The sequence below is a fragment of the Haloarchaeobius baliensis genome (assembly GCF_052060055.1).
Taxonomy (GTDB): Archaea; Halobacteriota; Halobacteria; order Halobacteriales; family Natrialbaceae; genus Haloarchaeobius; species Haloarchaeobius baliensis.
The window spans coordinates 1-55372 of sequence record NZ_JBPPFR010000002.1 but is presented as its reverse complement, the minus strand read 5'-3'; the positions used below and the strand labels follow the sequence as shown (position 1 = coordinate 55372).

At 67.5% G+C, this 55372-nt stretch carries 53 protein-coding genes, 1 rRNA gene and 1 pseudogene; 30 read left to right on the top strand and 25 right to left on the bottom strand.

What is annotated here, in order from left to right:
* Positions 1-28 precede the first annotated feature (28 nt).
* From ACSG06_RS11170 to ACSG06_RS11155, 4 genes and pseudogenes are all read left to right on the top strand, one after another.
* A complete protein-coding gene (locus ACSG06_RS11170; protein ID WP_440990364.1) occupies positions 29-256 on the top strand; it encodes a DUF7860 family protein in 228 nt (75 codons plus the stop codon).
* Positions 253-525: pseudogene (locus tag ACSG06_RS11165) on the top strand (uracil-DNA glycosylase); the annotation flags it as partial. The gene ACSG06_RS11170 and the pseudogene ACSG06_RS11165, both read left to right, overlap by 4 nt.
* A 199-nt stretch (positions 526-724) precedes the next feature.
* Positions 725-868 carry a hypothetical protein gene (locus tag ACSG06_RS11160; RefSeq protein ID WP_440990363.1) on the top strand — a complete coding sequence of 48 codons (144 nt, stop codon included), beginning with the start codon at positions 725-727 and terminating at the stop codon, positions 866-868.
* Positions 869-922: 54 nt separating this feature from the next.
* Positions 923-1477: an NADPH-dependent FMN reductase gene (locus ACSG06_RS11155; RefSeq protein WP_440990362.1), complete on the top strand. Its 555-nt coding sequence runs from the start codon at positions 923-925 to the stop codon at positions 1475-1477.
* Here the strand turns inward: ACSG06_RS11155 and ACSG06_RS11150 are convergent, their stop codons facing one another.
* Complete coding sequence (locus ACSG06_RS11150; protein ID WP_440990361.1) at positions 1478-1726, bottom strand: GIY-YIG nuclease family protein; 249 nt, start codon at positions 1724-1726, stop codon at positions 1478-1480.
* A 60-nt stretch (positions 1727-1786) separates the two neighbouring features.
* Positions 1787-1936: a DUF7563 family protein gene (locus ACSG06_RS11145; protein ID WP_440990360.1), complete on the bottom strand. Its 150-nt coding sequence runs from the start codon at positions 1934-1936 to the stop codon at positions 1787-1789.
* Between the two features lie 412 nt (positions 1937-2348).
* On the opposite strand from ACSG06_RS11145, the gene ACSG06_RS11140 reads away from it, so the two are divergent.
* Positions 2349-2516: a DUF1931 family protein gene (locus tag ACSG06_RS11140; RefSeq protein WP_089731142.1), complete on the top strand. Its 168-nt coding sequence runs from the start codon at positions 2349-2351 to the stop codon at positions 2514-2516.
* A 128-nt stretch (positions 2517-2644) separates the two neighbouring features.
* On the opposite strand, the gene rpiA is transcribed toward ACSG06_RS11140, so the two are convergent.
* Positions 2645-3346 (bottom strand): ribose-5-phosphate isomerase RpiA, encoded by a 702-nt coding sequence (gene rpiA / locus ACSG06_RS11135; protein WP_440990359.1) that lies wholly within the window; start codon positions 3344-3346, stop codon positions 2645-2647.
* A gap of 193 nt (positions 3347-3539) precedes the next feature.
* Here rpiA and ACSG06_RS11130 point away from each other — a divergent pair, with 193 nt between their 5' ends.
* The 5 genes from ACSG06_RS11130 to ACSG06_RS11110 all read left to right on the top strand — a co-directional run bounded on the left by ACSG06_RS11130 (position 3540) and on the right by ACSG06_RS11110 (position 8698).
* Entirely contained in the window at positions 3540-4283 is a 744-nt protein-coding gene (locus ACSG06_RS11130) for an ABC transporter ATP-binding protein (protein WP_440990358.1), read from the top strand.
* The gene (locus tag ACSG06_RS11125; protein ID WP_440990357.1) at positions 4280-5518 is read left to right on the top strand and encodes an ABC transporter permease; all 1239 of its coding nucleotides are present in this window, start codon (positions 4280-4282) and stop codon (positions 5516-5518) included. Before ACSG06_RS11130 ends, ACSG06_RS11125 begins: the two co-directional genes overlap by 4 nt.
* A 52-nt stretch (positions 5519-5570) precedes the next feature.
* Positions 5571-6848, top strand: a complete 1278-nt coding sequence (locus ACSG06_RS11120; protein ID WP_440990356.1) for an MFS transporter — start codon at positions 5571-5573, stop codon at positions 6846-6848.
* 95 nt (positions 6849-6943) lie between these two features.
* Positions 6944-8323, top strand: a complete 1380-nt coding sequence (locus ACSG06_RS11115) for a phosphoglucomutase/phosphomannomutase family protein (protein ID WP_440990355.1) — start codon at positions 6944-6946, stop codon at positions 8321-8323.
* A gap of 60 nt (positions 8324-8383) precedes the next feature.
* On the top strand, positions 8384-8698 hold the full coding sequence (locus tag ACSG06_RS11110) for a DUF8066 domain-containing protein (RefSeq protein WP_440990354.1): 315 nt from the start codon (positions 8384-8386) through the stop codon (positions 8696-8698).
* A gap of 6 nt (positions 8699-8704) precedes the next feature.
* On the opposite strand, the gene ACSG06_RS11105 is transcribed toward ACSG06_RS11110, so the two are convergent.
* The 4 genes from ACSG06_RS11105 to ACSG06_RS11090 all read right to left on the bottom strand — a co-directional run bounded on the left by ACSG06_RS11105 (position 8705) and on the right by ACSG06_RS11090 (position 10934).
* Positions 8705-9112, bottom strand: a complete 408-nt coding sequence (locus ACSG06_RS11105; RefSeq protein ID WP_440990353.1) for a GNAT family N-acetyltransferase — start codon at positions 9110-9112, stop codon at positions 8705-8707.
* Positions 9105-9623: a peroxiredoxin family protein gene (locus tag ACSG06_RS11100; RefSeq protein WP_440990352.1), complete on the bottom strand. Its 519-nt coding sequence runs from the start codon at positions 9621-9623 to the stop codon at positions 9105-9107. Before ACSG06_RS11100 ends, ACSG06_RS11105 begins: the two co-directional genes overlap by 8 nt.
* A complete protein-coding gene (gene samp2 / locus ACSG06_RS11095; protein ID WP_257299323.1) occupies positions 9620-9817 on the bottom strand; it encodes a ubiquitin-like small modifier protein SAMP2 in 198 nt (65 codons plus the stop codon). The genes ACSG06_RS11100 and samp2 overlap by 4 nt, the downstream gene beginning before the upstream one ends.
* 79 nt (positions 9818-9896) lie before the next feature.
* The gene (locus ACSG06_RS11090) at positions 9897-10934 is read right to left on the bottom strand and encodes a bactofilin family protein (RefSeq protein ID WP_440990351.1); all 1038 of its coding nucleotides are present in this window, start codon (positions 10932-10934) and stop codon (positions 9897-9899) included.
* Between the two features lie 188 nt (positions 10935-11122).
* Here ACSG06_RS11090 and ACSG06_RS11085 point away from each other — a divergent pair, with 188 nt between their 5' ends.
* Positions 11123-12103, top strand: a complete 981-nt coding sequence (locus ACSG06_RS11085; protein WP_440990350.1) for a replication factor C small subunit — start codon at positions 11123-11125, stop codon at positions 12101-12103.
* Between the two features lie 128 nt (positions 12104-12231).
* The gene (locus ACSG06_RS11080; RefSeq protein ID WP_440990349.1) at positions 12232-12822 is read left to right on the top strand and encodes a HalX domain-containing protein; all 591 of its coding nucleotides are present in this window, start codon (positions 12232-12234) and stop codon (positions 12820-12822) included.
* A gap of 18 nt (positions 12823-12840) precedes the next feature.
* Here ACSG06_RS11080 and ACSG06_RS11075 read toward each other — a convergent pair whose 3' ends face one another.
* Both ACSG06_RS11075 and ACSG06_RS11070 read right to left on the bottom strand, forming a co-directional pair.
* Complete coding sequence (locus tag ACSG06_RS11075) at positions 12841-14778, bottom strand: GAF domain-containing protein (protein ID WP_440990348.1); 1938 nt, start codon at positions 14776-14778, stop codon at positions 12841-12843.
* A 62-nt stretch (positions 14779-14840) separates the two neighbouring features.
* The gene (locus tag ACSG06_RS11070; RefSeq protein WP_440990347.1) at positions 14841-15353 is read right to left on the bottom strand and encodes a TspO/MBR family protein; all 513 of its coding nucleotides are present in this window, start codon (positions 15351-15353) and stop codon (positions 14841-14843) included.
* A gap of 173 nt (positions 15354-15526) precedes the next feature.
* Between ACSG06_RS11070 and alaS the strand changes: the two genes are divergently transcribed.
* From alaS to ACSG06_RS11050, 4 genes are all read left to right on the top strand, one after another.
* Positions 15527-18298 (top strand): alanine--tRNA ligase, encoded by a 2772-nt coding sequence (gene alaS / locus ACSG06_RS11065; protein WP_440990346.1) that lies wholly within the window; start codon positions 15527-15529, stop codon positions 18296-18298.
* Between the two features lie 84 nt (positions 18299-18382).
* Complete coding sequence (locus ACSG06_RS11060; RefSeq protein WP_440990345.1) at positions 18383-19243, top strand: hypothetical protein; 861 nt, start codon at positions 18383-18385, stop codon at positions 19241-19243.
* 92 nt (positions 19244-19335) lie between these two features.
* On the top strand, positions 19336-20436 hold the full coding sequence (locus tag ACSG06_RS11055; protein ID WP_440990344.1) for a DUF4013 domain-containing protein: 1101 nt from the start codon (positions 19336-19338) through the stop codon (positions 20434-20436).
* Between the two features lie 382 nt (positions 20437-20818).
* Entirely contained in the window at positions 20819-21406 is a 588-nt protein-coding gene (locus ACSG06_RS11050) for a DUF7474 family protein (RefSeq protein ID WP_440990343.1), read from the top strand.
* Positions 21407-21445: 39 nt separating this feature from the next.
* Here ACSG06_RS11050 and ACSG06_RS11045 read toward each other — a convergent pair whose 3' ends face one another.
* Positions 21446-22771 carry a vWA domain-containing protein gene (locus tag ACSG06_RS11045; RefSeq protein ID WP_440990342.1) on the bottom strand — a complete coding sequence of 442 codons (1326 nt, stop codon included), beginning with the start codon at positions 22769-22771 and terminating at the stop codon, positions 21446-21448.
* 271 nt (positions 22772-23042) lie between these two features.
* On the opposite strand from ACSG06_RS11045, the gene ACSG06_RS11040 reads away from it, so the two are divergent.
* Complete coding sequence (locus ACSG06_RS11040; RefSeq protein WP_440990341.1) at positions 23043-23399, top strand: hypothetical protein; 357 nt, start codon at positions 23043-23045, stop codon at positions 23397-23399.
* A gap of 16 nt (positions 23400-23415) precedes the next feature.
* On the opposite strand, the gene ACSG06_RS11035 is transcribed toward ACSG06_RS11040, so the two are convergent.
* Together ACSG06_RS11035 and ACSG06_RS11030 are read right to left on the bottom strand one after the other, a co-directional pair.
* Positions 23416-24159, bottom strand: coding sequence for a DNA polymerase sliding clamp (locus tag ACSG06_RS11035; protein ID WP_440990340.1), 744 nt, complete (start codon positions 24157-24159; stop codon positions 23416-23418).
* A gap of 83 nt (positions 24160-24242) precedes the next feature.
* Positions 24243-24809, bottom strand: coding sequence for a DUF8102 family protein (locus tag ACSG06_RS11030; RefSeq protein ID WP_440990339.1), 567 nt, complete (start codon positions 24807-24809; stop codon positions 24243-24245).
* A 112-nt stretch (positions 24810-24921) separates the two neighbouring features.
* Between ACSG06_RS11030 and ACSG06_RS11025 the strand changes: the two genes are divergently transcribed.
* The 3 genes from ACSG06_RS11025 to ACSG06_RS11015 all read left to right on the top strand — a co-directional run bounded on the left by ACSG06_RS11025 (position 24922) and on the right by ACSG06_RS11015 (position 27946).
* Positions 24922-25728 carry a DNA polymerase sliding clamp gene (locus ACSG06_RS11025; protein WP_440990338.1) on the top strand — a complete coding sequence of 269 codons (807 nt, stop codon included), beginning with the start codon at positions 24922-24924 and terminating at the stop codon, positions 25726-25728.
* Positions 25729-25913: 185 nt separating this feature from the next.
* On the top strand, positions 25914-27116 hold the full coding sequence (locus tag ACSG06_RS11020; protein ID WP_440990337.1) for a glycosyltransferase family 2 protein: 1203 nt from the start codon (positions 25914-25916) through the stop codon (positions 27114-27116).
* Positions 27117-27172: 56 nt separating this feature from the next.
* The gene (locus ACSG06_RS11015; protein ID WP_440990336.1) at positions 27173-27946 is read left to right on the top strand and encodes a 23S rRNA (uridine(2552)-2'-O)-methyltransferase; all 774 of its coding nucleotides are present in this window, start codon (positions 27173-27175) and stop codon (positions 27944-27946) included.
* Between the two features lie 54 nt (positions 27947-28000).
* Here ACSG06_RS11015 and ACSG06_RS11010 read toward each other — a convergent pair whose 3' ends face one another.
* The 3 genes from ACSG06_RS11010 to ACSG06_RS11000 form a co-directional block, all read right to left on the bottom strand.
* Positions 28001-28180, bottom strand: a complete 180-nt coding sequence (locus tag ACSG06_RS11010; RefSeq protein WP_440990335.1) for a CopG family transcriptional regulator — start codon at positions 28178-28180, stop codon at positions 28001-28003.
* Between the two features lie 67 nt (positions 28181-28247).
* Entirely contained in the window at positions 28248-29117 is an 870-nt protein-coding gene (locus ACSG06_RS11005; RefSeq protein WP_440990334.1) for a mechanosensitive ion channel family protein, read from the bottom strand.
* Between the two features lie 109 nt (positions 29118-29226).
* Positions 29227-31689: a twin-arginine translocase subunit TatC gene (locus tag ACSG06_RS11000; protein ID WP_440990333.1), complete on the bottom strand. Its 2463-nt coding sequence runs from the start codon at positions 31687-31689 to the stop codon at positions 29227-29229.
* Between the two features lie 104 nt (positions 31690-31793).
* On the opposite strand from ACSG06_RS11000, the gene tatC reads away from it, so the two are divergent.
* The 3 genes from tatC (at position 31794) to ACSG06_RS10985 (ending at position 36808) form a co-directional block, all read left to right on the top strand.
* Positions 31794-33434, top strand: a complete 1641-nt coding sequence (gene tatC / locus ACSG06_RS10995; protein WP_440990332.1) for a twin-arginine translocase subunit TatC — start codon at positions 31794-31796, stop codon at positions 33432-33434.
* A gap of 53 nt (positions 33435-33487) precedes the next feature.
* Complete coding sequence (locus tag ACSG06_RS10990) at positions 33488-34123, top strand: histidine phosphatase family protein (RefSeq protein WP_440990331.1); 636 nt, start codon at positions 33488-33490, stop codon at positions 34121-34123.
* Between the two features lie 93 nt (positions 34124-34216).
* Positions 34217-36808, top strand: a complete 2592-nt coding sequence (locus ACSG06_RS10985) for a DUF2298 domain-containing protein (protein ID WP_440990330.1) — start codon at positions 34217-34219, stop codon at positions 36806-36808.
* Between the two features lies 1 nt (position 36809).
* Here the strand turns inward: ACSG06_RS10985 and ACSG06_RS10980 are convergent, their stop codons facing one another.
* The 5 genes from ACSG06_RS10980 to ACSG06_RS10960 form a co-directional block, all read right to left on the bottom strand.
* Positions 36810-37895 carry a phosphotransferase family protein gene (locus tag ACSG06_RS10980; protein WP_440990329.1) on the bottom strand — a complete coding sequence of 362 codons (1086 nt, stop codon included), beginning with the start codon at positions 37893-37895 and terminating at the stop codon, positions 36810-36812.
* A gap of 81 nt (positions 37896-37976) precedes the next feature.
* Positions 37977-38528: an HD domain-containing protein gene (locus ACSG06_RS10975; protein ID WP_440990328.1), complete on the bottom strand. Its 552-nt coding sequence runs from the start codon at positions 38526-38528 to the stop codon at positions 37977-37979.
* A 77-nt stretch (positions 38529-38605) separates the two neighbouring features.
* Positions 38606-39235, bottom strand: a complete 630-nt coding sequence (locus ACSG06_RS10970) for a hypothetical protein (RefSeq protein ID WP_440990327.1) — start codon at positions 39233-39235, stop codon at positions 38606-38608.
* Between the two features lie 344 nt (positions 39236-39579).
* Positions 39580-40815, bottom strand: coding sequence for a hypothetical protein (locus ACSG06_RS10965; protein WP_440990326.1), 1236 nt, complete (start codon positions 40813-40815; stop codon positions 39580-39582).
* A gap of 26 nt (positions 40816-40841) precedes the next feature.
* Entirely contained in the window at positions 40842-41153 is a 312-nt protein-coding gene (locus ACSG06_RS10960) for a hypothetical protein (protein ID WP_440990325.1), read from the bottom strand.
* 1126 nt (positions 41154-42279) lie between these two features.
* Between ACSG06_RS10960 and ACSG06_RS10955 the strand changes: the two genes are divergently transcribed.
* From ACSG06_RS10955 to ACSG06_RS10945, 3 genes are all read left to right on the top strand, one after another.
* Complete coding sequence (locus ACSG06_RS10955; protein WP_440990324.1) at positions 42280-44253, top strand: MutS-related protein; 1974 nt, start codon at positions 42280-42282, stop codon at positions 44251-44253.
* Between the two features lie 115 nt (positions 44254-44368).
* On the top strand, positions 44369-44530 hold the full coding sequence (locus ACSG06_RS10950) for a DUF1059 domain-containing protein (protein WP_440990323.1): 162 nt from the start codon (positions 44369-44371) through the stop codon (positions 44528-44530).
* Between the two features lie 121 nt (positions 44531-44651).
* Complete coding sequence (locus ACSG06_RS10945; protein ID WP_440990322.1) at positions 44652-45782, top strand: ORC1-type DNA replication protein; 1131 nt, start codon at positions 44652-44654, stop codon at positions 45780-45782.
* A gap of 28 nt (positions 45783-45810) precedes the next feature.
* On the opposite strand, the gene ACSG06_RS10940 is transcribed toward ACSG06_RS10945, so the two are convergent.
* From ACSG06_RS10940 to ACSG06_RS10930, 3 genes are all read right to left on the bottom strand, one after another.
* On the bottom strand, positions 45811-46122 hold the full coding sequence (locus tag ACSG06_RS10940) for a hypothetical protein (RefSeq protein ID WP_440990321.1): 312 nt from the start codon (positions 46120-46122) through the stop codon (positions 45811-45813).
* 86 nt (positions 46123-46208) lie between these two features.
* Entirely contained in the window at positions 46209-46913 is a 705-nt protein-coding gene (locus ACSG06_RS10935) for a hypothetical protein (protein ID WP_440990320.1), read from the bottom strand.
* Between the two features lies 1 nt (position 46914).
* A complete protein-coding gene (locus tag ACSG06_RS10930) occupies positions 46915-47640 on the bottom strand; it encodes a hypothetical protein (protein ID WP_440990319.1) in 726 nt (241 codons plus the stop codon).
* 359 nt (positions 47641-47999) lie between these two features.
* Here ACSG06_RS10930 and pheS point away from each other — a divergent pair, with 359 nt between their 5' ends.
* Both pheS and pheT read left to right on the top strand, forming a co-directional pair.
* Positions 48000-49514 carry a phenylalanine--tRNA ligase subunit alpha gene (gene pheS, locus ACSG06_RS10925; RefSeq protein ID WP_440990318.1) on the top strand — a complete coding sequence of 505 codons (1515 nt, stop codon included), beginning with the start codon at positions 48000-48002 and terminating at the stop codon, positions 49512-49514.
* Positions 49514-51277, top strand: coding sequence for a phenylalanine--tRNA ligase subunit beta (pheT, locus tag ACSG06_RS10920; RefSeq protein WP_440990317.1), 1764 nt, complete (start codon positions 49514-49516; stop codon positions 51275-51277). Before pheS ends, pheT begins: the two co-directional genes overlap by 1 nt.
* A gap of 450 nt (positions 51278-51727) precedes the next feature.
* Here pheT and ACSG06_RS10915 read toward each other — a convergent pair whose 3' ends face one another.
* Together ACSG06_RS10915 and ACSG06_RS10910 are read right to left on the bottom strand one after the other, a co-directional pair.
* Complete coding sequence (locus ACSG06_RS10915) at positions 51728-52783, bottom strand: quinone-dependent dihydroorotate dehydrogenase (RefSeq protein WP_440990316.1); 1056 nt, start codon at positions 52781-52783, stop codon at positions 51728-51730.
* Positions 52784-52847: 64 nt separating this feature from the next.
* Entirely contained in the window at positions 52848-53045 is a 198-nt protein-coding gene (locus tag ACSG06_RS10910; RefSeq protein ID WP_089730978.1) for a hypothetical protein, read from the bottom strand.
* A gap of 238 nt (positions 53046-53283) precedes the next feature.
* Here ACSG06_RS10910 and ACSG06_RS10905 point away from each other — a divergent pair, with 238 nt between their 5' ends.
* Both ACSG06_RS10905 and ACSG06_RS10900 read left to right on the top strand, forming a co-directional pair.
* A complete protein-coding gene (locus ACSG06_RS10905) occupies positions 53284-53589 on the top strand; it encodes a non-histone chromosomal MC1 family protein (protein ID WP_440990315.1) in 306 nt (101 codons plus the stop codon).
* An 843-nt stretch (positions 53590-54432) separates the two neighbouring features.
* Positions 54433-55372, top strand: a 16S ribosomal RNA gene (locus ACSG06_RS10900); the annotation flags it as partial.

The window sequence follows — 55372 nt, the reverse complement described above, 5'->3', positions numbered from 1 at the left end:
TTTGAGGAATCATCGACGACTCGGCTCCATGCACAAGCGCAACTCGATGGACTACGCTCGTCTGACGAAGATCGGCTTCCTGCTCGGTCTCGGTCTGTTCGTCGCCGGCGCCGGCGGCGAGTTCGTCGGCCACGCCGTCTGGGGCACCCTGCCCGCCTGGGAGGAGACCCTGCTCACCGACTCCGTCGGCCTCGGCATCGTCGTCGCGTTCTGCTCGGTGTTCGGCTTCGGTATCGTCATGCCGCTGCTGGAGTGACCGCGTTCCCCGACCCGGACGACCGACTCGTCGTCGAGCCCGGCTGCGAGCGCTGCCCCGAACTCGTCGACTACCGAGAGCGCATCGCGTGGGGCAACGGCCCGACAGACGCCGACGTCGTCGTCGTGGGCGAGGCTCCCGCGAGCGGCGAGCCCGACGCCGAGAGCTGGCGCGGCGGCAACTGGACCGGGCTGGCGTACACGTCCCGGCACTCGGGCCGCCGTATCCGAGCGCTCCTCGCCGACGCCGGCCACTCCGGCGCCGTCTGGCGGGTGGAAGTTTCGATATCGCCCGGTTCGTGGGGACGAGACCGTCCGTGAGCGACCCCGACCACTTTCACTTCCACCGCGCTACGCTCACCTCTTTTGTGCTGCCGTCCGTGATTACTAACGGCGTCAACGGGCACAGGTCCCCGCGACGACGACGCACGCCGCACTGCGTCGCAAAACGACGACAGCGGCGGAGGTGATGACACTCAGTACACAGCTCCGCGTGGCACTCGCGACCGGTGGCGTCACCCTGCTCACGCAGGGGATGGCGTCCGGCTGGCTCCTGCTGGCCGTCGCGGTGTTCGCGCCCAGAACCGATCGCGGAGAGGCAGCGTCCGAGTGAGAACCGTCGTCGACAACTGACGCGCTTTTGTACGTCCACTCCCGAGTGCGGGCAATGACGAGTTCGCCGACGGTGCTCGGGGTCTCGGGCAGTCTCCGCGACACGAGCTACACGCACAGCGCGCTGGCGCACGTCCTGCGGGCGGCCGAGGACGAGGGAGCCGACACCGAGATGCTGGACCTCCGGGCCGCCGACGTACCGATGTTCGACCCCGACGAGGACGACCAGGGCGTCGAGCGCTACACAGAGCTGGTGCGGGCGGCCGACGCGGTCGTGCTCGGGACGCCGGTGTACCACGGCTCGTACTCGGGCGTGCTCAAGAACTTCCACGACTACTGCGGCTTCGACGACTACGAGGACACGCCGGTCGCGCTGGTCGCGACGGCGGGCGGGGGCTCCTACGGCAGCACGTTGGAACACCTGCGGAGTACGGTCCGTGGGGTCCACGGCCACGTCATCCCCGGACAGGTCGGCATCCGCGGTGCATCCTCGAAGTTCGCGCCGGACCCGGACGAGCCGGACGGACGGGCGGTCACCGACGCGGACATCGCGGACCGACTGGCGTCGCTCGGCGAGGACGTCGTCGCCGCGGCCCGGCGGTTCCAGTAGTCAGCCGTCGGCGACGAGCCGTTCCTTCTGGCGTCGCGAGAGCTGTTTGATCTCGTACTCGCGGGACATCGCGGTGCCCCGGTCGTCGTAGGACTCGACGTGGACCAGCTCGACCGGCGTGCGGCCCCGGGTGTACTTCGCGCCCTCGCCGGCGTCGTGTTCGGCGATGCGGCGTTCCACGTCGGTGGTGTAGCCGGTGTAGAGCGTCTCGTCGGCACACCGGAGGACGTACACGTGGTGGTCACTCACGGCTGGTCGGTTCGATGTCGTGGTACTGAAAGGCTTCGCGTGCCGGGCGACCGCGTCCTTTCAGGGCTTCTGTGCGCGTCGCTTCGCCTCTTCGGCGATTCCCGCGTTCGCCGAACAGTTGACGCACGCGAGTATCTCTCCGTGTTCGTCGGCGAACACGCGGGCGAACTGTTCCGAGACGTGGGAACCGCAGTTGTCACACGATGGCATGGTGGGGTTCCGTCGGACGGGCGTCCGGTACTCCCCGATTGGATTCGGACCACCAAATACCTGTTCCAGATTCTCACCCAAATTCGTACAAAGACAAACGAAATTGCTGAATAGCAAGCTCTGATTTGTACTCGCCATCGGTGATTGTGGTGAACAGAATAAAACTTGCGCCAGATGGAAACCCCGGGTGTGGTTCGTGCGACACCGAGGCGGGCTGGACGGCGTCCGGAACTGACCACCAAATCGCAAGCAAGCGGCGACCTCGTATCGGTGTCCGGTGGTTTCGATGCCGGTCCGGTTCGGGAACCGATGTGTCCGTTCCGGTGGATGTCACGGCTACATGCCCGTCTCAGGGCCTATGGCCGGACTATTTGGCAAGTATTATAAAGGGTGCGCGGGAATCACCGCTCGTATGGCAGACCTCATCGTCAAGGCAGCCGTCAAGGAAGCGCTTCAGGACAAGAACGTCGCATCGGACTTCTACGACGCACTCGACGAGGAAGTCGAGGAGCTCCTCGAGGACGCCGCCCGACGCGCGGAGGCTAACGACCGGAAGACGGTCCAGCCGCGCGACCTGTAAGCGCGTCTCCCTCACTTCTAATCGTTTCTGCACCCGGTAGCGACGGCCGTGTCGCCCGGGTGTGAAGCCACCGTCCCGAGCGACAGCGACGGCGCTCGATCCGCAGTCCTGCGTCGGGGACACCCCCGTCAGCGACCCAGCACGTCGACGCCGTCCTCGTGGCCGACGTGGACCTCGTCTGCGAGGCCGACGAACAGGCCCTGCTCGAGGACGCCCGGGAGCGACGACAGCTCGGTCGCGAGCGTCGCCGGGTCGTCGATGGGGCCGAAGTCGCAGTCGAACACGAGGTTCCCGTTCTCGGTGACGACTGGGCCGTCCTTGCGTCTCGCCGACCGGAGCGACGGCTCGCCGCCGAGCGCACGGACCGCGTCGGCGACGGTCGGCCGAGCGTCGGGCAGCAGCTCCACCGGCACCGGGTAGTCGAGCGGGTCCACCAGCTTCGAGGGGTCGGCGACGACGACGAACCGGTCCGCCGCCGCGTCGACGACCTTCTCGCGGGCGTGGGCCGCCCCGCCGCCCTTGACGAGGGTGAAGCCACCACCCGGCCGTTCTGCTACCTGGTCGGCGCCGTCGATGGCGACGTCGACGCCGTCGACCGCGTCGAGGCTCGTCAGCGGGATGTCCGCGTCGAGCGCGAGCTGCCGGGACTGGAACGAGGTCGGGATACCCCGCACGTCCAGGCCGGCGTCGACTGCGTGCCCCAGCGCGCGGATGGCGTGGGCCGTCGTCGAGCCCGTGCCGAGCCCCACGACCTCGCCGTCCTCGACGAGGTCCGCGGCGTGCTCGCCCGCCCGTCGCTTCGCCTCGGAACTGCCGTCGGTGTTCTTCATGCGTACACGTGGGTCGGGCTGATCCTAATGCGTTCCCGTGCACGGTCTCCACCGGAAACGTGGGGGTACGTTGATAGCTCTCCCGAGCCACACGGTGTCGACCTGTCCCCTCCTGAGCGGCCCGCTTCCCGGTGCTACGCGGTCGCACTCGTTGGGACGCATCTTTTTATCCACGACGACCCTTCAGATGTGTATGAGTTCTACAGGGGAGAGTGCGGCCGTCTCGCTGTCTGCGGTCAGGAAGACGTACATGGTCGGCGAGCCGGTCCACGCGCTGGACGGCGTCGACCTGGAGATCCCCCGTGGCTCCTACGTCGCCGTCATGGGGCCGAGCGGCTCCGGCAAGTCGACGTTGATGAACGTCATCGGCTGTCTCGACACACCGACGGAGGGGACGGTGTACCTCGACGGGCAGGAGGTCACCGCGATGTCGGACCGCGAGCGCACCCGCATCCGCGGCGAGGAGGTCGGCTTCGTCTTCCAGACGTTCAACCTCATGCCGCGGCTCACCGCCGTCGAGAACGTCGCGCTGCCGCTCGTGTTCCGCGGCGTTCCGGTGGCCGAACGTCGCGAACGGGCGGCCGAGCTCTTGGAGCGCGTCGGGCTCGCTGACCGCCTCGACCACGTCCCGAACGAGCTCTCCGGCGGCCAGCGTCAGCGCGTCGCCATCGCCCGGGCGCTCGTGAACGACCCGGCGCTCATCCTCGCCGACGAGCCCACGGGCAACCTCGACACCGAGACGGGCGAGAACATCATGGCGCTGTTCGAGGAGCTCCACGCGGAGGGCAACACGGTCGTCATGGTCACCCACGAGCGCCCCATCGCCGAGCACGCCGAGCGGGTCGTCCACCTGCTCGACGGTCACATCGAGCGCATCGAGGAGCTGGACGCGGTCGGGCGGGATTCTGACACCGCCGACGCCGAGGTGGAGTCGTGAAACCGCTCACGAACCTCCGGATGTCCTGGCGGGCCATCCGCAGCCACAAGCTCCGGTCGACGCTGACGACGCTCGGTGTGGTCATCGGCGTCGCCGCCGTCATCACGTTCGTCACGCTCGGCGCGAGCCTGCAGGCCGGCATCATCGGCGACATCAGCCCGGACGACCGCCAGAACATCTACGGCTGGGCCGCCCCCGAGGAGTCCTCGAACCAGGGCCCGCTCGCCGGCGCACAGCCGGTGTTCACGCAGGCCGACGTCGAGAACCTCTCCGAGCAGCCCGGTGTGCGGACAGCCTACGGCTACACGCCGATTCCCTCCCAGAGCGTCGACTTCCGGGGTGAACGCATCCCCAGACAGGACGCGGTGGTCGCGACCGGGCCACCGTACGTCGACGCGGACGAGATCGCCGAGGGCCGCCAGTTCCGCATGGGCGAGCGCGAGGCCGTCCTCAACCCCGCGATGGCCAACGCCTTCGAGGAGAACGTCACCGTCGGCGACACCATCACCGTGACCACCTTCGGCGGCCGGCAGGTGAACGCGACCGTCGTCGGCATCACCGAGGACTCCGAGTCCCGGTCGCCGTTCGAGGGCTTCGGCCCCGGCCCGCGGGTGTACCTCCCGCTCGACCCGTACTACACCGAGTTCGTCTCCGGCGCACAGGAGACGCCCCGGTTCGCCGCCATCGTCGTGGAGGCGAACAGCCTCGACGCGGTCGACCGCGCCAAGGAGTCGACCCGCACGTACCTCGAGACTGAGTCCGACGCCGAGGCACAGGCCGGCGACGAGCTCACCTACCAGCTCCAGACCAGCACCGAGCTGCTGGGCCAGCTCCAGTCCATCCTCGACCAGCTGCAGGCGTTCGTCGTCGGCATCGCCGCGCTCTCGCTCGTCGTCGGCAGCATCGGCATCGCCAACATCATGCTCGTCTCCGTCACCGAGCGGACCCGCGAGATCGGCATCATGAAGGCCGTCGGCGCGCAGAAACGCGACATCCTGACGCTGTTCGTCACGGAGGCGGTCATCGTCGGCATCATCGGCTCGGTCCTGGGGACCCTGCTCGGCCTCGCGGCGGGCTGGGCCGGCGCCCAGTACATCGACATCCCGCTGACGTACCCGGTCGAGTGGTTCGGCATCGCCATCGCGGTGGGCATCCTCGTCGGCGTGTTCGCCGGTCTCTACCCGGCCTGGCGCGGCGCCAGAACCGACCCCATCGAGGCGCTCCGGTACGAGTGACCCCGCACGTGCGGCGGTTCTGCCACCAGCCCCCGACGCCGGGTGACCCGCGATGACGGCCACCCACGCCCAGCCGACGCCGGGGTCGGTCCCGCGACGCCGCGCGATGTTCGCGGTCGTCCTCGTCGTGTTCCTCGACCTGGTCGGCTTCGGCATCGTCATCCCCATCCTGCCGTTCTACGTCCGGAGCTTCGCAGTCAGCGACTTCTACATCGGCCTGCTCGCCGCCTCGTACTCGGTCATGCAGTTCCTGTTCGCGCCCCTCCTCGGCCGGCTCTCGGACGCGCGAGGCCGCCGCCCCGTCCTCGTGCTCTCGCTGGTCGGGAGCGTCCTCGCCTGGACCGTCTTCGGGCTCGCCGGCGCGCTCTGGGTGCTGTTCGTCGCCCGGATGCTCGCCGGCGCGATGGGCGGCAACATCGCCACCGCGCAGGCCTACATCGCGGACATCACACCACCGGCGGACCGCGCCGGCGCCCTCGGCATCCTCGGCGCGTCGTTCGCGCTCGGGTTCATCTTCGGCCCCGCCATCGGCGGCGTGCTCGCCAGCGACGCCGCCGTCACCGCTGCCCGCGACGTCTTCCCCGCGTTCGTCCCCGCCACGCGCTTCTCCCTGCCGAGCTTCGCCGCCGCCGGCATGTCCGTCCTCGCCATCGTCGTCGCGCTCGCGTTCCTTCCCGAACCCGAGCGCCGTCGCCCCGCCGGCGAGCGCGAGACGCTCCTCGGCGGGTTCCGCGCCGCCCTCGCGGACACGAACCTCCGCGGGCTCGTCGTCGCGTTCTTCCTCGTCTCGCTCGCCTTCTCCGGCGTGCAGGTCGCGTTCATCCCGTGGCTCGCGGACAGCTTCGGCTACGGCGAGCCCGAGGCCGCGCTCTTCCTGACCTACATCGGCGTCCTCGGCGTCGTCGTCCAGGGCGGGCTGGTGGGGCGGGTGTCCCGGCGCATCGGCGACTCTCGGATGGCCGTCGTCGGCGCGACCGCGCTGACGGTCGCCCTGGCTGCGATCCCGCTCGCCCCGGCGCTCGGCCGACTGCTGCCCGCGGTCGCGTCGCTGCCCCCATCGGCGTTCGCGCTCGTGCTGCTGCTGCCGCTCCTGTCGTTCGGGAACGGGCTGTTGAACGCTGCTCTGGGCGCGCTCGTGTCGACGTCGGCGAGCGCCGACCGGCAGGGCAGTGCCTTCGGCGTGACGCAGGGGGCCGGGAGCCTCGGGCGGACCGTCGGCCCGCCTGCGATGGCCGGCCTGTACGCCTTTGCGGCGCACTGGACGCCCTTCGTCGTCGGTGGGCTGCTGGTGGTTCCCGTGGTCGCGATCCTGGTCTCGCGATGGCGGTGAGGACAGGAGGGAACACGACCGACGTCGCCCCGTCGAACCCCCGGACCTCAGTACGGTCGGCGGGGTTTTATCGCGGCGGCCGTGGATGAGGGCGTATGGACGCGATTTCGTTCGGCACCGACGGCTGGCGTGCGACACTCGACGAGTTCACCGCTCCCCGGGTCCGGATGGTCGGGCAGGGGGTCGCCACCTACCTGCGCGACGAGGGCCACGAGGGCGGGACCGTCGCCGTCGGCTACGACGCCCGGGAGTCCTCGCCCGGGTTCGCCCAGGAGCTGGCGCGCGTGCTCTGTGCGAACGGCTTCGACGTGGTGATGCCGGAGGGCCGTGACCGCCCGACGCCGCTGACGGCGTGGCAGGCCCGCGAGCGGGACCTCGCCGGCGCGATGATGATCACGGCGAGCCACAACCCGCCGGAGTACAACGGCGTGAAGTTCATCATGGGCGACGGCTCGCCGGCGCTGCCCGAGGCGACGGACGCCATCGCGGCGCGGCTGGCGGAGCCGGAGCCGCTGCCGGCGGACCAGCACGGCACCATCTACGAGGTCGACGAGGTGACGCCGCACGCCGAGCACGCCCGCGAACTGGTGGGCGCGGACCTCGACGGCCTGCACGTGGTGTACGACGCGATGCACGGTTCCGGACGCGACACGACCGACGCGCTGCTCGAGTCCGAGGGCGCGACCGTCGACCGCATCCGTTGCGAGCGCGACCCCGAGTTCGGCGGGTCGTCGCCGGAGCCAAGCGAGGAGAACCTGCAGGGCCTCGTCGAGGCGGTCCGCGAGCGGGACGCCGACCTCGGTATCGCCAACGACGGCGACGCCGACCGCATCGCCGTCGTCACGCCCGAGCGCGGGTTCCTCGACGAGAACCTGTTCTTCGCGGCGACGTACGACTACCTGCTCGAATCCGACTCCGGGCCGGTCGTCCGCACCGTCTCGACGACGTTCCTCCTCGACCGCATCGCGGAGGCCCACGGCGAGGCGGTCGTCGAGACGCCGGTCGGCTTCAAGTGGGTCGCGCAGGCGATGGGCGAGCACGACGCGCTGATGGTCGGCGAGGAGTCCGGCGGCTTCGCGGTCCGGGGGCACATCCGCGAGAAGGACGGCGTGCTGATGGCGCTGCTCGCCGCCGCCGTCGAGTCCGAACGGTCGTACGACGAGCGCGTCGACGCACTCCTCGACGAGTTCGGCGAGATCCACCAGGACAAGCTCAGCGTCGACTGCCCCGACTCCGAGAAGGAACGTGTCGTGGACGACCTCGGCGAGGACATCCCCGAGGAGGTCGCCGGGGTCGCCGTCGCCGACGTGGTGACGAAGGACGGCTTCAAGCTGCTGTGCGACGACGGCTCCTGGCTGCTCGTCCGCCCGAGCGGCACCGAACCGAAGATGCGGGTCTACGCCGAGGCCGGCAGCCCGGAGCGCGTGGCGGCCATCCTCGCCGACGGGAAGGAACTCGTCGAGGCGCACGTCTGACCCGCCGAGAAATCTAACCCTCTCGACAGGATTTTACGACGCGAGGCGGAACCGTCCGACATGGACAAGAACACCCTGAATGCCGTCCTGCTCTCCCTCGGTGCCGTCGCACTCGTGTGGTCGCTCCTCACCCGGTCGCTCCTGCTCGGCATCCTCATCGTCCTGTTCCTGCTCGTGGTGTCGCTCTTCTACCGGCTCGTCACCGCCGTCGAGCGCATCGCCGACAACACCGAACAGCTGGCGGCGGCGAAGAGCGGCGGCGGTCGACCTGGCGCCCGCCGCCGGCGCAGCGACGACCGCTCCAGCGAGACCGACTGGGACGACGCGGAGCGCCCGCCCGTCGAGGAGCGCAGCACCGACGAGCTCTTCGAGTAGGCTCCGTCACCGACCACCGAACAGTCGTCCGTCCCGTTCCTCGATATCGAACCCGAGCGACTCGTAGAACGGTCGCACGTCGGCGTCGAACGCGGCGGTCAGGCGCTCGTCGGGCCCACAGCGGTCCAGCGCCGACTCGACCAGCGCCGTCCCGATGCCCTGCCCGCGTCGGTTCGGTCGGACCGCGACGGCATCGACGTGGCGGCACTCTCCTCCTGCATCATCCTCCTGCACGAGCACCAGCGCACCGAGGAGCCGCCCGTCGGCGCAGGCGACCAGCACGTCGCCGCGGTCGAGCGCCGGCCCGAGCTCGTCGGTCCGGAGCATCGCGGCGTCGAGCACCGCCGCGACGGCGTCGTGCTCCTCGGGTCGGGCCGCCCGAACGTGGACGTCGCCGGGTGGCCCGTCAGGCATCGTCTGTCGGGGTCGGTTCAGCCTCCCGCAGTCGGTCGAGCTCCGCCAGAATGTCGTCGATAGAGGGTCGGTCGAACGTCGACTCGCCGGCGTAGGACCACGCCACGGTCGGCTCGTCGACGCGTGCGTCGACGACGACCGCCTCGGGCATCCGGCCGAGGAAGTCGCTGAACCGGCCGAGGATGCCGAACTTCACGGGCTGGTCGTAGGCGTCGCTGGCGATGGCCTCCGGGTCCGCGAGGAGTGGATAGGGGAGGTCGTAGCTCGCCTGCCACTCCGCGGCGCGTTCGCGTTCCTCCGGGAGTATGGAGGCGACGATGGCGTCGCGCTCGGTGAACTCGTCGTACCGCTCCGTCACGGCCTGGATCTGCTTCCGGCAGTTCGTGCAGTAGAAGTCGCGCTGGAACAGCAGCACGACGAACTCGTGGCCCGCGGCGAGGGCCCGCAGCGAGCACGGGTCCGGCCCGGGACCGACGTTCGCCAGCTCGAAGTCGGGTGCCAGCTCGGTCATCCGCCCTTGATGAGCCGCAGGACGGTTACCTCGCTCGACTCGACCGGCTGGTCCTCGGGCACGGGGCGACCGTCGACGAGCACGCTCACCTCGTGGGGGCTCAGGTCGACCGCCCTGAGCACGTCGGCGTACGTCGGCTCCGGGAGGTCGACCTCGTGGGTGGTCTCGCCTTTCACGTCGACCGTGACCTGCATACGCGGGGCTAGTCGGTCTGTCTGCGTAAGGGTGTCGTCGTGTGACGGTAGCCGGTCGGAGCGCAAAACGGTGGGCAGATCAGGCTGCGGGCGGCACGCCGCCGGTCTCCACGTCGTCGCCGGCCCCGGGCGCGGGCTCCTCGCGGGAGCCGCGGCCGTACCGGGCGTACAGCACCAGCAGGAGCGCCCCGAGTCCGACCAGCGAGACGACGCCGTCGATGACGCCGCCGACGATGGGCAGCAGGCCGAACAGCGCGCCGAGCAGCAGGCCGACGGTCAGCGCGACCCAGCGGTTGTCGCCGCCGGTGCGGGCGACGAGCCACGAGCCGAGGGCGAACCGGCCGTAGACGAGCGCGACCCACGCGAACAGCCCGAAGAGGACCGCGCCGGCCACGGCGAACGGGATGCCGACGAGCGTGAGTGCGAGCAGCACGAGCACGACGGGCAGGGCGAGGATGGCCAGCAGGCCGACCCCGCCGCTGCGGAGCGGGTCGGAGATGGCCCGGTCCGCGACCGCCCGGGAGAAGCCGGGCAGGACGAGCAGGAGCGCCGCGCCGAGCGCGAAGTTGGCGATGAAGCCGTAGACGACGAGCGCGCCGTCGACGACCCACGGGGCCACGCCGACGCCGACGTTCACGCCGCCGATGGAGTCGTCGCGGACGACGCTGCCGGCGACGGCGGCGTCCTCGACGCCGCTGATGTCGCCGTCGTAGCGCAGGTCGCCGCCGCCGACGGCCGTCTCGGCGACGCGGATGGTGTCCGCACCGACCACGACGTTCCCGGCGACGTTCCCGGCGATGGTCACGTCGGCCGCGCCGACGGTGAACTCGCCGCCGACGACGGCGGTCTCGGCGAGCACGATGGCGGCGCCGGCGGCGGACACGTCGCCGTCGACGCGGCCCGCGATGTCGACGTTCGCGGCGGCCACGTTCACGTCGCCCGTGACGACGCCGGTCTCGGCGACGGTGACGTCGGCGGCGACGCCGCTCAGGTCTCCGTCGACCGTCCCCCTGACGACGACGGTTGCACCGACGACCTCCAGACCGTCGACCGTCTCGCCCTCCTCGACGACGTAGGAGTCCGCGATGGCTGTCTCCGCCGCGACGAGCCCGGGCATCGAACCGAGGACGAGGAGGGTAGTCATAAGCAGTACGAGGAGTCTTCTGCGAGGGCTAGAAGTGCTCATAGATGAACATACGCCGAAATAGGATTTATAAGTATACGAGATTTTATGTTTCTGGGAATCGGTGCGGCGGCCGTCCCCGTCTCGGGGGCTTTATGCCCGGACGACTCTTCGAACCGTGTATGAGCGAGGCCGACGCGACCGGCGGCGAATCAGGGGGTCGCAAGCAGGTCTGGATCGAGAAGTACCGCCCCGACGGGCTCGACGAGGTGGTGGGCCACGAGGACATCATCGGGCGCATCCGGAGCTACGTCGAGCAAGATGACATCCCGCACCTCATGTTTGCAGGGCCGGCCGGCGTCGGGAAGACGGCGACATCTGTCAGCATTGCGAAAGAAATCTACGGCGACGACTGGCGGGAGAACTTCCTCGAACTGAACGCCTCGGACCAGCGCGGCATCGACGTGGTCCGGGACCGCATCAAGAACTTCGCACGCTCGTCGTTCGGCGGCTACGACTACCGCATCATCTTCCTCGACGAGGCCGACGCGCTGACCTCGGACGCCCAGTCCGCGCTGCGCCGGACGATGGAGCAGTTCTCGAACAACACGCGGTTCATCCTCTCGTGCAACTACTCCAGCCAGATCATCGACCCCATCCAGTCCCGGTGTGCGGTGTTCCGCTTCTCGCCGCTGTCGGACGAGGCGGTCGCCGAGCAGGTGCGGTTCATCGCCGGCGAGGAGGGCATCGAGTACACGGAGGACGGCGTCGACGCCCTCGTCTACGCGGCCGACGGCGACATGCGGAAGGCCATCAACGCGCTGCAGGCGGCGTCGGTGATGGGCGACGCCGTCGACGAGGAGACGGTGTACGCCATCACGTCGACCGCCCGCCCGGAGGAGGTCGAGGCGATGGTGAGCGACGCGCTCTCCGGCGACTTCGTGGCGGCGCGAGCGAAGCTCGACGAGCTCATCACCGAGCGCGGGCTGGCCGGCGGCGACATCATCGACCAGATCCACCGGTCGGCGTGGGAGTTCGAGCTGGAGGAGCAGGCCGCGGTCCGGCTGCTCGACCGGCTCGGCGAGGCGGACTACCGCATCACGACCGGCGCGAACGAGCGGGTGCAACTGGAGGCGCTGCTCGCCTCGCTCGCGCTGGAGTAGTTCGTTGGAGCGACCGGGAACCGATAATTCGAGGCCTGGGGCGGTAAATATCAACCGACAGGACGTATTTCTGGCCGAGACATTTATGTCGGCCAACAGCATGCTCCGTACACGAACTACGGGGTAGCATGAGAGAACGACGAACCGACGTCCTCGTCGTCGAGGACAACACGGAACTGGCGAGCCTCTACTCGTCCTGGCTGGGTGCAGAGTGGGCCGTCACGTCCGTCGCCGACGGCGACGAGGCCGTCGAGGCGGTGACGGAGGAGACGGAGATCATCGTCCTCGACAGGCGGTTGCCGGGCCGCTCGGGCGACGAGGTGCTCGAACGGGTGCGCGAGGACGGCCACGACTGTCAGGTGGTCATCGTCACGGCCGTCGAACCCGACTTCGACATCATCGAGATGGGCTTCGATGACTACCTCGTCAAGCCGGTCGACCGCGAGACGCTGAACCGCTGTCTCGACCGGCTCAAGTGCCGGAGCGAGTACGACGCGGAGCTCCGCGAGTACTACGCGAAGGTCTCGAAGAAGGCCGTCCTGGAGGCCAGGAAACCGCGACACGAGCTCCGGGAGTCGGAGGAGTACCGCGACCTCCAGGAGCGCGTCGAGGCGCAGGCCGACCGCGCCGACAGCCTCCTCGACGAGCTCATCGAACGCGGCGGCGACGCCCAGCTGTTCCACGGGCTGCTCGGTGGGCACGCCGGCACCGCGAACTGACCGTCCTCGCTGCCCCTATCACGTTCCGTTCTCCTCGACGACGAACTCGAAGCGCAGCCCGTCGTCGTCGACGACGTCGACCGACCAGCCGTGCGCTTCGGCGATCTCGCGGACGATGGTCAGCCCGAAGCCGGTGCCGACCTCGCTCGTGGTGAACCCCGACTCGAGAATCCGGGCGGGGTCGTCGCCGCCGTAGCCGACGCCGTCGTCGGTGACGGAGAAGCCGTTGCGGTCCGTGAACCCCGCCACCGTGACGCCGAGTGGCTCGCCGTCGGGACGGCGGCCGGAGGGTCCGTCGCTGTCGGCCGGGTCGTCCTCCTCGCCGGTGCCGTGGGTCACCGCGTTGCGGAACAGGTTCTCCAGCAGCTCGACCAGTCGGTCCCGGTCGGCCTCGACGGTGACGGGCGTGGTGATCGAGAGGGTGGCGTCGCCGGTCCGGACGCTGGCCCAGGCCTGCGTGGCGACGGCGCCGATGTCGACAGACTCGGTCTCGCCGACGACGTCGCCCTGTCTGGCCAGGGTGAGCAGGTCGTCGATGAGCGTGTTCATCCGTCCGTGCGCCCGTCGGATCTCGTCGAAGTGGTCGGGGTCCCCCGTCTCCTCCGCGAGAGTGAGGTAGCCCTGTGCGATGGAGAGCGGGTTCCGGAGGTCGTGGCTGACGATGCTCGCGAACGCGTCGAGGCGCTCGTTCTGCCGTTCGAGCTCGCGCTGGCGCTGCTTCTCCTCGGTGATGTCGGTGTAGATGGCGAAGCCCTGGAGACTGCGTTCGCCGCGCTCGAACGGGACGACGTGCAGCAGGAAGTCGCGCAGTTCGTCCTCGGTCTCGCGCCGCGAGACGACGTGGAGGCTCTCGCCGGCGACGAGCTTCTCGTTCAGCGATGCGGCCTCGTCCTCGAGGCCGTCGGGGACGATGTACTCGTCGATGTCCTCGCCGACGAGCTCGGCGTTCGACCAGCCGAACACCGACTCGAACGCCGGGTTGACCTCCTGGACACGCAGCTCGTCGTCGACGAGCGCGAACCGGACCACGGGGTCGGGGACGTTCTCGAACAACGCGGAGAGACGGTCCCGCTGTCGGCGCAGGCGGTCCTCGGCCCGGAGCCGGTCGACCGTCTCTGCGACGTGGGTCACGAGCAGTTCGGCGAGCTCCCGGTCGCGGTCGTCGAACGCGTGTGGGTCGGGCGACCCGGCCTGCAGGATGCCGAAGTCACCGACCGGGACCGAGAGGATCGAGCGGTACTCCGGCTCCTCCCGTTCGAGGGCGACGTCGTCGTCGCGCAGCTCGAGCACGTCGTCGACGACGACGGACTCGCCGGACTGGTACGTCTCGCCGGCGACCCCCTCGTCGACGGCGATCTCGCCGGGGCCCGCGTAGCCCTTCTCCGCCATGTCGCCGGACACCGCGACCGGCACGAAGTAGCCGTCCTCGACGACGTCGATGCCGACGAGGTCGAGGTCGAGGATCTCCTCGGCGGCACGGACGGCCGCCTCGTACACCGCGGTCTCGGTCTCGCAGCTGACGAGTTCCGTCGCGACGCGGTGGAGTCGGGTCACCTTGGCGGCGCGCTCACCGAGTGCGGTCGGGTAGTCGGCGCCGCCGGCGACGTGCCAGGCGACAGCGTCCGCGAGCCGGGCCGCCGCACCGTCGGTGCCGTCGTCGCGGACGAAGCCGTCGAACCCGCCGAGCCGCCTGACAGCCGCCGGGTCGGTGTCGGCGAACAGGACCGTCGGCGCGTCCACCGCGACGGCGGCCGCCGCGAGGTCGTCGTCCGCCGTCGGGTCCCCGGCGACGACGAGGCAGGCGGGGTCGTCCGCGACCCCGTCGTGGAGGGTGCGAGCCACGACCGTCCACTCGCCGTCGATGTCGGTCGCGACCGTCGCTGCGCGCTCCTCGTCGGGAGCGAGCACCGCGACCTGCACGGAGACAGGACCGCGCTCCGTCTCGACGTTACTCACTGTCAGACCGATACCGCCGCGTGAGTTTTAACTCTGCGGCCGGCACGGGCGGGGTCGGGCGGTCAGTTCAGCGACCAGATGGCGTAGTTGAGCACGGTCGCGAAGCTCACCCACGCGAGGTACGGCACGAGCAGCGCGGCGGCGGGACGGTCGACCCGGTCGAAGGCGGCGATGGTGCCGACGACGAGGACCCAGAGGACGGCGATGATGCCGAGTGCGAGGCCGGGGCGCTGGAGCGTGAAGAAGGTCGGCGTCCACGCCACGTTGAACAGCATCTGGAGCGCGAACGCGCCGAGGGCGACGCGGACCGCCCGGTGCTCGGTGCCCTCGCGCCAGACTCGATACAGGGCGACGCCCATGAGGGTGAACAGGATGGTCCAGGCGACGCCGAAGGCCCACCCCGGCGGGTAGAACGAGGGCTTCTCGAGGGCCTGGAACCACGCGCTGTTCGGCCCGCCGAGGGCCGCCGGCGTCGCGCCGACGACGTTCACCAGCACGACGAAGCCGAGGATGCGGAGTAGCTCGCCGCCGTCGGGGAGCCGCGAGGTGGCCACCCCGTCGTTCGCGGAGGACATGGCCGAGAGTGGGACGCCCGGCCACTTAACGAAGGTCGGTAACCACGTCGGACCGGCGGGGGTGGGGGCACCGACGCTCCGCAGACCGCAGCGACCGGCCCAGCGCGGCGAATCCTGCAGGAGGGGCGGTTGCGGAACTGTTTTACCGACCGAAGGGCCACTGTGGGACAACTATGAGCGAACTCGAGGAGGAGTACCGTCTCGACTATTTCGAGACGGAGGGGTTCGTGCGCCGGGAGTGCCCCAGCTGTGGCGCTCACTTCTGGACGCGCGACCACGACCGGGAGCTGTGCGGTGAGCCACCCTGCGAGGACTACAGTTTCATCGACAACCCCGGCTTCGACGAGGAGTACACGCTCGAGGAGATGCGGGAGGCATTCCTCTCGTTCTTCGAGAACCACGACCACGAACGCATCGAGCCCTACCCGGTGGCGGCGAACCGCTGGCGGGACGACGTGCTGCTGACCCAGGCATCTATCTACGACTTCCAGCCGCTCGTCACCTCGGGGCAGACGCCGCCGCCGGCGAACCCGCTGACCATCAGCCAGCCCTGCATCCGGATGCAGGACATCGACAACGTGGGCAAGACCGGCCGGCACACGATGGCGTTCGAGATGATGGCCCACCACGCGTTCAACACGCAGGACGACGTCCCGGAGGACGAGTACGCCTACCACGGCGAGGTGTACTGGAAGGACGAGACGGTGCAGTACTGCGACGAGCTGTTCGAGTCGATGGGCGCGAACCTGGACGAGATCGTCTACATCGAGGACCCGTGGGTCGGCGGCGGCAACGCCGGGCCCGCCATCGAGGTCATCTACCGCGGGGCCGAGCTGGCCACGCTCGTCTTCATGTGCATGGAGCAGGACCCCGAGGGCGAGTACGAGATGAAGGACGGCAACCGCTACTCCTTCATGGACACGTACATCGTCGACACCGGCTACGGGCTGGAGCGGTGGACCTGGATGTCACAGGGGACGCCGACGGTGTACGAGGCCGTCTACCCCGACATGATCGCCTTCCTCAAGGAGAACGCCGGCATCGACCTCTCCGAGGAGGAGGCCGAACTCGTCAACCGCGCCGCGAAGCTCGCCGGCCGGATGGACATCGACGAGGCCGAGGACATGGAGACGGCCCGGGGCGACATCGCCGAGCGCCTCGACGTGGAGACCGACCGGCTGGAGTCGCTGATGGAGCCGCTGGAGGAGATCTACGCCATCGCCGACCACTGCCGCACGCTCGCCTACATGTTCGGCGACGGCATCGTCCCGTCGAACGTCTCGACGGGCTACCTCGCCCGGATGGTCCTGCGACGGACGAAACGGCTCTGTGACAACGTCGGCGTCGACGCGCCGCTCGACGAGCTGGTCGACATGCAGGCCGACCGGCTGGGCTACGAGAACCGCGACACCATCCGCGACATCGTCCGCACCGAGGTCGAGAAGTACCGCGAGACGCTCGACCGGGGCAGCCGTCGCGTCGAACAGCTCGCCGAGGAGTACGCCCGGAAGTCCGAGCCCATCCCGACGAGCGAGCTCATCGAGCTGTACGACAGCCACGGCATCCAGCCCGACATGGTCGAGGCCATCGCCGACGAGGCCGGCGCGCGGGTCAACGTGCCCGACGACTTCTACTCGCTCGTCGCCGAGCGCCACGACAGCGCGGCCGCCTTCGAGGAGGAGGACGAGAGCGAGGCCGAGCGCCTCGACGACCTCCCGGAGACAGAGCGGCTCTACTACGAGGACCAGCAGCGCACGGAGTTCGAGGCGGTCGTCCTCGACGTGTTCGAGCGCGAGGACGGCTACGACGTCGTGCTCGACCAGACGATGTTCTACCCGGAGGGCGGTGGCCAGCCCGCCGACACCGGGAGCCTCTCGACCGACGACGTCACCGTCGAGGTGACCGACGTCCAGCGCCGGGACGGCGTCATCCTCCACCGCACCGACGAGAGCCCCGGCAAGGGCGAGTTCGTCCGCGGCCAGATCGACACGTACCGCCGCAAGCAGCTGATGCGCAACCACACCGCCACGCACGTCGTCATCCACGCGGCCCGGCAGGTGCTCGGCGAGCACATCAGGCAGGCGGGCGCACAGAAGGGCGTCGACGCCTCGCGCATCGACGTGCATCACTACGAGCGTATCACCCGCGAGGAGGCCAAGGAGATAGAGCGCTACGCCAACGAGCTGGTGATGGAGAACACGCCGGTCAAGCAGGAGTGGCCCCACCGGAACGAGGCCGAGGAGAAGCACGGCTTCGACCTCTACCAGGGCGGCATCCCGCCGGGAACCAACATCCGGCTCATCCACGTCGCCGAGGACGTCCAGGCCTGCGGTGGCACCCACGTCGCCCGCACCGGCGACATCGGGGCCATCAAGCTCCGCACCACCGAGCGCGTGCAGGACGGCGTCGAGCGCATCAGCTTCGCCGCCGGCGACGCAGCCATCCGCGCCACGCAGGCGACCGAGGACGCGCTGTACGAGGCCGCCGCCGTGCTCGACGTGACCCCCGAGGAGGTGCCCGAGACGGCCGAGCGCTTCTTCGAGGAGTGGAAGGCCCGTGGCAAGACCATCGAGGACCTGAAGGAGCAGCTCGCCGAGGTTCGGGCCTCGGCCGACGCCGAGGAGATCGACGTCGGCGGCACGCCCGCGGTCGTCCAGCGCGTCGACGCCGACATGGACGAACTCCGCGCGACGGCCAACGCGCTCGTCGAGGAGGGGAAGATCGCGGTGCTGGGCTCCGGACTCGACGGCGCGCAGTTCGTCGTCGCCGTCCCCGACGACAGCGACGTGAACGCTGGCGCTGTCGTGAGCCAGCTCGCCGCGAAGGTCGGTGGCGGCGGCGGTGGCCCGCCGGACTTCGCCCAGGGTGGCGGGCCCGACGCCGACGCGCTCGACGACGCGCTCGACGACGCGCCCGACGTGCTCCGGGCCGTCCTCGACCACTGAGACCGACGGAACGTTTTTCCTGCCGACACGTCTCGTTCGTACCATGTGCCGACAGCGGCGCCACCGTCCACGAGAGGTGGTCGCGTGAGCCGCGACGACGGCGACGAGCCCGAGGCGATGTGGGACGAGACGGCGGTCGCCCCGCCCGAAACCGACGGAAGGGAAGGGGGCGACGGCGTCCACTCGCCACCGCCGCGCGCGGGGAGCGCCGGCCACGGCCGTCGCGGGACGGACAACGGTGGCTCGGACCGCTGGGTCGACCGTCTCGCCGACCAGCAGTACGAGGACCGCCCCCCAGAACCACGGTCCGACGAGGCCATGGACCCGGGTATCTTCGACGCGGGCGTGGTGACGTTCAGCCTCCGGTACCCGTTCGGTGAAGGTGGGTCGGCGGCCCTGCTCACCGGCGTCCTCGGCCTCCTCTCCTTCCTCGTCGTGCCGGGCGTGCTGGCGGCCGGCTACATCACCCGTCTCGCCGGTGGGGCGGCACGGGCCGAGGAGCCCCCCGGCTACGACGACATCTGGGGGATCGCGAGGTGCGGCATCGTCGTCACACTGCTCTGGTGGGGTGCCGTCGGCGGGCTTGTGGTGCTCGTGTACCTGAGCGCGGACGAGAGCGTCCTGCTCGCGAGCGTGCTCGCCCTCGGTGGGTCCTACCTCCTGCCGGGGCTGTTCACGACGTACGCGGCGACCGAGAGCCTCCGGGAGGCCGCGACCCGGACGCCCGAGTTCGCGTTCACCCGGACGTACGCGCTCCACTTCCTCGCCAGCGCCGTGGTCCTCGTCGGGATGTCGGTGTTCGGCCTCTTCGTCCTCCTGTTCGTCACCTTCGCGGTCCTGCTCGTGCCGTTCGCGGCGCTGGTGCCGGCCGCCTACTGGGGCTACCTCTACGGCGAGGCCATCGAGGAGGGGATGGTCGAACCGCTCCCGGCAACCGAGGGGTAGCGCGGCCCGCCACCTGCCGGAAGGTTTTTTCCGCCCACCCACCTTCGTGTCAAATAGATGGCGTTCTACAGCGTTCGGCAGGTGAGGGTTCCATGAGCCGGGACGAGGACGACCCGGCCGACGAACGCACCCCCGACCGCGAGTCGGCAGACGACGGTGGCGACACGGCCGAGGACGGCCCCGAGTACCCGAGCTACACCTGGGCCGGCGACGAGCCGGCGGGCCCGAACGAGTCCCGCCACGGTCCCCGTCGGGACGAGCGGGGACCGGACGACGAGCGACGGCGCGCGACCGACGGTCCGGACGAGCGACGGCGCACAGACCACCCCTCCAGTACGGGGGGCCGCCCCGACGACCGGCGGGACGGTGCGCGTCGCGCCGGCGACCCGGCACCCGACGGGCAGACGGCGACCCGCGACGGCGTCGGCTGGAACTTCGACAGCTCGCACCCCCACCACGGCGCGCGCCGCGACGACTACCGACGCCGGCGGCAGGCCCCGCAGGAGCCGACGAACCGACTCGACGGCGACGACGGCGTGAAACACATCGACTGGCAGCGGAAGGGTGCGTTCGACTTCGCGTTCTCCTACCCCACCCAGCGCGGCTGGGGGCCGCTGCTGAAGGCCGGCGCCGTCGTGCTGGTCAGCCCACTGCTCGTGTTCCTCCCGCTCGTGTTCCTGTTCGGCTACCTGTTCCGGCTCACGCGCTACGCCGCACAGGGCCGCACCCAGCCGGCGTTCGAGGACTTCGGCGACATGCTCACCGACGGCGTCGGCTACGTCCTCGTGTTCACGCTCGCCTGCGGCGTCTGGCTGGGTGCCATCGTCGTCGGTGCGATGCTCCACGACGCCGTCGCCTGGATCTTCGCGCTCGTCGGCTTCTACCTGTTCCCGGCCGCCCTGACCGTCTATCCGGTCACCGGCAGCGTCACGAAGACGTTCTCGTCCAGCCTCACCTTCGACCTGGCGTTCAGCAAACACTACGTCAAGTACAGCCTCGTCTACGTCGTACTGCTCATCGTCCTGCGTATCGTCGCCTCGTTCAGTGTGCTCCTGTTCATCATCGGCCTCGCCTGGGGCTGGACGTTCACCTACTTCGCCAACGGCGCCTACTGGGGCTTCGTCTACTACAAGGGCGCGAGCGAGGGCGTGCTGCCGCCGGCCGAGGACGTCGACCAGCGCAACGGCTACTGAACGGCGCGACTCCGACCGACCCCCACGGACGATTCCCACACCAGCCACACGGCCAAGACACCCCGCGCCGGCAGGCGCGTGGGTGTCGAGGGGGAGGGCTGGCGCGGTGCGGTCGCGGTGGGTGGGACTGAAAGGGGCGGCGGGCTACGCGAACCCCGGCGACGCAAGCACCGGAACGGAGTGAGGAGCGCAGCGAGCCGCGGGAGCGTCGCCCGCCGGGGCTTTCTGGCTGTTGTCGTGGGGTGTTGTTTCTGCGTTCGGCGGGGCTTTCTGGCTGTTGTTGGCCTCGATTCCGGGAACCGTGTCGATGATAACGACGGTCCCGACTGAGTCCGATACCGGAACGGTACACTCTTAGACGAGCGCTCCCCTCACTGTGGACGTGGCGCGCCACTTCGAGTATCCCTGTCCCGGCTGTCGGAGCACGAACGACCTCCACGACCCGGAGTGTCGGTTCGCGGGCGTCGAGTGGCACGCGGTCGAGAAGGCGTACGCGGACGTGCTGGCGGCGCTGTCGGGCGGGGTGAAACACGAGGACGAGCTGCCGTCGGTTGCGGCGGACTGGGGGAGCCTCCAGCAGGCGGCGCTGGAGCACCTGCGGACCGTCCAGCGGGTCGAGGAGCGCGACGGCCGGCTGGAGCTGCGGTCGCCCGACGAGTACCGCGAGCTGCTGACGACGCCGCAGTACGAGCCGGTGAAGACGGTGTACGAGTACGGCTCGGTGCCGGGCTGTCACGACAACAGCGTGTTCGCGCTGGTCGCGTACTACGAGATGGTCGGGCTGACGTGGCCGGAGACGCGCGAGCAGGTCATCGAGTGGCTGCACGAGACGGGCACGTGGGAGCGCGGCGGCTTCGCGGAGGACTCTCCCGAGGAGCTCGTCGAGGCGAAGCGGCACGTCTACGAGGCGGGCTACGGCTGGAAGCAGGCGGCGCGCGAGGCGAAGGCGGTCATCGACCGCTATCGGTGAGGCGTCGAAAGAAGTCGGGACAGCTGTTCTCAGGCGGCGTTACCGGGTCCGACCACGGCCGCCGTTCCCCCTGTTCGACGGGAAGCTCTCGGCGAACGCTTCTGCGGCGTCTTCGGTGCAGAAGAACGCCACGAAGCTGATGGCGTGCGGTGCGAGGTACTCGGCGGTGACCTGGCCGTCCTCGGCGACCAGTTCCTGGACCTCGAGCCCGCGCCCGGCCTTGACGACCGCCCACACCGTGCAGTAGTCGGTGTCGAAGGTGGCGGTCATGGGTTCGAACATCTCTCCCTCCTTGTTCACGTAGTTGCCCGCGGTGTAGGAGACGAGGCTGCCGTCGCCCGTCTCGAGGACGAAGTCGTAGTCGACGCAGTCGTCCTCGACGGTCTCGACGCACTCGAACTCGTACTTCGCGAGCAGCCCCTCGGCCTCGCAGTCGGTGCACTCGTCGCAGATCTCCGTGAGGAGGTCGCGCAGCGCGGCGCCGATCTGGGCGGAGTCCTCGACCTGCACGTAGTCCTCGGGTGCGCTGGCGATGCGGTTGCTGAGGTAGTCGTCGTCGACGCCGCCGCCGATACCGACCGCGATGATGCGGGTGCCGTCGGCCTTCGCCGCGGTGGCGACCGCCTCGGTCTCGTCGCGCTCGCCGTCGGTGATGTTCGCGTCCGTGCCGGCGGAGCCGCCGGTGTACGTGTAGGTGTTCGCGCCGTCGCCCTCGGGGTCGAACGCGGTCGTGTCTGTCGGGACGTAGCCCGAGACGCCGCCGACGCTGCCGTCGGCCTCGTCCTCGGGCGGGTTCGACCCGTCGCCGACGGTGCCGTTCTGGTAGTTCGGCTCGCCGTCGGTCAGGAGGATGATGACCTCCTTGCCGTCGCGGCCCTGGCCGTCGAGGATGTCGTCCGCGAAGTCGAGCGCGGCGGCCATGTGGGTCCCGTTCTCGTTCGGCGGTGCGACGCCGGGCACGGCGGCCTTCATCGCGGGCCGGTTGTCGGTCGCGCCGTCCTGGGCGAGCAGGAGGTAGTCCCCGGTGCCGAAGTCGTACGCCTTCCCGGTGTCGCCGAAGGTGACGATGCCGAGCTGGTTGTCGTCGTTCAGCACGTCGATGAAGCTCTCGGCGCCGGACTCGATGTCGCCCCAGAGGGCCGAGCCGATGGAGCCGGAGTAGTCGAGCGCGAGCACGATGTCGAGCGTCGCGTTACACGTGTCGATGCGCCCGTCGGTGTGGTCGTTCGCGAGCACGGTCGTGCTCGACAGCGGCAGTCCCAGACCGATGACACCGGTCGTCAGCGCGGTACTCTGCAGTACGCGGCGCCGCGAGATGCCGGTCGTCGTCTCTCGGTCGTCTGTGGTGGTGAATGGTGTTTCCATAGCTGATGCTTCTCGGTCGAGGTGACGGTCCCTGACTCCCCAACCCCCCGGTCGAGAATCACCCGCAGATACGCCGTTCGGGGGCATAGTTGTGGATTCCCTGGAAACGGTTCGCGAACCGTTCTGGCGGGCGGATTGCGGGTACTGTGGCGAGTAGGACGGTGGTCGCGGCTCCCGCTACGGTGACCCTACGTTCGTTCACGTGTCACTCCCGTGACCTCCCTCGGGCGACGACGCTGTGCTTTTCCCGACCCGCCCCCAACCCCGAGCAATGACAGGGTCGTCGCCGGGCTACCGGGACGTGCTCGCGGGCGTGACCGAGGCCCACTGGCCGGTCGCGCTGGTCGTCCTCGTCCCGTTCGTCGGCTACTTCGCCGTCACCGGCCAGCCGACGCTGGCGCTCGCCGTGGCCGCGACCACGCTGGCGGCGGCGCACGCGTTCGTCGTCGGGATCGCACTCGGACGCGGGGACGTGAACGTCGCGTTGGGGGTCGGCTCGCTGACCGCGGTCGTCGTCGCCGTGAGCGCCGTCGCACTCGTCGAGCTCGCCGCTGTCGTGTTCCTGTTCGGGTCGCTGGTCTGCCTGCCGGCCGCGGCGCTGGGGCACGCGGCGTGGCAGCGAGCGTGAGAAGGGGTCGAGACGCTCAGTCGCTCTGGATGCGCGGTGCGAGCACGAACAGGACCGAGCCCTGGCCCTCGGCGATGGGGAAGGTGATCTTGAGGGGGAACTCCTCGCCGAGCTCGAGGGTGACCTCGGCGTCGGCAGGGATGGCCTTGTTCATGTCCTTCAGGTAGTCGAGGCTGAACAGCGAGCGTGCGTCGCCGGCCTGCAGGTCGATGAGGTCCTCCGTGTCGAGCTCGAGGTGGACGTCGTCGGTGTCGCCCTCGGCGTCGACGTAGAACAGCTCGTCGCTGGCGTCGACGCCGAGTGCGATGTGGTCCGAGACCATGTCGGAGGCCTTGACGGCGCGGTTGATGTCCTTGCCCTCGATGACGACCTCGGCGGAGAGGTCCAGATCGGGGATGTCGGGCTCCTGGCGGATGCTGTCCGGGTCGATGAGCGCGAGCGTGTACTCCAGCCCGTCGATCTGGATGTGGAGCTTGCGCGTCTCCTCGTCGAGTTCGAGCTCGACGAGCTGTCCGGCGTCGGCCATCCCGGCGATGTCCTCGAGTCGGGAGAGGTTGACGCCGATGACGCCGCCGTCGGCCTCGTAGGACTCGAACGCCTCCGCGGAGAGCCGCAGGTCGACCATGCCGACGTTGGCGGGGTCGACGGCTCGTATCTCGATGCCGTCTTCGTCGAGGTGGACCTTGCACTCGTCCACCAGGACGCTCACGGAGTCGAGCGTCGTCTTGAGCGTCTCGGCGCTCACGATGGCCTTGAACATGTTGAATCAGGCTACGAAACCGGGCACTAAAAAAACACCCTTTCGGTCGCGCGAGCGCGTGCGAATCGCCCGCCGCGTGGCGCTCAGAAGTTCGTCACCTTCGACTGGATGCGGCCGTCGTCGACGCCCCCGGTCGGGTCGTCGTCCTCGAAGTACGCCGCCAGCTCGTCGGGGCGCACCGCGTCGCTGTCGTGGAGAACCGCGAGTTCGGTCAGCGAGAGCTCTTCGCCGCGCTCCAGCTTCGACCGCAACCCCTCGACGCTGAGCCCGTGGAACGTCAGGTCGAGGTCGACCGTCGCAGCACGCCCCTCGGGCGCCTCCGCGACGTTGACGCCCTCGCGGAGCACCGTCTCGAAGTCGAGCCCCGTCTCCTCGGTCAGCCGGTACAGGAACGCGACGGCGGCGACGAGCGCGTCGAACGACTCGGTCCCCTCGCCGTCGGCCAGTCGCCCGGCGACGAGGTCCCGGTCGTGCTCGTCGAGCGCCTCGACCAGCAGTTCGAAGTCGAACAGCGCGTCGTGGACCCGGTCCCGGATGCGCCCCCGGGTGTTTCGCTCGGACTGGACGCTGCCGAGGTCCGTCTCGCCGCGGAGGTACGCACGGTCGGCCGGACTCAGGACGCCCCGACCGCGGTCGTCGTCACCTTCCATAACTGGTTATGGATTATCTACTACGCACCACACATATAATCGTAACCCATTACAGATTATCTACTAGAACGGCCACAAAATCGTTAACGGGCTCCCGTCCGTGGCCACCTGCATGGCCGACGCCGAATCCTTCCAGTCCGCCGAGCCGTCAACCGACCCCGATTCCGAGGGTCTGCACGCCATCGCCCGCGCCGAGACGCTCCAGCAGACCGTCTCGCTCGTCGGCGCGCTCGTCGACGAGTGCCGCATCCAGTTCGGCGACGAGGGCGTCGAGATCACCGCCATCGACCCGGCGAACGTCGCAGCCGTCGGGCTCTCCGTCGACCGCGACGCGTTCGAGGCGTACGACGCGGACGGCGAGGTTCTGGGTGTGGACCTCGACCGCTTCGGCGACGTGCTCTCGATGGCCGACCGCGACGCACTCGTCGAACTCGACCTCGACCCGGAGACGCGCCGCCTGCACCTCCACGTCGACGGACTCGACTACTCGCTCGCGCTCGTCGACCCGGACAGCATCCGCTCGGCGCCGGCCCGCGACGACCTCGCCTACGACGCCCCCGCAGCGGTCGTCATCGACGAGTCAGGGCTCGCCCGTGCCGTCTCGGCCGCCGACATGGTGGCGGACCACCTCGCGCTCGCCGTCGAGTCCGAGAGCGAGACGTTCCACGTCGACGCCGAGGGCGACACCGACGACGTGTCGCTGACGCAGGGGGCCGACGACCTCGTCTCCCTGTCGCCCGGCGACGCCCGCTCCCTGTTCAGCCTCGACTACCTGCGCGACGTGACCCGCGAGATCCCGGCCGGCACCGACGTGACGCTCGAACTCGGCACGGAGGAGCCGCTGGTCCTGTCCTACGCGTTCGCCGACGGCGCGGGTTCAGTGGAGTACTTCGTCTCGCCGCGCATCGCGCGCCGGTGAGTCCGTCCGGGTCGGCTGCCCCGGTCGCCCCAGGTTCTCGCCGACCGACCGCCCGACCCGGCGTTCTCACCCCCACCTTTCGACCGTTCAATCCATTCAAATCCGCAGCGGGCGTCGGAAACGATACGAACTGAACTGCACCGTCTCGGCGGTTCATATGGACGTGAGCCCGAGCCGTGGCCACGATGAAGACGGAACAGATCACGTTGACGACGGTCGGCGCGGTGCTCGTACTCGCCGCGCTGGCCGTGGTGGTGCCGTCGGTGACGCTCGGCCTCGTCGAGTGGCATCGCGCGCTGGAACTGCTGCTGTGGGCGACGACCGCGCTGTTCGCGCTGACCGCGTTCGTCTGGGCCGTCCTGACCTACGTCGTCGGCGCGAACTACGAGCCGCCCGAGCCCGTCCACGGCGGCGACGACGTGCAGGTCCGCATCCTCACCATCGACGCCGAGTCGGTCGTGCAGGCGACGGTCGACTCGCTGCCCGCGGAACTGGACGACGTGCGGGTCGTCGCCGAGACCGACATCGACGTCGACGGCGCGACCGTCCACGTCGTCCCCGACGAGTTCGACTGCGACGCCGTCCGGAAGGGCCGGGCGATCGAGTGGGCGCGCCGGGCCGTCGACTGCGACCGCGAGTTCGTCCTCTACCTCGACGAGGACAGCCACATGGCGTCGTTCGACGGGCTGCCCGACGCCGACGTCGTGCAGCTCCGCGAACAGCCCCGCCGCACCGGCTCCGTGCTGTCGTACCTCGCCGACGTCTACCGGATGGGCGTCCAGATCGAGCAGCGCGCGTTCGCCCGGCTCTCCATCCCGCTGTTCGCGTGGGGCGGCGGTATCGCCGTCCGCGAGTCCGTCGAGCAGACGGTCACCTGGGACCGCGAGACGCTCGTCGAGGACACCGCGTTCGTCTGGGCGGCCGCCCAGCAGCTCGACGACCTCACCTACGAGCTGGCGTCGACGACCTGTCGCAACGAGGCACCGCCGTCGCTGTCCGAGATCACCCAGCAGCGCCGCCGCTGGGCCGCCGGGAACCTCGAGGCCGCGACGGTGCTCCCGCTCCGCTATCAGCTCCTCACCCGCGTCCGCAACTTCGCGTGGGCGCTCTCGCCGGTCGTGACGCTCGTCGCCATCCCGCTGTCGGTGCTCGGCCTCGGCGTCGTCACCGGCGGCGGACTGTTCCTGCTGCTCTCGCTCGGCCTCGGCGCGCTCACGCTGTTCTGGTACGCCCGCGGCCTGCAGCACTACGGCCGCGACGGGCTGAAGTGGACCGTCGCGCTGCCGCTCGCGCCGCTCGTGACGGTCGTCCACTCCATGGGGACCGTCGTCGGCATCCTCAACCCGCCCGGCGAGTTCCGCGTCACGAAGAAGGTCGGCCGGCGCTGAGCGCGGAACGAAGCCCCTAACCGCGCTCGCCGGCTACAACCGGCAACTGACCACCCATGGCGCGCAAGGACCACTGGTACAACAAGTCGAAACAGGAGGGCTACCGCTCCCGGGCGGCGTACAAGCTCAAACAGCTCGACCGGAAGGAGGGGCTGTTCGGCCCCGGCAACACGGTCGTCGACCTCGGGGCCGCCCCGGGCGGCTGGCTGCAGGTCGCCGCCGAGGAGGTCGGCTCCCGCGGCACCGTCATCGGCGTCGACTTCCAGCGCATCAAATCGTTCGACGAGGAGTACGACGACTGGATAGAGACCATCCGCGGCGACATGACCGACGAGGAGACGAAGGAGCAGGTCCGCGAGGCCGCCGGGAACGAGGTCGACGTGGTGCTCTCGGACATGGCCCCGAACATGACCGGCGAGTACCAGCTCGACCACGCCCGCTCCGTGCACCTCGCCCGGCAGGCGTTCGAGACCGCACTCGACGTGCTCGACACCGGCGGCGACTTCGCCGTGAAGGTGTTCCAGGGACAGGACCTCGACGACCTCCGGGAGGACATCGAGGCCGAGTTCCAGTACGTCCGCACCACGACCCCGAAGGCCTCCCGCGACGAGTCCTCCGAGGTGTACCTCGTCGCCAAGCATCGCCTGACCGCGCCCGTCCGCCCCGGCGACACCCTCGAGGTGACCATCGAGGACGTCGGGAGCGAGGGCGACGGCATCGCCAAGGTCGAGGGCTTCACGCTGTTCGTCGACGGCGCCGACGCGGGCGAGACCGTCGAGGTCGAGGTCACGGAGGTCAAGCCCCGCTTCGGCTTCGCGGAGCCGCTGTAGCGGCGTCCCACCGTTCTTCGCGTCGTCTCCCGGGGTGTCGTCCGGGTCGTTCTCCTACTCGTCGTCGTCCTCCAGTCGGTCGTGACGCGCGTCGATCTCGTCGAGGATGTCCAGGTTCTTCCGGATGGACGACCGGATGGCGTCCGAGCGGTTGACGAACTTCCCGTCGTCGCCGACGTGGTCGTCAAGGTCGTCGAGCAGTTCCTGCGGTATCTCGACGCTTATCTTGGGCATGGGCCGTGTTTGGTGTATCTCGGGTAAATATACCGGTGGTGTCGGTGACCGTGGCCGGACCGCCTGCTCAGTCGCCTGCAGCCCCCGCGTCGACGTTCCTGACCTCGATGTCGCCGGACAGTTCGGTGTTCGGATACGGCATGTCGATGCCCTCGGCGTCGAAGCGCTGCTTGACGGCCTCGAGGAACTCCGCACGGACCGCCCCGTAGCTGTCCTCGACCGGATCGATCCAGAGGCGGCCCGAGAGCACGACGGCGGAGTCGCCCAGCTCCACGACGGGCGCCGACGGCGCGGGGTCGTCGAAGGCGGCCTCGATCTTCGACGCCTCGTCGACGATGGCGGTGCGAGCCTGCTCGATGTCGTCGTCGTAGCCGATGCCGAAGCCGACGGACAACCGGCGCTCGTCGTTCGCCACGTTGTTGACGACCGCCGCGTTGGCGAGCTCGCCGTTCGGCACGGTCACCAGCTCGTTGTCGAACGTGTCGAGCTTCGTCACCCGGAGCTCGATCTCGCGGACGACGCCGCCGTTGCCGTCCCACTCGATCCAGTCGCCGGTCGTGAACGGCTCGTCCTGCAGGATGAACACGCCCGCGACGAAGTTGGCGATGAGGTCCTGTGCGGCGAAGCCGACCGCCAGCGCGAGGGCGCCGGCGAGCGTCGCGAACGCCGCGAGGACGACGCCGAAGCCGGCGATGGTCGCGGCCAGCGCGACGGCGAGGACGGAGACGACGGCGATGGTCGCGCTCTCGGCGAGCCCGACGATGGTCTCGTCGAACCCCCGGCGGCGCAGGCTCTGCTCGACCGCGCTGGTCACGACGAGTCGGCCGACGACGAACAGCACCACGAAGACGAAGACGAAGATGAAGATGGTCGTGATGGCGCTGATGATCGGTGCGACGTACTGCCCGAGGTCGAGTCCGAACTGAAGTGGTATCATGGGACGTACCAACTACCGCTATCGAACACTTATAGGTTGACCAGCAGACAGCAACCGGCCGCCAGGCACCGCACCGGACCGCTCGACGCCGACGGTCTGCCCGGCCGACTCAGGCCGCTTCCTCTGCGCCCGGGTCCGCCGGCTCGTCGGGTTCGCCACCACCGCCGCCCCCGCGGAGCCGCCACGGCAGGGTGACGACGCTCAGCAGCCCGAGTCCGAGCAGGTACGCGATGGCGATGGGCACCGACAGCACGAGCATCGTCAGGACGCCCTTCGGCGAGAACAGCGCCGCCGCGAGGAAGATGCTCACGACGATCGGCCGCCAGAACTCCCGGAACGTCCGGTACTTCACGATGTTGCCCCAGTGGAACAGCAGCATCGTGACGATGATGTCGATGAAGATGCCGATGCCGAGGGTGGTGAAGAAGATGAGCCAGAAGAAGCTCTTCAGCCGGTAGGAGATGACCATGTCCGCCTGGATGGCGTCGGACACCAGGTAGGAGATGATGGTCGGCGCGACGAGGAAGTAGCCGAGTACGCTCCCGATGACGAACCCGACGAACAGCGAGGCGCCCCAGACGAGGAACGTCGAGTTCTCGCCCGTCGAGACGATGCCCCGCTCCTTCATCGCGGGCCAGGCGTAGTACATGAACACCGGCAGCGCGGCGGCGACGCCGAGCAGGAAGCTCACCTTCACCTCGAAGATGAGCGCCTCGACCGGGTGCAGCGCGACGATGAGGCCGACCTCGCTCGGGCCGCCCATGCTGGAGACGATCTCCGAGTAGGGCTGGCCGCTGGCGACGGCGCCGGGGTTCGCGGGACCGCTCGACGGTGCCTGTGCGACGCCCGGGGCGACGGTCATCGCGTCCATGAGCGGCTTGCCCGCCTCGAACGCCGTGTCGAAGCCGACCGCGGCGGGGTCGCCACGGACCCCGGGCGGGATACGCTTGATGAAGTTCCGCTTGATGTCGCCGAGGCCGCCCGTGTACAGCCAGTAGAAGCTCCCGAACATGACGGCCATGAACAGGCCGACGACGCGGAACAGCTTCGAGGTGATCGACTCGAAGATGAACATCACGTCGTAGTAGTAGCCGCCGATGTCGTCCTCGGTCGTCTCGTCCTCGGTGAACGGGTCGACCATGCCGGCGGTGGTCCGCGAGAGGAAGCCGCCTTCCTCCTCCTCGTCGGCGTAGTTCTCGTGGCTCTCGCGCTCCATCCCCATGCTGGTGGGGTCGGCGAGGGACTTCGGCTCCTCCTGGGCGGCCTGCTCGGCCTCGGCCTCCTTCGCCGCCTCGGCCTCGTCGAAGCGGTCGAGCACCGCCTCCGCCTTGTCGGGTTCGTCGGCGTCCATCGCCTCGCGGGCGTAGCCGACGGCCTCCTCCTCGGACATCTCCATGAAGACCTCGGGCGGGGCCGCACGAACGCCCGCGGCGTCGAGCTGCGAGACGTCGATGCTCGCGGGGTCGCCCGGCCGGCTACCGCCCTTCGGGACCACCGGCTGGCGGAGCATGTGGATGGTGTAGATGACCAGCACCGAGCCGGCGATGACGAACGCACCCTGCAGCGCGACGAGGAACAGCGAGAGGGGGTCGCTCGTCGGGTAGAGCGGCCCCGGGCGCACCATCGACGGGATGGCCGGGAACAGCTGCTCGGAGACGACTCGGGTCGCACGGGTGCCGAAGAAGGTGGCCGAGCCGGCCGCCGAGAGGACGGCGATGCCGACGAACTGCAGCATCCGCTTGCGGAGCAGGTTCTGGTCGGGCGCGTTCGGCCCGGAGCCGCCCGCCCGGTTCAGGTTCGTGACGACCTTCGAGAAGCCCAGGCTCAGCACGTACAGCGAGATGAGCGGGATGGCCCACATGATCTGGGTGAACGGGTCCGGCGGGGAGAACACGGCGCCGAAGATGAAGATGATGAGGAACGCGTAGCGCCAGTTGTCGCGCCAGAACTCGTAGGAGACGAGCTCGACGTAGGAGAGCGACGACATCGCGAGTGGGAGCTGGGCGGCGAGCCCGAACGAGAACGTGAGGAACACGATGAACTCGGTCCACATCGTGATGTCGTAGCTCGGCTTGATGGACGCGTTCACCGCGTTCGTCGCCAGGAACTCGAACATGAACGGGAAGAAGACGACGTAGGCGTAGATGATGCCGAGGATGAACAGGATGAACACCGCACCGACGATGCCGCCGATCTGCCAGCGCGACAGCGGCACGTCGGGCTGGAAGCCGCGCTGTGCCAGCGAGTCCTTCGCGAAGTAGAGCAGGAGCGGCAGTGCGAGGAGCGCGCCGACGATGACCCCGATCTTGAACTGGAGCAGGATGACGTCGAACGGTGTCCGGGCGATGACCTCGACCTGCAGGGCGATCTCCGGAGGCATCCGCTGCTTCGTGTTCTCCTGGAGGAACTCCCAGATGAACAGGCGAAGCGAGTAGATGGTCCCGAGCATCCCGACGAGGAACACGATGAACACCTTCTGGAGATGCTTCTGGAGCGTCCGAAGCATCACGCCGGCTGTCTCCCGCCCGCTGTTGATGCTTCGGGCGGTGTCCTCACCGATGACGGAACTCATTCGTTGCGGGTAGCTTTCCACCTCTTTCACATCAATCTTCTTCTCCGAGTCGCCGACGGGGGTAAGAAAAGGTCTATAACGCGCGCGACTTCTACCTCTGGTAGATGCCGGAGGATTCGGACGATTCGGGGCTCTCGAAGGACGACGAGCAGCCGCCACGCGAACCCGACCTCCCCGGCGGTGACTCCGACGACGAGGCCGCGGACGACGAGCCCGCGGAGTCGGTGGAGGAGGCCGCCGCCAGGTCGGTGGCGGACACGACCGACGACGACGCCGTCGAGGCCCCGGACGACCCGGCCGACGTCCCCGTCGAGTCGCCCGCGACCGGCGACGACATCCACATGGGGCCACAGGATGCGGAGCCGCACGAGGCCGCACCGCTCGACGGCCCGGACGAGGACCTCACGAGCGAGGCCGACGGTGGCGAGGACGTGCCGGTCGGTCACGCCGCCGGTGCAACCCGGCCGAGCGAGGCCATCGGCGAGACCCCGACGACGCCCGGCGAGCCGGGCGACCCGTTCGACGACGACGAGGAGTACGAGGGGCCGCCGGACGACGAGGAGCTGCCACTGGCGGTGCACATCGAGGAGATGGTCCGCCGGCTGGGCATCGTGCTGCTCGCGGCGGCCGCGGCGAGCGCGCTCGCCATCCCGGCCTCCGAGCAGATCATCACGACGATGTGGTACGACCTGCTGCCGGCGACCACGGAGGTCACCCGCCCGCACCTGTACTCGCCGCTCGAGTTCATCCTGACGAAGATCAAGGTGGCGAGCCTGGCGGGGATCGTCGTCGCGCTCCCGCTGTTCGTCTACGAGTCCTACCTGTTCATGCGACCCGGGCTCTATCCCAAGGAGCGCCGCTACTACCTCGCCTCGGTCCCGGTGAGCCTCGTGCTCGCGGTCGCGGGGATGGCCTTCGCGTACTTCCTCGTCCTGCCGGCGCTGTTCGAGTACTTCCTCTACTACACCGAGGGTTCGGCGAACATCGCGTTCGCGCTCTCCGATACGTTCAACCTCATCATCACGTTGATGGCGTTCCAGGCCATCGTCTTCCAGATTCCGCTGCTCATCATGCTCGCCATCATGATGGGCATCACGACCCGGCAGTGGCTCCAGGACCGCCGGCTGCTGTTCTGGGGCGCGTTCATGGGCATCTCGTTCCTGTTCTCGCCCGACCCGACGGGCGTCGCGCCGTTCATCGTCGCCGCGTCGATGATCGGGCTGTTCGAGGGGACGCTGCTGCTGCTGAAGTGGACCCGGGAGACCTCGCCCGTGCCGACGGTCGAGGAGCTCCGGAACGGCCGCCCGAAGGTGTACGTGCTGGCCGGGCTGGTCGGCTACGCGCTCGGCCCGTGGCCCATCCCGACGGGCTACTACGGCGACCTGCCGCCCGCGGTGACCGACGCGCTGGCGACGCTCGGGCTCGGTGACGCCACGTCGCTGCTGCTGGGCGCGGCCATCGTGTTCGTGTTCGAGCTGGCCGCCTACGTGAACAAGAACTACATCGGGAGCCTGCGCGTGTGGGACACGGTCCAGGCGACGCGCGTCTCGGTGTGGCTGGGTGCCATCGCCGTCGGCTACCTCGGCACGCCCGAGCCGCGCGCGGTCGAGCTCATCGAGCGGGTGACGCTGACCGACGTGCAGGCGGGCGGCCTGGTCGTCGGGCTGCTCGTCCTCTTCGAGGTCGGGCTGCTCGTCGCGCGCTGGCGGGGCGGCGGAGACGACGACACGGACGGCGACGCCTGAGACCTCGCGACGGGAGGCGGTACACACTTCTCCGTTCCGGACGACCAGCCAGTATGGAGTCGGTCGCCGACGACGCGACGGTGGTGCTGGCACGCCACGGCGAGACGACGTGGAACCGCGAGCGACGCATCCAGGGCTGGGCACCGACGTCGCTGACCGAGGTGGGCCGTGACCAGGCCCGAGAACTGGGTCGACATCTCACGGACAGCTACGACCTCGACCGGCTGGTGGCCTCGGACCTCAGGCGGACCCGCGAGACGGCGCGGCACGTGGCCCGGCGCGTCGACTGCCCGGTCGACTACGACCGCGGCTGGCGCGAGCGGAGCTTCGGGGTGTACCAGGGGCTCTCCTACGAGGCGCTGTTCGAGGGGCACCCGGAGTTCGCCGTCCACGAGGTGGGCATGGCGGCGGCGAGAGCGGAGCCCGAAGGCGGCGAGTCGCTGCTCGCGGCGCGCGATCGGGTGCTCGACGCGTGGGACCGGCTCGTCGCCGAGGTCCCCGAGGGCGGGACGGTCGCGGTGGTCACCCACGGTGGCCCGCTGTACGTCCTCCTCGGCCACCTCCGCGGGCAGGACCTCGTCACGGCGCTCACCGAGCACGACCAGGGTAACTGCGCGGTCTCTGAGGTGCGACTGACCGGGGACGGCCCGGTCGTGGTCTGTGACGGCGACACGGAGTACCGGGGGTAGGCGACGACTGTACCTCGCATCCGTGTGTAGGACCGGGCTACCCGACTGCGGACTCCAGAAGGTTTACGCCCGATGGGCGGTGCCTTCGTACGTATGTTCGAGGTGTTCGTCGTCGCCAAGTGGCTCCTCGTGTTCGCCGCCCTCGCCGTCATCGGGGCCCCCCTGGCAGCGGTGGTCTTCCGCCAGTTCCCCCGGCGCGGGGCCGCGTTCGCGATCCCCGCCGCACTGCTCCCGACCGTCCTCCTCGTCTTCTGGATCGGACAGGTGTCGTTCGGGTTCCTCACCGTGTTCGCCAGCCTCGCGGTCGTCGTCGCGGCCTCCGGCCTCGCCCTCCAGCGCGGCGTCGAACCGGACTGGCGCGGCGTCGCCGGTAGCTACGTCGTCTTCACGCTCGGGTTCCTGTTCCTGACCGCGTTCCGCGCGTACAACGCCGGTATCACGCCCGTCGGCGGCGAGCAGTTCCTCCACTTCGGGCTGGTGAAGTCGCTGCTCCGGGCAGGTGCGCTCCCGCCGGAGGACTTCTGGTTCGCCGGCGAACCGCTCCGGTACTACTACGGTACCCAGATGCAGGTCGCGATGATGGCGATGCTCACCGACACGCCCGCCCGCTACGCGTTCAACCTCGGCATCCCGGCGTTCTACGCGATGCTGGTCGTCGCCGCCTACGGGCTGGTGGGGACGGTCACCTCCCTCCGTGACCGTTCGTACCGCCTCGGTGGCGCCTTCGGGGTCTTCTTCGTCGCCGTCGCGGGTGCGCTCACGACGTTCGTCCGGCTGGTGTTCGGCGCGCTCCCCATCGACACCGCCGTCGAGTACGGTCAGCCCGCGTTCGGCTTCATCGCCCGGCGCTTCTACACGGAGGGGGACATGTCCATCGACGAGGCGATGCGGCCCGCGATCCAGGAGATGGGCCACCCCGAGCCCTGGGGCTGGTGGTTCACCCGCTACGTCGTCCCCGGCACGCTCCAGGAGTTCCCGCTGTACTCGTTCATCAAGTCGGACCTCCACGGCCACGCGCTCGCGAACGGCTACATCCTCGTCGCCGCTGCGCTCGCGCTGGCGTACTACCTCACCCCCGCCGAGCACCGGCTCCGCCGGCTCGGCCTCGTCTACGGCGGTATCGGACTCATCGCGGGCGTCTTCGGCTTCATGAACACCTGGTCGCTGCCCACCGCGGTCGGGCTGGCGTGGCTGGCGATGGCCGCCGCCGACGCGCACCCGGCGACGCTCCTGCCCGGCGAGCTCGGCGAGCTGCTCCACTACGACCCCGGCCCCATCAGCGATGCGCCGCTCGCGAACCGCCTCGGGGCAGAGGTCTGGCGCGTCGTCCTCGCGGGCGTGTTCGCGGCACTCGTCGGCGTCCTCGGCGTCGCGCTCGCCTCGCCGTTCCTGGTCTTCGGGCACGTCCCGACGAACGACGGTATCGGGTTCCTCCCGCCGAGAACGGGGCTCGCACCGTTCCTCGTCATCTACGGCGGCATCGTGGCGCTGTTCGCCGGCTTCGTGCTCTACCGGAGCTGGGGCGACATCAGGCAGCTGCCGAACTGGGTGCCGCTGGCCGGCGCGGTCGGCATTCTCGCCGTCGGCGCGGTGCTCGTCCACGTCGTCGACTTCGCGGTGTTCGCGGTCGTCGGCCCCATCCTGCTCGGGATGTGGTGGCTGGTCCGCACCGACCGCGTCGGCTTCGAGGGCGTGCTCGTGGTCGCGGGCGTCGGCCTCCTGCTCTCGTTCGAGGTCGTCCACGCCCGCGTCGCGCCGTACAGCCTGCCGCGGTGGAACACGACGCTGAAGGTCGCGGTGCAGGGCTGGACGCTCGCCGCCGCCGGCGCCGGCGGCATCACCGCGCTCGTGTTCGCGGAGGCCTACGACGTGCTCGCGAGCGATGTCGGCGCGGAGACCGGTGAGACGGAGACGGCCGACACCACGGCCCCCGACGACCCGGACCCCGGCGCGCAGGCCGACGACGCCGGCCCGCACACCCACGCCGACACGACGGCGGCGACGGACGGCGGGTCGCGGACGCGGTCGACGCTCGCCACGCTCGGCATCGCCGTGCTCGCCTTCGGGGTCGTCCTCACGAGCACGCCGTTCGTCGCGCTGGCGTTCGCCGACGAGGTGAAAGCGCCCTACGACGACGGCGCACCGGCGAGCATCGACGGGCTCGCGACCCACGAGCGCTGGAAGGCAGCGGAGACCGAGGCCATCCACTGGCTCGACGACCGCGAGGGTCGACCCGTCATCGTCGAACCCGTCGACACGCCGGTGCCCGACGACCCCGGCGGCATCTACGTCGAGTACGACTGGATCACGCCGGCGGCGACGCTGACCGGCCTCCCGACCGTCCTCGGCTGGGACCACCAGGTCAACTACCGCGGCGGTGAGGCGTACCTCCACCGCATGGAGCAGGTCGACGACATCTACGGCGGCTCCTGGGCGAACGCGACCAGCGCGCTCCGCGAGCACGACGTGCAGTACATCTACGTCGGCCCCCGGGCGTACGAGCTGTACGGCAGCGATCTCCGTCAGTTCCACCACCACGACGGCATCTCCGTCGCCTTCGAGAACGACAAGGTGACCATCTACGCGGTCGACCACGACGAGCTCGCCGGCGACGACGACGAGTGGCCGGCGGAGGGCTCGGCACGGTGGAACGGCACGGACGAGCGCGTGGGCGTCGCGGGCTGACCTACAGTGGCCGTTCGCCGTCGACGATCCCCTCCGCGAGCAGCGTCATGTGGTCGACGAGCGGCTCGAAATCCGATTCCTCGTCGTGTTCGACCCGATAGCGGTGCAGGTCGACCCACACCGACGCCAGCGAGAACGCCGCCTGCGCCCGGTAGAACCGCTCGTGCTCGAATGTCCGCCCCGTCCGCTCCTCGTACCGGTCGACCAGCTCCCGGCGGTTCGGGCTGCCGTCGTCGGTCGTGAACGGTGCGAGGCCGCGCTCGTTCTGCTCACGGAGGCTCGCGACGACCCCCTCGTGCTCCGGGTAGCGTTCCGCGATACCGTCGAGCGGCACGGGCGGGTCGTCCGGGTCGCCCCAGCGCAGCAGCAGGTAGCCGAGTTCGACGAGCGGGTCGCCGAGCAGCGCGGTCTCCCAGTCGAGGACGCCGGTCACGTCGGGCGTCTCCCCGCCCGCGAACAGGATGTTCCCGGGTCGGAAGTCGCCGTGGACGAGCGTCGTCTCCGGGCGTTCCGGTGCGTTCTCGACCAGCCACTCGCCGATACTCTGGAGTCGGGCGAACTCGCGTCCCGTCACGTCGGCCGCCGCGTCGAGCCGATGCAGGCCGTCGGCGACCTGCTCGCGCGGGCTCCGGCGGTCGCAGACCTCCTCGAACCGGTCGGTGTCGAGCGCGTGGACCTCCGCGAGGGTGTCGACGAGCGTGTGGGCCAGTTCGCGGCGCGCGTCGGGGTGCTGGAACCGCCCGGGGAGGTCCGAGCCGAGGGGGACGACCTCGCCCGGCATGCGCGGGACGACGAAGCACTCGCCGTCGAGGATGGAGGCGTCGTCGCAGTACAGCACCGGTTCCGGTGTCGGTATCGCTGTTCCGTGGAGCCGTTCCATCACGCCGTACTCGTCCCGGAGCGCGCTGATGTACTGCCGGTCCCGGAGCTTGTTCGGCCGCCGGACGATGTACTCCCCTCCCGGTGTCGACACCGCGAGCACGAGGTTGAGCCCGTCGGAGAGCGTCTCGACGCCCGTGACCTCGGTGTCGAGTTCGGTCGCGAGGAGGGCTTCGAGGGCGTCGGTGTCGTGGATGGTGTCCGTCATAGGTACAGCGAGAACGGGTGGTTCAAAAACCGTCCCGGCGGTGTGAGGGAGCGACGCACGGCGGGGCGGTCACGCCCCACGTCACACCGTCCGCAGGTCGTCGGTCGCGCGCGAGCGGATGGCCGCCGCCGCGACGGCGTCCGCGTGGGCGACGATACTGGCTTCGAGCGTCGCCGGCTCGACGGTCGTCCGATGGGTGTGCGAGAGCACGATGTGGGCGAGTTCGACCGGCAGCCCGGCCCGCGCGACGAGGTGGACGCCGTAGTGGGGGTGCCCGAGCAGGTCGTACACCGGCGTCTCGGCCAGTCCGTCGAACTCCGCGAGCTTGCTCACGTCGTGGACGAGCGCCCCGGCGACGACGGTGTCCAGCGAGAGGTCCACGTCGCGGTGTTCGAGGAGGGTCTCGGCGAACGAGAGCGCGCAGGCCGTCACGTCGCGAACGTGGTCGACGAGGTACTCGTCGTCGAGGCCGAGGTCGCGTTGGGCCGGCGGGAACCACGGGACGTCGGCGAGGTCGTCGACGTCGTTGTCGGCCATCGCGGTCGCCCAGGCATCGACGACGCCCTCGCGGAGGTCCTCGTCCGCGATTGCAGCGAGTTCGGGGAAGGCGTCTCGGACCGTGCGCTCGTGCATGGGTGACCTGTTCGTGTCGGGAGATGAAACGTCTGTTCCGGAGATGACGGCGTGTCACCTTGCCGGACAGCGTCCCGTTACCGGTCGCTCGACGTCGTGGCGGTGACGGTCGTCCCGTCGGTCACGGTCTTCCGCTCCGTCCGGAGACCGCCCAGGTCCGATTTCGCCAGGTCGACCGTGAGTTCGGAGTCGACCTCGACCGTCTCGACCGCCGCGTCGGTGGCCTCGAACAGCGCCGAGTAGCGGACCGTCCGGTCGGTCCGGCGGAAGTCATCGCCGTACACGCGCACATCGAGGGTCGAGCCGGGTCGGTCCGTCTCGTCCGGGGTGTGCGTGATCGTTGCGTTGTCGAAGCGGTAGCTCCCGCGCCAGGGCGGGAGGTCGTCGTACGCGTCGGCGGCGGTGCCGACGACCCCGATTCCGAGCCAGGACCTGTAGGTCGTCCGGCAGCCCGTCGTTCCGGGGTTCCGGGCGACGAGACGAGCCGAATCCGCGGCGTCGCCACCGAGCTCCGTGGTGAGCGAGAACGCGTCGAGCGGCCAGTCGCTGGTCGGGTCGGCGACACGTTTGCGGGCTGGGCCGGGCCAGACGGTGAGCTGCTGTTCGACCGCGAGGTACGTCGTGGACTCGCCGGCGTAGCGTGCGAGCGCAGTGGCCAGGGTGGCCTCGGCGTCGGGGCGCGAGCCGAGGTCGGACCTCTCGTTCACGAGGCACTCCCAGCCCTCACCGAACACGTAAAGAGGCCCACAGCCGCTCGTACTGTACGCCGGTCCGATACGGGAGTGTGGTGGATCGGTGTCTCCCCGACAGCGGGGCGGGGCATCGTCGGTTGCTCGGACGCCGAGCGCGACCGCACCCGCGGTGACTGCGCTACCAGCGAGGAGCTTTCGTCGGGTCGTAAGAAGTGTACTGTCGTCGGGCATGTCTGTTCGAAGGATGGGTGTGAACAACGGCGGTTGGGGGGCTATTGGTAATTTCTGTTCCAGTTTGAAATACTTCGTGGGGGACGTACGCTGCGGCCAGGAACCCCCGCGGAGTCATCCGGCGGCGATTAGACGGTGAAGTTCAGGACGCCGCTCTCGGTGAAGGTCTCGTAGGATGGGTCATCCCACGGCAAGATACCTCCGGGCTTTTTGAACTCGACATCGATGTCGGAGCTCATGTACACCTGTCCGAGGTCGGTGCCTACGCTCTGGATGAGATCAGTCCGGTCAAACTTTGCGGACGATGTCACGTCGCCGCCGGAGTTGTACTCCACGGTGTGCTCAGAGTAGTCGTTGCCGCGGGAACGGGTCACATTTACACCGCTGACGGTGACGGTTCTCGACCAGCTCGCGGCCGCTTCCCCACCGATTCCGCTCGTATCTCCAGATACACCAAGCTCGAGCTCCGTACCGTTGCTGACACTACTCTCCGTCGACTGGGGCTTGCTGCGAATTACCTCGGCCGAAGAGTCCGAGATGTTTATGTAGTCGTTATAGGCAACGAGTTCGTTGTTCTGCCAGTCCGTCCCGCAGGCTTCATCGACACTGCGGCCGTTCGAGGTCCCCGGCCAGAGGTCTATTTGCTGGTCGATGCCGAAGTACCGGTTACCGTCGGTGTCGTCGACGTAGCCACAGAAGATACGGACGCGAACGTCACCGTGCGGACACGAGGCGAAGTCGACCTGGTAGCCACCGAGACAGTTGAACTCGTCCGGGAACGCGGTCCGTCCGAGCGCACTGCAGGGGCCCTCGATAGGGTCGAAGTTCGCCGATGGACCGCCGTAGTGCGTGCTGATAGTGGTCTCGAGACGTCGACCAGTCACCGCCTCGAGACTGAACTCACGCATCTGTGAGATGTCCTCGACCGGGTCGATGACCGCGAACGGGGACGGGCCGAAGTAGCCGAGTGTGACGGAGACCGGCACGTCGTCCGGCAGGGGCGTCCCGGCGTCGAAGATCGCCTCCACCTCCTCGTCGACGTCGTAGAGCAGGCGGATCAGGCCACCGTTCGCGTCGCTACCGGCCATCCCGACCGGGGTGCCGGCGGCCAGCTGGTCGAGGACCGTGCTCCGGTCCAGGCCGGGTTCCGTGGCCAGGAGGACGAACTCGGCCTCGTCCAGCGAGGAGACCGTGGTGACGGCCCGGCCGGGGAGGGAGACCGGGAGTGCGTCGTCGACGTAGACTGTGACGTCGCCCTGGCCCACGTCGGTTCGGCTGGTGGTTCCGCGGCTGGCGGTCGCCGTTCCGACGAGGGCGGCACTTGACGTAGCTGCAATCGCTGAGAGGGCGGTTCGACGCTGCATCTCCATGGCTTCGTTTTCGTCAGTCATTATTCGTAGTTGTAGTATTCGAGTTCGACGCTGTCCTGAACCCGGTCAGACCAGTACAGGTCGACGAACTTGGTGTCGTGGCTGACTGTACAGACGACCTCGGAGTTATTGGGTTCGTTCGCGAATGAACAGATACTTCCTGTCGCGTGAATCGGTGAGACACTGGAGTCTCCGAAGATACTGGTGAGTTCCCACCGTGTCGCGGTCCTGTCCCGTATCTCACCGGAACTGTACTTCTGCTCGATACCCCCGTACTCGCTCTGGTAGTTCCAGTCGATGTCGTGCTGGGTGTCGTTCGCGGCGACGTACATGTCGAAGTCCCACGTCTCGTCGGGGCCGTCTGAGTCAAAACTATTCGGTGAGTGAGCGGCGACGGTGCCGCCGTTCCAGTCGTGTTTGGCGTAGGAAGGTATGGTCGCACTGCCTGAGCTACCCTCAGGTATTACCTCGGTGACGGTTGCTATCTCGGTGAACCCGGTGTCGACATCCAGTCGCCAGAAGTGGACTGTGAAGTCGACAGAGCCGTACTGTCCGTCAGCCGACGAGTAGATGTTCGACAGCCACGACCACTGGCCGTCGCTCTCGACAGAAATCGGGCCATCCGACGCGTTCAGGGCAGTCCGCCTGTCGAACTCGTCAATGAACGACCGGGCTTCCCGTATCTGACGGTTCGCTTCGGCCTCGGTGTTCGCGGTCCCGACGAATTCCTGTGGAACATCATCTTTGAGACCGAACGCGTAGGCGACGACCGGTTCATCGTTGGATGCGTATCCAACCGCAGAACCGGAGACGTCCGTCGATTCGAGTACGGAATTCCGTGCCTCGACCCGTTCTGACCGGCTGATTGGGTCTGAGAGGGACCCGACGAGCAGCGTCGGATTCTCCCTGACAGTTCTCGTCGCAGTACTGCTGAAACTGAGACTAGTCGCTGCCAGGCTGGTGGCAGCTATTCCCTTGATGAATCATCTTCTATTCGAATCCATGGGTAGGACAGACGGGTATTCTGAACTATATAATATAAAAATTTATATATTCAGTAATTTTATATATTTAGGCGATATTGCATCTGAATTTGGACACCATAACATATAGCTAGTGGCATTTTGTAATGGTTGGGGCTGTTGTGTGGTGGAAAATATAACGACTTGTCACGTCTCTGTCGAAGTTCGCTAATCCATGAGTCTGGAAAAGGAAGAAAACGTCTAGGAGCCAAAGATAATATCTAAAACAATTGCCTGCACTGGGGTTGGACAGATATTGTTTTTTTTTTACTATCCTGGTTTATTATGAGTATTTCGCGTGCAACCCTCGATGTCCCTATTCGTTCGCGTTCTAGTTTCCGTTCACTCCAAATCGCGTCGTTCGCTCGCGGGAGTGTCGGCGACACCGGGTTCGACGGCGGGAGCTTTTTCGCCTAGCCCCGGATAGGGGAACGCGATGGAACTGTCGGCGATACCGGGCGTCGGCGCGAAGACGGCCGACGCGCTGGCCGAACTCGACGACCCCGAGGCGGCGTTGCGGGCGGGTGACGTGGCGACGCTGGCCCGTGCGCCGGGGGTCTCGGAGGGACGAGCGGCCCGCATCGCGCGGGCGGCCATCCGGACCGAACACGACGACCCCGGGGGCTTCCTCGCGACGGACCGCGCCCGCGAGGTGTACCGGGCGATGCTCGAGGAGCTGCAGGCTCGCACGGTGACCGACTACGGGGCCAAGCGGATGGAGACGTTCTACCCGAGCGCGGCCGAGTCACGCATCGCGGAGGTCCGCGAGTTCACCGAGCGCGCGATGGAGCGCGAGGCGAGCGACGCGGTGCTCGACGCGTTGGCCGGCGTCGAACCCCTCAAAGAGCCCCGGGACGTGTCGGTGCGGGACCGCTGTCTGGCGACGACCGACGGCGAGACGTACGCCAAGGCGCGCGAGGCGATCCCGGAGCTGCCGGTCGAGGTGGTCGACGACGCCCGCGGGCTGGCCGACCTCGCGCGGGGCTACTCGACGGTCATCGCGCTGGACGAGACGTTCGCCGGCGTCGAGGTCGAGGGCGACGTGCGGGTCGAGCCCGACGCGCTGTCGACCCCCGTCGAGGTGGTGCCCGAGCGTGCGCTGGCCTTCTTCGCGACGAACCGGGACCGCATCCGGGCGGCCATCGCGGTGCACCGCGCCGCGGGGCTGGACGCCCCCTGCGACCTCGACGACCTGGAGGACGCGCTCGCGGGGCTGGCCGAGGACGGCGGCATCGCGGGCGACGCGGAGGTCGACCGGCTCGCGACCGCGCTGGACGACCTCGACGCCGCGGTCGGGATGGCCGAGAACGTCGCCAACGACCGGCTGCGCGAGGCCATCGAGGAACGCGACGTGACCATCGAGGGCGCGGACCTGCTCTCGCTGGTCGAACGCGGGGCGGGTGTCGACTCGCTCCTGTCCCGGGAGCTCGCCGACGAGTACGCCGCGGCGGTCGACGCCGCGCGGGACCACCTCGTCGAGAGCCTCGACCTCGACATGGGCGAGGCCGAGGTCGCGCGACGAGCGTTCGGCGACGAGCCGACGTACCCGGTGGACCACGACGAGTCGGTCGTCTCGCGGCTCCGGGAGGACCTGAACGCGGCGAAGGAGCGCCGGGAGACGCGGTTGAAGCGCGAGCTGGCCGACGAGCTGGCGGACCGGCGCCCCGACGCGGAGGCGCTGGTGGGCGCGGCGCTCGAACTCGACGTGGAGCTCGCGGTCGCGCGCTTCGCCGGCGACTACGACTGTACGGTCCCCCGCTTCGAGGGGTCTGGCATCGACATCGAGGGCGGGCGGTCGCTCCTGCTCGACGTGGACCACGACGAGGTCGACCCGGTGGACTACGCTGTCGACGGCGTCGCCCTCCTGTCCGGTGTCAACTCTGGTGGGAAGACGTCGACGCTGGATCTCGTGGCGAGCGTGGTGGTCCTCGCGCAGATGGGGCTGCCCGTGCCCGCCGATTCGGTGCGGCTCCAGCGGTTCTCGGCGCTGCACTACCACGCGAAGACCCAGGGGACCCTCGACGCGGGCGCGTTCGAGTCCACGGTGCGGGAGTTCGCCGACGTGGCCGACGGCGGCGCGGACTCGCTGGTGCTCGTCGACGAGCTGGAGTCCATCACGGAGCCCGGGGCGTCGGCGAAGATCATCGCGGGCATCCTCGAGGCGCTCGACGAGAACGGCGCGTCGGCGGTGTTCGTCTCCCACCTCGCCGGCGAGATACGCGAGACCGCGAACTTCGCGGTCACGGTCGACGGCATCGAGGCGGTCGGACTGGTCGATGGCGAGCTCGTCGTGAACCGCTCGCCCGTGAAGGACCACCTCGCCCGGTCGACGCCGGAGCTCATCGTCGAGAAGCTCGCCGGCGAGTCCGACGCGGCGTTCTACGACCGGCTGCTGGAGAAGTTCGAGTAGGTCGGGGTTTTCGTTTGGTAACGTCGGCGTATCGCACCGCTCGCGAGTCGTCCGCCGTTACCAGCCAGCTAGGCGGTCTATGTCGAAGTGGGTCTCCAGCGTACCTGCCCGATGCATGGTGAAATCATTCAGCTGTAGCCAGGAGGACTGTGCGTTCGAGATACACTCAAACGACGAGGGCGAGATCGTCTCGATGGTCAAAGAGCACGCGACGAACGTCCACGGGATGACGCTCAACGAGGGCGACATCAAGAGCGGAATCACGGAGATGCACTGACCCGGAACCGACTCCGTGCACCCCTCCTCCGGGGGTTCAGTGCCACCCTTCGCGGCCGTTCTCGCGCGTCTGACGCGAGTCTGCCGAAGGACTAAGTACTCCGCGTAGCGTGGTGAAAGTGATGGCTGAGGACCCTCCAGACGAGGGAATGTTGGGCTGGGACGAGTCGGTCTTCCGCAACGAGCGGGTGTTCGAGATCGACTACGTCCCCGAGACGTTCAAACACCGCGAGACCCAGACCCAGAGCCTGCAGTACGTCCTCCGTCCCGCCGTCCGGGGGTCCCGTCCGCTCAACGCCGTCGTCCGCGGCCCGCCGGGCACCGGGAAGACGACGGCCGTCCAGAAGCTCTTCTCGGAGCTCCAGGCCGAGACCAGCGACGTGCGCACCGTCCGCGTGAACTGCCAGATGAACGCGACGCGCTACTCGGTGTTCTCCCGGCTGTTCGAGGGGATGTTCGACTACGAGCCGCCCGCCTCGGGCATCTCGTTCAAGAAGCTGTTCTCGCAGGTGACCGAACGGCTCGTCGACGAGGACGAGGTGCTCGTCGTCGCGCTCGACGACGTGAACTACCTGTTCTACGAGAGCGAGGCCTCGGACACGCTGTACTCGCTGCTCCGGGCCCACGAGGAGCACTCCGGCGCGCGCATCGGCGTCATCGTCATCTCCTCGGACCCCAACCTCGACGTGATGGACGAGCTCGACTCCCGCGTGCAGTCCGTCTTCCGGCCCGAGGACATCTACTTCCCGCCGTACGACGAGGGCGAGATCGTCGAGATCCTCCGCGAACGCGTCAAGCGCGGCTTCCAGGACGACGTCATCCCGGCACCGATCCTCGATCTCGTCGCCGAGTTCACCGCCGAGACGGGTGACCTCCGCGTCGGCATCGACCTGCTCCGGCGCGCCGGCCTCCACGCCGAGATGCGCGCCTCACGAACCGTCGAGGAACAGGACGTCACAGCCGCCTACGAGAAGTCGAAGTACGTCCACCTCCGGCGCTCGCTGGAGGGCCTGAGCGAGTCCGAACTCGCGCTCGTCGAGGTCATCGCCGAGTGCGAGGGCGAACGCGCCGGCGACGTGTACGAGACGTTCCACGAACGCACCGGCCTCGGCTACACCCGGTACTCCGAGATCGTGAACAAGCTCGACGACCTCGGCATCGTCGACACCGAGTACGCCGAGGTCGAAGGTCGGGGCCGGTCGCGCGAGCTGACGCTGGAGTACGACCGCGAGGCCGTGCTCGACCGGCTGTAGATTACATTCCTCTACAGTTCTTGGTGTTTTAATAAGTCACAACAGTGATTTCTATTGCTTCTCCATCTATTATAAATTCGACCCCCTCTGTCGCAGATGTTTCTAACGAGTTCTCCAGCCCTGATTCTGTCGAAATCGTGTAGTTGAGCCTACTATCTGTATCGACATTCTCGTATGTGTGCGACCCTGACGGAGCCAATATTCGATTATCAGTGAGTATCTCCCTTCCACCTAAAGTCGTGATTGTGACAGAATAGTTAACTTCTTCACCAGTATGATTTTCAACAACAATTCCTGGGATGTCCTGCTGTCCTCGAAAAACCGAAAGACATCCACTCATCAGAGATGTCCCTATCGCAATCGCACTACATAAACACCGTCTTTTAGTAAGTTTGTTGAACATTGTATAGCGCGTGATTCCTAAATCTATTCTACAACAGTTAATCTCCCGTGATTAATCGCTCTATGTACTGGTGTACAGGCTACAGAGACTGTCTGTCTTGATGACCGCAACGCCATCCTCTGTTCTGCCACCCCTGCTGGCGGATTATATGATTCGTCCTCTACTTGTTGGATAACAACCGGCACCTCAATTGGAGGTGAAGCAATTTCAGTCGACTCATTCGGGGCTAAACTAGTTCTCTCCCCAGTTGCAGAAAGCCAGACCTGATCTTTATCGACTGTGAATTCCGGTTCCTCGAACTGGACGATTTCATCTAATAGTAGCTGATCTGAGACACGGTAATTTGCGGTAACACCGGTATCGACGTGGCGTTTTCGGTGTACCGTTCCTGTACTTGAGATCGCTCTTTTATCTCCCGCTCGACGCACGATGTATTGATTTGAACTAATAGCTTGGTGGAGTTGGTCTGAGGCAGTTTCTCTGAGATTCAACTCTCTAGCATCTTGATTGATTGTGTATGGAATGTGATGGCAGACCTGTCTTTTTATAGGCGAACCAGGTATCGAGATAGAATCCAGTCGATATTCCGTTGCAGATTCGATTAAATGAACTGCCCCACCAGCTGGGCTCCCGGATGAAACAGTAGTTGCGCCACCGATCGCCGAAATAGTGCTAATTGATTTTAAAATATTGCGTCTCTGGTACCGGTTATTTTCTTTCTCACTCATTTCACATCTCCTCGTTTGCCGTATTCAGTATGGCTTCAGCTGTACAATCGGTAACGCCTTTTTGATAGAACACGTTGTCATGTTGCCCTTGACAGACACCATCACTGTTGTACTGAGGCTCATAGCCAGTTATCATCGGGGTTGAATTAGCGTTGTATGACTGCCCGTAAGTCCTTCCGAGAATATGCTCATACTCACCTGTGTCCTCCATGTAGTACCACAACTCCCGGTTATCCGAGAGCCATCTACCGACAATAGTATGACATGCTTCGTGGATAAGCGTATTCTGGTATTGTTCTTTCGCCCCCTGAATTCCCATGGTTGCTGCTTTATCCTTCACAAACGCAGTACTATTCGACGTTTGGCAGGTTTCTGCAGCGCCTCCGACAAATGCATCTGTGACTAACATGTGGGTTCCTTTGAATTTAATATTATTGTTATATATGTAGGTTCGCATACTTTCTCTTGCATCCCATTTACTATCTTGACTTAAATATAGAGGGCCACTTGTCCACCTGCTCACCTCATAAAAATCAATAATTGACTCATCCCACATTTGCTCACAGAAGTGCTCTGCCGCATTTGCTAGAGCGTTGTTTATTTCGTTATCAACGCTATTGTTATTGGGGTAGAGGTATATGTAATATGGCCTTGATGCGCTTATCGGATCTCCCCGACTGTGTAACACGTCGTAATCTGCGTGGCTTAACGTACTATCATTACCCATAACTAATTTTACACACCATGGGTAATAAAACTATGTATTGGTGATTGCCTCTGGCAAGTACCGGGCTGTTCGAATTAGGTATAGTCAATCCGAACTTCGATGTCCTCGTTCTCAACTTAACACGAACTCGCACGCTGACCGAAGGCTTTTGCCGAGGCAAGAGAAAACAGCGTGCATGGCAGCCGAATCCCGCCATCGAGGTATCGCAGGCAAGCGCGGTCGTCGCGACACCCTGGGGTTCGGCTTTTTTGCGTCGGCGTGAGCGCGGCGGACTCGGCAGGACACCGCACTGGTGTCGGTCGACGAAATCGCGCGCTCGTCCGGAATAGCTAACTGCGAGACGCGAGCATCCACCACCAATGCAACTACCAGGGACACAGGTTTCGGTGCTCGAGGCCGCGAGCGCCACCGACGCGAAGTCGGTGTCAGCGCTGGCCGACGAGCTCGGGGCGAAACCCGAGACGGTCGTCGGCGCGGTGTTCGAGCTGCAGGACAGGGGCCTCCTCACGGTCGAGGAGCGAACCGAGGAGCGGGTCGAACTCACCGGGGAAGGTGAGGGGTACGTCGAGTCGGGGCTGCCGGAGGTCCGGCTGTACCGGGCCGCGGTCGAGGCGGGCGCGACCGCCGAGCCCGTCTCGATGGGGCAGGTCATCGGGGCGTCCGGCCTCGAGGGCGGCGCGGTCGACATCGCGCTGGCGAACTACGCCCGGAAGGGCTACGGACAGATCGACTCGGGCGAGCTGACGGCGAACCCGGACGCGGACCCCGACGCGGACGGGGAGGCGACGGTGCTGGCCGCGCTCGCCGACGGGGGCGTGGACGCCGCCGACATCGAGGCGTCGGTGCGCGAGCAGCTGGTGAGCCGTGACCTCGTCAGCGTCTCGGAGTCGACCGAGCGGCTGGTCACGCTGACCGACGCGGGCGTGACGGCGCTGATGGAGGGCGTCGAGGAGAGCGAGACGGTCGGCCAGCTCACGCCCGAACTGCTCACGAGCGGCGAGTGGCAGGACGTCGAGTTCGCCGAGTACAACGTCGAGGCCGACGCGGAGACGCGCTACGGCGGCAAGAAGCACATCCTGCGCCAGACCGCGGACCGGGTGAAGGACACCCTCGTCGGGATGGGCTTCCAGGAGATGGAGGGCCCGCACGCGGACGCGGAGTTCTGGATCAACGACTGCCTGTTCATGCCCCAGGACCATCCAGCGAGGACGCACTGGGACCAGTTCGCGCTGGACGTGCCGCCGATGCAGGACCTCCCCGAGGACCTCGTGGCGCGCGTCGAAGATGCCCACCGGAACGGGGTCGGCCCGGACGGCGACGGCTACCACTCGCCGTGGACCGAGGACGTGGCCCGGGGGGTGGACCTCCGCGGGCACACGACCTCGCTGTCGATGCGCTATCTCTCCGGGCACGCCGTCGGCGAGCTGGAGCCGCCGCAGCGGTACTTCAGCGTGGAGAAGGTGTACCGGAACGACACGCTCGACGCGACCCACCTGCTGGAGTTCTTCCAGATCGAGGGCTGGGTGATGGCCGAGGACCTCTCGGTGCGCGACCTGATGGGCACGTTCACGGAGTTCTACGAGCAGTTCGGCATCACCGACCTGCAGTTCAAGCCCCACTACAACCCGTACACGGAGCCGAGCTTCGAGCTGTTCGGCGAGCACCCCGAGACGGGCGAGATCGTCGAGATCGGCAACTCGGGCATCTTCCGCGAGGAGGTGCTCCGCCCGCTCGGCGTCGACTGCGACGTGATGGCGTGGGGGCTCGCGCTGGAGCGGCTGCTGATGCTCACCCACGGCTTCGAGGACATCCGCGACGTGCACGGCACGCTCGTCGACCTCGACTTCCTGCGGACCGAGGAGGTGGTGCACTGATGCCCGTCGTCGACGTCGACCCCGACGCGCTCCGCCGGCTCACCGGCCACGACGAGAAGGACGACGAGGAGCTGAAGGAGGACCTGTTCGGCCTCGGGCTGGAGTTCGAGGGCGAGACGGAGGAGGGCGAGTTCCAGCTCGAGTTCGCCCCCGACCGGCTCGACCGCCTGAGCGTCGAGGGCGTCGCGCGGAGCCTGCGCTACCAGTACGGCGACGACCGCGGCGTCTACGTGCCGAACACGAACGATCCCGACTGGACCATCGAGGTCGAGTCGTCCGTGCCCGACGAGCGGCCGTTCGTCACCGGCGCGGTCGTCCGGGACGTGAACCTCGACGAGGCCGCGCTCGACTCGCTCATCCAGCTCCAGGAGAAGCTCCACGCGACGATGGGCAGGAAGCGCGTGAAGGGCGCCATCGGTATCCACGACCTGACGATGCTGAAGGGCCGGCTGGCCAGCGACGACGGCGGCAACAGCATCCGGTACGTCGGCGTCGAGCCCGACGGGGACACGTTCGTTCCGCTCGACAGCGACCGCGAGCTCACCCCGGGCGAGGTGCTCACCGAGCATCCCACCGGCGAGCAGTACGCCGACATCGTCGCCGACTACGAGCGCTACCCCGCCATCTACGACGACATCGGGCTGTTCTCGTTCCCGCCGGTCATCAACGGCCGCCGGACCGAGGTCAGCACCGACAGTCGGGACCTGTTCGTCGAGATGACCGGCACCGACCAGTGGACCATCGACAAGATGCTGAACATCGTCTGCTACGCGCTCGACGCCCGCGGCGCGACGGTCGAGGAGGTCACCGTCGACTACCCCGACGACCCCGTGTACGCCGACGAGAGCGTCGAGCGGGTCGACCCCGGCGTCGACGTCGTCCGCCCGGACCTCTCGACCAGCGAGAAGCACGTCACCCACGAGCGCATCGAGGGCCTGCTCGGCGTCAACTTCGACCCCGACGAGGTCGTCGACCTGCTCGAACGCTCCGGCCTCGACGCCACTCCCGAGGAGACCGACGACGGCAGCGTCCGGTATCGGGTGGACGTGCCGCCGTACCGCGTCGACGTGCTCCACCCGCTCGACATCGTCGACGACGTGGGCCGCGCCTACGGCTTCAACGAGCTGGCGCCGCAGTACCCCGAAGTGGGGACCGTCGGCGGCCGCCACGCCCGCTCCAATCTGGAGGACGCCGTGCGCGACCAGCTCGTCGGACTGGGCTTCACCGACCTGCTCAACTTCCACATGACGAACGAGGCGGAGAACTACGAGCGGATGCGCGTCCACCCTGACGAGCACGACTGCGTCGGCGCGGGCGAGCCCGTCACCATCACCGAGCCCTACAGCGAGGACTACACCATGGTCCGGTCGTGGGCGCTCCCGTCGCTCGCGATGGTGCTGGAGAACAACACCCACCGCTCGTACCCGCAGGACATCGCCGAGGTCGGCTTCGCCGCCGAGTACGACGCCGGTGAGGACAGCTACGTCGGCGAGCGCCACACCGTCGCCGGCGCGCTCGCCCGCCACGACGCCTCCTACGAGGACGCCAAGGCCGTGCTCCAGGCGCTCGCGCAGGACTTCGACGTGGCGCTTTCGACGCCGCCCACCGAGCACCCCTCGTTCATCGACGGCCGGACGGCGTCGGTCGTGATGGACGGCGAGGAGGTCGGTGTGGTCGGTGAGCTGCATCCGGCGGTGCTCGTCGAACACGACCTCGAACTGCCCGTGGTTGCGTTCGAGTTCCGGCTGGACGCGCTGAAGTAAGGCTGCGTTTCTGCTTTTCTCGTTTCGCTCGGTGGTTCGTTCTTCGTCGTGGGGCTCGCTGGTGATTCGAACAGCCAGAAAGCCCCGAGGTTCTCGACTCCCGCGACTGGCGAGACTCCTCCGTCGTCTCGCTGCCCTCCGCTCGCAAGCTCGCGGAGAACTCGTTGCGGTCCTCGTCCCTGCGGTCCTCACGTCGTCGGGGTTCGTCGAGAACCTCGCCCCTTTCAGTCCCACCCCGCGACCGCACCTCAGGCCTCCCCAGCCTCTTGCGCTCCTCGGTCGCAAGCTCCCTCCGGTGCTCATCCCTCGCACGAGTGCGGCTCGCGGCCTGGCGAGACTCCTCCGTCGTCTCGCTGCCCTCCGCTCGCACGCTCGCGGAGACCTCGCTGCGCTCGGCACGCTCGCCAGCGCGCGCCGGTGGTGAAAGTTCAGGAATCGCCGAACACCGGTTCAGAGGTCCGCGCCGACGGCATCCTCGACCGAGTCGAAGCCGTCGCGTTCGAGCAGGTCGAGCAGGCCGGCGTTGATGTCGCGGGCGAGCCCGGGCCCTTCGAAGACGAGCGCGGTGTAGAGCTGGACGAGGGAGGCACCGGCGCGGATCTTCCGGTAGGCGTCCTCGGCGGAGGCGACGCCGCCGACGCCGACGACGGGGACGTCGACGCGCTCGGCGACGAAGCGGACCATCTCGGTGGCCTGTTCCTCGATCGGGGCCCCCGAGAGCCCGCCAGTCTCACGCGCGTTCGGGTGCGTGAGCGTGTCCGGGCGCTCGGTCGTGGTGTTCGTAGCGACGACGCCGTCGAGGCCGAACTCGTCGACGAGGTCGAGCGCGGTCTCCACGGCGGGCTCGGGCAGGTCCGGTGAGAGCTTCACGAGGAGTGGGTCGGCGCCGGCATCGACGAGCTCGCCGAGGATGGCGGCCATCTCGTCACGGTTCTGGAGGTCGCGGAAGCCCTCCGAGTTCGGGCAGGAGACGTTGACGACACAGAAGTCGGCGGCGTCGCCGACGCGCTCGTAGGTGTAGCGGTAGTCCGCCGGTGCCTCCTCGGTGGGGGTGTGCTCGGACTTCGCGAGGTTGACGCCCACGGGGACGTCGGGCAGGTCGGCCTCGTGGAGTCGGCGGCCGACGCGGTCCGCGCCCTGGTTGTTCAATCCCATGCGGTTGATGATCGCGCGGTCGCTCGGGAGCCGGAACAGTCGCGGCCGCGGGTTGCCGGGCTGGGCCTCCGCGGTGACGCCGCCGACCTCCACGTGGCCGAATCCGAGGGCAGCGACCGCACGCGGCACCTCCGCGTTCTTGTCGAAGCCGGCGGCGACGCCGACGGGGTTCGGGAACGACTGGCCGAACGCGTCGACGGCGAGTCGGTCGTCGTCGACGGTGTAGCGACGCGCGAGCAGCCGCTCGACCGGCGTTCCCTGGACGGCCGACAGGCCCCGGTGGACGGTCTCGTGGGCGGTCTCGGCGTCAAGACGAAACAGCAGCGGTCTCGCGACGTCGTACGCGTCCATGTGTCGAGAAGCGTCGCGACTGCGGGTAAAACTCTCGAAACGCCCCGTCGGCGATGGTACGGTCTCAGAACTCGTGTTCGACTTCGTCTTGGTCTGCCTTCTGGATGATTATCTTGTCCTCGCGCACGCGAACGAACACCTCGTCGCCGATGTCCATGCCTGCAACTGCGAGTTCGTCTTCGTGGAGGTTGATGTGGACGTTGTGGTATTCGCCGTTCTCGTCTTTGGCGCCACTCGGGCTCAACTTCTTTTTCCGTACCATCGCGGTAGTCTATCTCGTGTGTTCGCCATAGGATATACTTAAGTGTTTTCTACGTCTCGACGGGACAGAGCGCCGCGGGCGAGAGTTTCGGCGGGGTAAAACCGGCGAAAATCGGCCGTTCGAGCGACGAAATCCACCCCGGAACCGGGCTTCATTTATAAACACATCGTCGCCGTCCCCCATTTTTTGGGATATATTTATGGTGGGGCATGCGCTCAATGAGCATGGAGGGACAATCATGGTACGTGAAGATGGTAAGCGAAACTTCGCGCTGCGCGAGGACAGTGGTGAGGAGAGCGTCTTCTCAGGCAACACCCCACGACAGGCCGCACTGAAGGCGGCCCGTCGACTCGACCCCGCGCCGAGCGAGGACGATGCGGATCGGACCGAGATCCGACTCCGAGAGAAAGGAACCGACAAGGTCCACATCTACGACGGCTGGGCCTGGAACGAGACGGCACCCGACGACAAACCCGACTGGATGCCCGAGGAGATCACGGAAGCGAACGTCTCGAAGAAGGGCATCGAGCACCTCGAGGACTGACTCGACCTTCCTCGCCCGCACGTGCGTTCGCACGTGCAACACAAACCTACCCTATTTGATCTGCACCGTGAGCGGTCAGCTCCCAGGCTCGAAAGGCGTTTGTGACCCGAGCGTAGAGTGTGCAGTGCGCGGAACAATCCCGACCAGACCGGACGCACACGCGAGGGATGACCGGTCGGCCTCCGCCCGCGCGACATCGTCCACGTGACCAGTCCCGACCAGCTGCAGGTCGCACAGACCGCACGGGAACCCCTCTCACGTCACCGGGTTCACACTCCGCCGACGGTTCGACGGCCTTAAGTGTATCATCCCTCTTCGATAGAATGCAAACGACGTGGCGCGACGCGCCACTCCCTCTGGCCGCGATCCGGCTCGGAGGCAGGAACGTCTCCGGTGCTCTCCGGGCTTCGGTTCGAAGGCCTTATGTACTACACGAGGCCTCTGATACTAATGCAATCGCCCGCCGACATCGCCGTCGGCGTTGGCACGAACCGACGCCCTTATACGTCACAGGGCATTCGGATACGAACGCGAAAGACGACGCGATTTGGGACACGTTCAACTCGTGTCTCAGTCACGGACCAACGTTCGAGGGACGACCCCTTCGAAGGCGACTTCGATGGGTTTAAGACGTCTCCTCGGCAACGTTCAGGTCCGTAAGGAAATGAGGATTCCACCCCTGCGGTCCGCCGTACACGATGGAATCTGATGTTAGCCTTGGTAGTTCGGTGACGCTCGATCGGCCACGCCGATTGGCTCACCGGACTCGGACCACGCAATGTGATATGGATGCACCGTTCACACGGTGCACCCGCCAAGCCCCCCGAGCTTACGCTCGGGAGCATTCCGGTTGATCCTGCCGGAGGTCATTGCTATTGGAGTTCGATTTAGCCATGCTAGTCGCACGAGTTCATACTCGTGGCAGATAGCTCAGTAACACGTGGCCAAACTACCCTATGGAGAACGATAACCTCGGGAAACTGAGGCTAATAGTTCATACGGCTCTCTCCCTGGAATTGGGTTGAGCTCGAAACGCTACGGCGCCATAGGATGTGGCTGCGGCCGATTAGGTAGACGGTGGGGTAACGGCCCACCGTGCCAATAATCGGTACGGGTTGTGAGAGCAAGAGCCCGGAGACGGAATCTGAGACAAGATTCCGGGCCCTACGGGGCGCAGCAGGCGCGAAAACTTTACACTGCACGACAGTGCGATAAGGGAACTCCAAGTGCGAGGGCATAGAGCCCTCGCTTTTCTGTACCGTAGGGTGGTACAGGAATAAGAGCTGGGCAAGACCGGTGCCAGCCGCCGCGGTAACACCGGCAGCTCGAGTGATGACCGATATTATTGGGCCTAAAGCGTCCGTAGCTGGCCGAGAGGGTCCGTCGGGAAATCTGCTCGCTCAACGAGCAGGCGTCCGGCGGAAACCAATCGGCTTGGGACCGGAAGACCTGAGGGGTACGTCTGGGGTAGGAGTGAAATCCCGTAATCCTGGACGGACCACCGGTGGCGAAAGCGCCTCAGGAAGACGGATCCGACAGTGAGGGACGAAAGCTGGGGTCACGAACCGGATTAGATACCCGGGTAGTCCCAGCTGTAAACGATGCTCACTAGGTGTGGCACTGGCTACGAGCCAGTGCTGTGCCGTAGGGAAGCCGTGAAGTGAGCCGCCTGGGAAGTACGTCCGCAAGGATGAAACTTAAAGGAATTGGCGGGGGAGCACTACAACCGGAGGAGCCTGCGGTTTAATTGGACTCAACGCCGGACATCTCACCAGCTCCGACA

Excerpts from the sequence above, each read along its gene's own strand:
- ACSG06_RS11130 (WP_440990358.1), top strand. The coding sequence starts at position 3,540 with ATGAGTTCTACAGGGGAGAGTGCGGCCGTCTCGCTGTCTGCGGTCAGG.
- alaS (WP_440990346.1), top strand. The coding sequence starts at position 15,527 with ATGAGCGAACTCGAGGAGGAGTACCGTCTCGACTATTTCGAGACGGAG.
- ACSG06_RS11160 (WP_440990363.1), top strand. The coding sequence starts at position 725 with ATGACACTCAGTACACAGCTCCGCGTGGCACTCGCGACCGGTGGCGTC.
- ACSG06_RS11080 (WP_440990349.1), top strand. The coding sequence starts at position 12,232 with ATGAGAGAACGACGAACCGACGTCCTCGTCGTCGAGGACAACACGGAA.
- ACSG06_RS11085 (WP_440990350.1), top strand. The coding sequence starts at position 11,123 with ATGAGCGAGGCCGACGCGACCGGCGGCGAATCAGGGGGTCGCAAGCAG.
- ACSG06_RS11115 (WP_440990355.1), top strand. The coding sequence starts at position 6,944 with ATGGACGCGATTTCGTTCGGCACCGACGGCTGGCGTGCGACACTCGAC.
- ACSG06_RS10960 (WP_440990325.1), bottom strand. The coding sequence starts at position 41,153 with ATGTACGTCGCCGCGAACGACACCCAGCACGACATCGACTGGAACTAC.
- ACSG06_RS11145 (WP_440990360.1), bottom strand. The coding sequence starts at position 1,936 with ATGCCATCGTGTGACAACTGCGGTTCCCACGTCTCGGAACAGTTCGCC.
- ACSG06_RS11035 (WP_440990340.1), bottom strand. The coding sequence starts at position 24,159 with ATGTTCAAGGCCATCGTGAGCGCCGAGACGCTCAAGACGACGCTCGAC.
- ACSG06_RS10935 (WP_440990320.1), bottom strand. The coding sequence starts at position 46,913 with ATGAGTGAGAAAGAAAATAACCGGTACCAGAGACGCAATATTTTAAAA.
- rpiA (WP_440990359.1), bottom strand. The coding sequence starts at position 3,346 with ATGAAGAACACCGACGGCAGTTCCGAGGCGAAGCGACGGGCGGGCGAG.
- ACSG06_RS11100 (WP_440990352.1), bottom strand. The coding sequence starts at position 9,623 with ATGACCGAGCTGGCACCCGACTTCGAGCTGGCGAACGTCGGTCCCGGG.
- ACSG06_RS11120 (WP_440990356.1), top strand. The coding sequence starts at position 5,571 with ATGACGGCCACCCACGCCCAGCCGACGCCGGGGTCGGTCCCGCGACGC.
- ACSG06_RS10915 (WP_440990316.1), bottom strand. The coding sequence starts at position 52,783 with ATGGACGCGTACGACGTCGCGAGACCGCTGCTGTTTCGTCTTGACGCC.
- ACSG06_RS11055 (WP_440990344.1), top strand. The coding sequence starts at position 19,336 with ATGAGCCGGGACGAGGACGACCCGGCCGACGAACGCACCCCCGACCGC.
- ACSG06_RS10950 (WP_440990323.1), top strand. The coding sequence starts at position 44,369 with ATGGTGAAATCATTCAGCTGTAGCCAGGAGGACTGTGCGTTCGAGATA.
- ACSG06_RS10980 (WP_440990329.1), bottom strand. The coding sequence starts at position 37,895 with ATGACGGACACCATCCACGACACCGACGCCCTCGAAGCCCTCCTCGCG.
- ACSG06_RS11070 (WP_440990347.1), bottom strand. The coding sequence starts at position 15,353 with ATGTCCTCCGCGAACGACGGGGTGGCCACCTCGCGGCTCCCCGACGGC.
- ACSG06_RS11000 (WP_440990333.1), bottom strand. The coding sequence starts at position 31,689 with ATGAGTTCCGTCATCGGTGAGGACACCGCCCGAAGCATCAACAGCGGG.
- ACSG06_RS10905 (WP_440990315.1), top strand. The coding sequence starts at position 53,284 with ATGGTACGTGAAGATGGTAAGCGAAACTTCGCGCTGCGCGAGGACAGT.
- pheS (WP_440990318.1), top strand. The coding sequence starts at position 48,000 with ATGCAACTACCAGGGACACAGGTTTCGGTGCTCGAGGCCGCGAGCGCC.
- ACSG06_RS11030 (WP_440990339.1), bottom strand. The coding sequence starts at position 24,809 with ATGGAAGGTGACGACGACCGCGGTCGGGGCGTCCTGAGTCCGGCCGAC.
- ACSG06_RS11110 (WP_440990354.1), top strand. The coding sequence starts at position 8,384 with ATGGACAAGAACACCCTGAATGCCGTCCTGCTCTCCCTCGGTGCCGTC.
- ACSG06_RS10985 (WP_440990330.1), top strand. The coding sequence starts at position 34,217 with ATGTTCGAGGTGTTCGTCGTCGCCAAGTGGCTCCTCGTGTTCGCCGCC.
- ACSG06_RS11005 (WP_440990334.1), bottom strand. The coding sequence starts at position 29,117 with ATGATACCACTTCAGTTCGGACTCGACCTCGGGCAGTACGTCGCACCG.
- ACSG06_RS10940 (WP_440990321.1), bottom strand. The coding sequence starts at position 46,122 with ATGAGTGGATGTCTTTCGGTTTTTCGAGGACAGCAGGACATCCCAGGA.
- ACSG06_RS10975 (WP_440990328.1), bottom strand. The coding sequence starts at position 38,528 with ATGCACGAGCGCACGGTCCGAGACGCCTTCCCCGAACTCGCTGCAATC.
- ACSG06_RS10955 (WP_440990324.1), top strand. The coding sequence starts at position 42,280 with ATGGAACTGTCGGCGATACCGGGCGTCGGCGCGAAGACGGCCGACGCG.
- pheT (WP_440990317.1), top strand. The coding sequence starts at position 49,514 with ATGCCCGTCGTCGACGTCGACCCCGACGCGCTCCGCCGGCTCACCGGC.
- ACSG06_RS11020 (WP_440990337.1), top strand. The coding sequence starts at position 25,914 with ATGAAGACGGAACAGATCACGTTGACGACGGTCGGCGCGGTGCTCGTA.
- ACSG06_RS11140 (WP_089731142.1), top strand. The coding sequence starts at position 2,349 with ATGGCAGACCTCATCGTCAAGGCAGCCGTCAAGGAAGCGCTTCAGGAC.
- ACSG06_RS10930 (WP_440990319.1), bottom strand. The coding sequence starts at position 47,640 with ATGGGTAATGATAGTACGTTAAGCCACGCAGATTACGACGTGTTACAC.
- ACSG06_RS10965 (WP_440990326.1), bottom strand. The coding sequence starts at position 40,815 with ATGCAGCGTCGAACCGCCCTCTCAGCGATTGCAGCTACGTCAAGTGCC.
- ACSG06_RS10945 (WP_440990322.1), top strand. The coding sequence starts at position 44,652 with ATGGCTGAGGACCCTCCAGACGAGGGAATGTTGGGCTGGGACGAGTCG.
- ACSG06_RS11025 (WP_440990338.1), top strand. The coding sequence starts at position 24,922 with ATGGCCGACGCCGAATCCTTCCAGTCCGCCGAGCCGTCAACCGACCCC.
- ACSG06_RS11040 (WP_440990341.1), top strand. The coding sequence starts at position 23,043 with ATGACAGGGTCGTCGCCGGGCTACCGGGACGTGCTCGCGGGCGTGACC.
- ACSG06_RS11045 (WP_440990342.1), bottom strand. The coding sequence starts at position 22,771 with ATGGAAACACCATTCACCACCACAGACGACCGAGAGACGACGACCGGC.
- samp2 (WP_257299323.1), bottom strand. The coding sequence starts at position 9,817 with ATGCAGGTCACGGTCGACGTGAAAGGCGAGACCACCCACGAGGTCGAC.
- ACSG06_RS10990 (WP_440990331.1), top strand. The coding sequence starts at position 33,488 with ATGGAGTCGGTCGCCGACGACGCGACGGTGGTGCTGGCACGCCACGGC.
- ACSG06_RS11015 (WP_440990336.1), top strand. The coding sequence starts at position 27,173 with ATGGCGCGCAAGGACCACTGGTACAACAAGTCGAAACAGGAGGGCTAC.
- ACSG06_RS11090 (WP_440990351.1), bottom strand. The coding sequence starts at position 10,934 with ATGCCCGGGCTCGTCGCGGCGGAGACAGCCATCGCGGACTCCTACGTC.
- ACSG06_RS11170 (WP_440990364.1), top strand. The coding sequence starts at position 29 with ATGCACAAGCGCAACTCGATGGACTACGCTCGTCTGACGAAGATCGGC.
- ACSG06_RS10910 (WP_089730978.1), bottom strand. The coding sequence starts at position 53,045 with ATGGTACGGAAAAAGAAGTTGAGCCCGAGTGGCGCCAAAGACGAGAAC.
- ACSG06_RS11155 (WP_440990362.1), top strand. The coding sequence starts at position 923 with ATGACGAGTTCGCCGACGGTGCTCGGGGTCTCGGGCAGTCTCCGCGAC.
- tatC (WP_440990332.1), top strand. The coding sequence starts at position 31,794 with ATGCCGGAGGATTCGGACGATTCGGGGCTCTCGAAGGACGACGAGCAG.
- ACSG06_RS11105 (WP_440990353.1), bottom strand. The coding sequence starts at position 9,112 with ATGCCTGACGGGCCACCCGGCGACGTCCACGTTCGGGCGGCCCGACCC.
- ACSG06_RS11010 (WP_440990335.1), bottom strand. The coding sequence starts at position 28,180 with ATGCCCAAGATAAGCGTCGAGATACCGCAGGAACTGCTCGACGACCTT.